The following is a 46618-nucleotide window of genomic DNA, read 5'->3' on the forward strand; positions in this document are numbered from 1 at the left end:
CACCGCCGCCGGCGCCAAGACGCCCTCGGCCGTATGACCCCCATCGAGTTCGAGACACTGACCCAGGCCGCTCACGCGGCCTGACTGCCCCCAACGAACAAGAGTCAACTGAAGTCTGGGCAGTCCCGATCGCCCGTACGAGGGCTCACCTGACGCTAGGCAGGTGAGCCCGGAAGGACCCTGCGGATGGCGGTCGGTTGGCCGGCTTCCTGCACCTTGACGACGTCCCCCGGTTGCGGCGCGGCGATCATCTTGCCTTCACCGGCGTAGATGCCGACGTGGTCGATGCCTGGCCGTGTGGGGGAGTAGTCGAAGAAGAGAAGATCGCCGGGTCGTGCTTCTGCCAGGGACCCGACGGCACGGCCGGCGGTCGCCTGCTGGGAGGAGACGCGGGGGAGCTCCACGCCTTGACTCCTGTAGACCAGTTGCGTGAAGCCGGAGCAGTCGAGCCCCTTGCTCGGGTCCGTGCCGCCCCACAGGTAGGGCACGCCGAGATAGTCCCCAGCCTTCGCCAGGACCGCGGCGGCGCTCGCCGACGTGCCGGTCGCCGCTTGAGTGGCTGGGAGAGTGACGGCATTCCTCGCGGTGGCAATGTCAGTGGCGGTAGTGGCCGCGCCCTCTCCGAGCCCAGCGCTGGCCGCCACCGTTGTCCAATCGCTACTTGTAGGTATCGGGGCCCGGGCTGGTACCGGGAAGGCCGACTGGATCTCGGCGATGCGCGACCGGACTTGCGAGAGTGAATCCATCAGCCCAAACCATGGTCTCGGGGTCGGCGAGCGACCAGTCGCGGGCCCACGCCGAGTGGGCGAAGAGCCCCGACGTTAACCGGGAGCCGTCGACAGTTCACAACTACCGACCTTAGTAAGAAGGCGCGACGGCTGGTGGGAGGTTCGAGGTAATCAGGGTCCGTCGCTACGCCGCTCCGGCGTCATCCGCATGCTGATCGAGCGGGACATGGATGGGAACAGCGAGGTCACAGGCGCACCGGTGGGCGTGTGGGGATCTGGCTGCTCGAGGGCGAGACTTTCTGCAGCGAGGGGCCACCGGCGAACCGGTTCAGGATGCCTACCCAGGTGGGCCCTAGCGGCTGTAGTTCAGGTGGTCCCTCGCTCCGCAGGCAGCGACGGGGACGTTGCGGCGCCCTCCCGTAGGCGCCGTTGCTTGCGCCATCCGTACCGGGTCACGCCCTTGGGCTTGTACATCGACAGGATCATGACCACGAGAAGCACCGCCAGGCCGCCGATGGAGTGAGGCAACGTGCCGGGCAGTGTGCGTGGGTCACCAACCGTCCTCGCAGCGCTCGCCAGAGACCTGATCGTTCGACTCTCCAGAAGAAGCACGGCAGTGGCGACCAGGGTCAACAGCAGCTTCACGAGAACCCAGTAATGCTTGAACAATCCCCACGGTGTCCCCAGCGCGTTCACGATTCCTACGAGCACCGAGGTGATCGCAAGTGGAACGATCACGGAGACCGCGGTCACTTCCATTGCGAGGTAGGCGGCTCGGACAAGGTCGGCATCTGCGCTGGTCGAAGCGGTGACGTCTAGGGCGACGTACGCGATGACCGCGCCCATCCAGCCCACCGACGACACCACGTGTGTAGTGAGGACCGCCTTGCGGAGGCGCGGGGGCATCGTCAGCCCAGGCCGCGGACAGGCAGTGACGGTCCGTCCGTCGTGGTGGCCGAGCCGGGCGCGCTGCCCGACATGTGTCGACCAGGTCCGTGCTCGCCGCCTATGCCGGCGATCTGCAAGATCAGGAACAGCAGGACCAGAGCGCCCACGGCGAGGGCGGAGATCTTCACCCAGCGGGGCATGCCGGGAGGTGATCCGGGGTTGCCGCCTCTGTCCGGATCGACGGTGGGGGGTTGCTCGGGCATCGACGTCCTCCTTTAGGGGTGGGAACCGTTATCTCTCTATCGATACAGTATGTCCGCACCAAATCACACCGTCGCTGCCGCGTCGTCGCGTAGGATGCGTGGGTGCCCAAGCTGTGGAGTCGCACAGTCGAAGAGCATCGACGGTCGGTCCATGAAGCGATCGTCGACGCCACATGGGCGCTGGTGACCGAGCGGGGGGCCCTCGCGGTCACGATGTCCGAGATCGCCGAAACGGCCGGCATCGGGCGCGCAACGCTGTATAAGTACTTCCCAGACGTGGAAGCGATTCTGTCGGCCGCGCATGAGCGTCACGTCGCCGCTCACCTCGAACGGCTAGCTGAGCTTCGGGACAGGGGCGGGACGGCGAACGAGCGACTGGAAGCCGTGCTCGAGGCCTATGCGCTCATTGCGCACAACCGTGCCCGTCACGGGCCCCCGGAGCTGTCTGCCTTGCTACACCGGGGTGAGCACGTTGCCCGTGCGCAGCAGCAGCTGGTCGACCTGTTCCGCGACCTCCTGGCCGACGTGGGGTCTGCGGGTCAGCTACGCGATGACGTCTCGCCGAACGAGCTGGCGAACTTCTGCCTGCACGCCCTGGGTGCGGCGAGCAACCTGCCGTCCGAGGACGCCGTCCGCCGCCTGGTCGAAGTAACTCTGGCCGGGATGCGGCCGTCGCTCAGGTAGCAGTCAGCAACCCCCCTCTGGCTTCACATGGTCATGCGGCGCTGATTGACGCGCGCCGACGGGAGATCGTGCATTTGGTGGTGGCGAGCTGTTCGGCGATGCCGCGGATGGACTTGCCGCGCTCGGGGAGGCGCCGAACGACTTCGTCTTGTTCAGCAGTAGTGAGGTGCTCGAAGCGGACGCCGTCGCCAGCGAGGCGCACTCGATGGCGATCTCGTCGAGATCGTCGTCCTTCTCTACGCGCCGAGCGTGGTGTTGAAGCTCTGGGTCGGTGTCGATGGTCGTCGCCGTCGCGGCCTGCACCGGGCCCGCCATCCCCGCCTTGGCGATCCGCCTGGCCGGCTACGCCGTCACCAACGTCGGTGCATTGGCCGCCGTCGCGGCGGCCCCGGCCGCGCGCACGATCACCGACTGGGCGACCGCGGTCGGTCGCCACCAATGGCTGGTCGTCAGCCTCGTGGTCTGCCTGCTCGGCCTCGTCGGGACCCCACCGACCGCGGTCTTCCTCGGCAAGCTCGCTGTCTTAGCGGCAGCCTGGGACGGCGGGCTCGTCTGGCTTGTCGTCGTCGCGGCCGTCAACACGGTGGCGAGCCTCTTCTACTACCTGCGCTGGGTCGCCCCCGCGTTCGCCGGGGTGCCGGCAGCACCGTCTATGCAGGAGGGGGCGGGCAGTGGTCCACGGACCGCGGCGGGCACGGCGCAGCGGACCCGGCGTGGCGTCCCGACCGGATTGCTGCACGGAGCCGCGGTCATGTCCCTGCTCTTCGGTCTGGGATCGGGGTGGTGGCTCGCCTTCGCCCTGTCAACCTGACCGAGGACGACGACCCCGGACGTCGGTGCATCAACTCGGCGAAAGATTTGGAGTGCAAAGCGATGCCCGCGTCGACCTGCCGTCGGTCGGTGGCGCGACTGACGGCGATGTCGCGGCGAGCAGCAGTCATGCGGCTTGCAGGCAGACAGCACGGACGCCGAGGGCGTCGGCCAGCAGCCCGCCGACGCCGGGGCCGACTGCGGCCAGTCCCGCCAGAGCGGTCCACGCGGAACGCATCGCCTGCGGGTGCGGTCGGAGACGTGCGACTGGAGCAGGTTGGGTGGATCTCAACGGCGTCGCAATTTCGCAGCGTTCCGCGACGAACTGATTCTGGCTAGCGGGCGACTGCGCCGCCCCGCGGTCTGAGGAACTCAGACCTGACGAAGATTGGCGGGACTGACCGCGGCCAGCAGGGCGACCACCTTTGCCAGCTCGTCCAATTCGGCGCGGCAGGCAGCGCACTTGTTCAAGTGCGACCTGACGGTGGCCCGCTCCTCGGCGTCGCCGTGGCCTAATGCGAAGACGCCGAGCTGCTCTCGCAGCTCACGATGGGTCTCGCGAGGTGAGTACCTCACGGTGCCACCTCCCGGACTCCGTTGAGGTCTTCCACGTTGCGGTCTTGAGCAGCTCTATTAAGCAGGATAGTAGACGGGTTTGAGCCGCCTCGGCCAATCCGGCACACGCGACTGTCAAGCAGATTCGCGGGCGTCCGCTGGTGGCCCCGTCCCGGGAGCAGGACTCAAGAGGGTTGAGGTCCGCGGTTTTGCCGTGTTGCAGGCAAGCCGGTCCACGGTCCCAGGAACGAAGTCCGCTCCATCCCGGCTGAGGTCACCCCCGATCGGTAGGTCGGGACGGTGGGCAGTCAGCAGGGAGGCTCCCGGTTCCTCGGGTTCCTGCGGCCCGGGGGCCGATTGCGGAGGGCATGGCGAAGGTGCCGGTCTATCCGTCGCCGTCGTCACTGAGAGCCGAAGGGCTGTGGGCTGGCCCGATTCTCTCTGATCCAGCGATCCCTGACATCAGCAATCCAGCGGTAAGCTGTGGACGGTCGAAGGGCAGCGCGTGGGTGCCCTCCACACGGGTGGTCTCTATTCCGGCCGCGAGTTCGAGGTCGAGGACATCCCCGGGCAGCACCGTCTCGTCCTGCTCGGCGACAATCACGTGCACCGGGTGGCGCGGGCTTCGCAGCAGGGCAGGCAGCGGGTTGTCCTCCCAGATGCTCCGCAAGGCATCGCGGTAGGCCGGGTAGGAGTGCTGCACCCCCTCACGGGCGACCTCCTCGGGGACGTCCGGTTCCAGCCGCGGAGCGAGTCGGGCAAACGCTGGACGGAGCAGGCACATGGTTCCGCAGACGAGTCCGCCGAGACCGGAGTCGTCGACTGTGGCCCGTGCCAGCCATGAGCGGCGAGCGAATCGCGCCCGGGCCGTATCAGGGTCGGCGAAGACAGCAGGTTCAACCAAGGTCAGACGGGACACCTGCTCGGGCGCTCGCTCGGCGACCGCGGCGGCGACGAGGCACCCCCAGCTGTGCCCGACGAGATGTACCCGGTCGAGTCCGTGGTGCTGGAGCAGCCTCAGGACGGCGTCGGCCTGGTCGGCGAGACCGAACCTGGTGCCGAGCCGCATCGAGGAGCCGAAGCCGAGCAGATCCGGCAGGAGCACCTTGTGACCGGCCTGCGCCAGCACTTGGGCGGCCGGCCGCCACGTCGCGGCCGTCGCTCCCAACCCATGCAACAAGACCAGTGGGTCGCTCGCGGACGTGCCGAAATGCTCGTGCGCCAGCGAGCGCGTGCGCGGATCCATCTGGGGCCGGATGATTCCGGCGCCGCCGATCCCCAGGGCCGGCGGCAGTCCGGCGGTGGCCTCGGCGTGTCGGGCGGCCAGCCATCGCTGCAGTAAGACGGCGTAGCCCCCCACCGCGGTCAGGGCGAGGACGAGCCAGGTCGTGTCCCCGCCCGGCATGTAGTGCGCACTGACATGCCCGAGGGCCAACACGTCCATCCATCGGAAATGCGGCACACCGAGCCGGAAGATCAGATCGGGCCACATCGCCCAGAGGTGGAACAGCAGGACAGTGAGGAGTTGCCCGCGGGCGGGCCGTGCGGCCACCAGTAGGTGCAGGCTCTGCCAGAGTGCTGTGGCCAGCAGCGCGACCAGGACGTGGGTGGCCCAATGGAAATGGGCGTCATGAGCGGAGTAGGAGGTGTAGAGGGCCACCTCCGCGCCGACCAGTACCACGGCCTGGACGAGGAGCGTCTGCAGATGAAGTGGCCGGTAGGCCCGCGGCCACTGTCCTCGAGCCCGCCTCATGGCACCCACTTCAGGATCGTCGTGACCTCGAAGGCGTTGACCAGGTAGGCGGGGTCAAGGGTGGAGTAACGCACCTGCCGTCGGCTGTCGACGACGGCGTAGCCGATGCCCGGACCGCCGTCGACGGGGGCGGGCAGGGCAACCGCATCGGCAAGGCGTCCGTCCGGATCGACGACGACCTCGACGAGTCCTGGGTCGACCAAGGCGGCGGGCGGCTCCGGAAGGATGAGTTGCACCTCGGCGCGGCGCGGCACCTCGCCGAGCCAGCTAGCCAGTTCCTGCCGGTCGGGTGGCTCTCGGTCGAACAGGAGCACCACGGGACTGCGGCCGAACTCAACACCCGTAACGGTCGACGGCACCAGGGGGCCTTCGAGCAACAGCCCGTCGCGCTGGCGTGCCGGATCGGGTTGATCCAGCGGTCCGGGCGGGCGCACCAGGACCACGACCACGGATGTCAGGGTGACGGCTAGAGCGGCCCACCACGCCAACGGAACCCAGGACGGCAGTGGGGGCCGCCGGCCCGGTTCCCGGCCCCAGTCGTCGTCCGTCGACCTGGAGCGGTCGGATTGCGTGGGAGTCATCAGTGCACAGGATCACTGAGATCTGGCCCAACCGCTGAGCGCAGTACAGGAGCGGTCGTAGGAGGCGCGAATCTCGCCGGCCTGGGGCCGCAGGTCACATCACTACCCGCTCACGGACCGGACTTCATCTCGAACTGGCTTGGGGCACGGCTCAGCCACCGCATCTACAACCGTCATTGGTAGCGGCAGACGATGGCGGGGGCGCAGGTGCTGGGCTCGACGGTGGTGGCATGGTCGTGCAGCGCGGCAACGGTGGCGCGCAGTGCCATCAGGTCGGCAATCTGCCCGTCGATGCCGGCCAGCCGATCCTGGAGCAGTTGTTGCACGTGGTGGCAGGCGGCCTGGCCGGCGTCGCGGATGTCGAGGATTTCTCGGATCTGGGCCAGGGCCAGGCCGGCGCTCTGGCTGCGGCGGATGAAGTTCAACCGAGCGACCGCGTCGCCGCTGTAGTCCCGGTAACCGGCGGGGGTGCGCTCCGGCGCGGGCAGTAACCCCACCCGCTCGTAGAAGCGCAGCGCTTTGGTCGTCGTTCCGGTGGCCGCGGCCAGTTCCCCGATTTTCATCCAACGGCTCGTCTCTCCGTGTCTCGACTTGACCTTCCCCTATAGGGGAATCCCCAGACTGACACGTAATCGGCAACCGCGGGAGGCACAGAGTGGACAGCCAGCAAGACGTGGACCTGGCAGTGATCGGATCCGGCGGCGCGGCGATGGCCGCGGCGATCGCCGCCCGCCAGGCCGGCGCGAGCGTGGTGCTCATCGAGCAGGGGACGCTGGGCGGAACATGCGTGAACGTCGGCTGCGTGCCGTCCAAGACGCTGCTGGCCGCGGCCGGCGCCCGACACGGCGCGGCGACCCATCCGTTCACCGGTGTGGAGACGTCGGCCGGCGGCGTAGACCTGGCGGCCCTGGTGGCGCAGAAGGATGAGCTGGTCGGTCGGCTGCGGCAGGCCAAGTACGCCGACGTCGCCGACGCCTACGAATTCCCGGTACAGCCGGGTCGGGTCCGGTTCCGCAACCTGGAGACGCTGGAGGTCGACGGCCGCCCGCTTCGGGCCCGGGCCTACCTGATCGCGACCGGCGCGGTCCCGGACGTCCCCGACCTGCCCGGGCTGCCGGACGTGCCGTACCTGACCTCCACGACGGCGATGGAGCTGACCGAGCTGCCGGAGTCACTGGTGGTGATCGGCGCCGGCTACGTCGGCATGGAGCAGGCCCAGCTGTTCGCCCACCTCGGGGCGAGGGTGACCATCGTCGGCCGGCTGGCTCCCCTGGCCGAGCCCGAGCTGGCCGAGCTCCTCGCCGGCGTCTTCGCCGAGGACGGCGTCACGGTGGTCCAGGAGCGCGCCACCGCGGTGGTCGGTCAAGCGGGGGAGGTGGTGGTGACCACCACGTCAGGTGGGCAGATCACCGGCCAGCAGTTGCTGCTGGCCACCGGACGGCGTCCGCGTACCGATGGCCTCGGCCTCAATGCGGCGGGCGTGAAGGCCGACCACCGTGGTTTCGTCGTCGTCGACGAGTACCAGCGCACCTCCAATCCCCGGATCTACGCCGCGGGTGACGTCTCCGGTGCTCCGCAGTACGTCTACGTGGCCGCCGCAGGCGGCCGGGCCGCCGCCCTGAACGCTCTCCGGGAGGACTGCTGCGCACCGCAGGCGCGGGTGGACTACACCGGGCTGCCGGGGGTGGTCTTCACCAGGCCGCAGCTGGCCTCGGCCGGCCTGACCGAAGCCCAGGCGCTCGCGGCTGGGCACCGCTGCGAGTGCCGGGTGCTGAGCCTGGCCGACGTGCCCCGGGCGCTGGCGAACCGGGACACCCGGGGCGCGGTGAAGGTCGTGGCCGACGCCGGCACCGGCCGGGTGCTAGGTGTGCACGCGCTGGCCGACGGTGCCGGGGAGATCATGCTGGCGGCGACCTACGCCATCAAGGCCGGCATGACGGTGGACGACGTCGCCGACACGTGGGCGCCGTATCTGACGATGGCCGAGAGCCTGCGCATCGCCGCCGGCCTGTTCCGCAACCAGATGCCCACCTCCTGCTGCGCCTGATCGGCCGAGACGACGCGCAACAGGCCGCTGTCATCCCCCGGTCGGCCCGCCCGTGCCTTCGCCCATCCTCCGCGCCGACCACCCCTGCCGAGCACCGGCGCGCGACGTACGTGAGGAACCGAATGACCAAGCAGAACCACGACGGCGATCCGTCGGCCCCCGGTGGGCCCACCACTTCGATGCCGTCACCGGCCCCCGGAGCAAGGACCCGTGTCCGCTGGTGGGTGGCGCTGGCGGTGGCCGTGCCGATCGTCCTGCTCGGCGCCGTGGCGGTCACCGGTCTGAACCGCCCCGATGCCGGGGTGACCACCGGCGCCGATCTCGACGGCGGCGCGGCGAGCGGCGGACGATCGGAGGGGAGCGGACGGCCGGAGCTGGGCGAGCAGGTTCTCTGTTCACCGTTCCTACGCTGTCCGGCGGTGCCTTCCAGATGCCCAACGGCACTCCTACGATCCTGACCTTCGTCGATCTGTGCCCGACCTGCATCGCCGACACCCGCACGATCGCCGGCCTGCAGGAACGCTTCGCCGACGTGGCGGTCCTCGCCGTGGCCTCCGACCCCACCGCCGACCGCGCCAGGGTGGAGGACTTCGTGGGCCAGGCCGGAGCGCGGGACTTCCAGCTGGCGCTGGATCCGCAGAGCACGCTGACCACCCGCTTCGACGCCTTCTCGATGTCGGCCAGCGTGCTGGTCGTCGACCGCAACGGCGAGATCGTCTACCGCGGCCCGGTGGACGAGCAGGCGATGGCCGACGCGCTGACCGCCGCGGGGGCATAAGCGTGACCGCCGTGCTCGCCTTCGCCTTCGGCGCCGGCCTGTTGTCGCCGCTGAACCCGTGCGGTTTCGGCCTGCTGCCGGCGTTCTTCGGCTACCAGCTCGGCGACGAGGAGCGCCGGGGTCCGACCACGGTGCCGAACCTGCTGTGGAGAGGCTTGGTCACCGGCGGGGCGGTGAGCGCCGGGTTCGCCGGGGTGCTGATGACGGCGGGTCTGCTGGTCGCCCTGGGCCTACGCTCCCTGGTGCGCTTCGTGCCCGCCGCGGCGCTGCTCGTGGGGCTCGTCCTGGTCGGGGTGGGCGTGGCCGTGCTGGCCGGTCGCCGACCCTCGGTAGGTCGACTGGGGAGCCTGCAGAGACTGCATCCGGGTGCCAGCCGAGGCCGCTCCAGGCTCGTGGCCTTCGGCGCCGGCTACGCCATCGCGTCGGTGGCCTGCACCATCGCCATCCTGCTCGCCGTGGTCGCCCAGGCGCTGGCCACCGGAAGCCTGGCGGGCATGCTCGCCGTCCTGGCCGTCTACGCCGCCGGGGCGGCGACCCTGCTGACGTCGCTAGCCGTGTCGACCGCTCTCGCCGGTTCGGCCCTGTCCACCTCGCTGCGGCGTGCACTACCGGTGATGGAGCCGCTGTCCGGCGTCCTGCTGGTGCTGTCGGGGGCCTACCTGGTCCTGACAAACCTCGTCGGCGTACGGGATACCTCCGCGGTCCAGGCCCTGAGCGGGCGCGTAACCGCGGCGGCCACCCAGGCGCGGGCTCTGCTGGAACCGATCTTTCTCTGGTTCGTCCCCGTCTCAGTGGGATTGGTCCTGGTCGCGGTGGTACTGCTCCTCTGGCGCCGCCGGACGCGGCGGACGTCAGACACCGGCCCGGCAATGGGCCGGTCCGAAGAAGCCGCACCGGGTGCCTGCTGCTCCACGGCCCAGGTCGTGAGCATGACCGGCCGGCCGGAACGCCATGAGCCGGGCACTCCGGACCGCCTGCCCGCAACGCCGGGTGTACACAGCCACCACGACCGTGGTGGGGACGAGTCGGATCGAGGGAGTACCGCGTGAGCGAGCATGTCGACGTCGCCGTGCTAGGCATGGGTCCGGGCGGTGAGGTCGCGGCCAGCCGGCTACTGGCCGCAGGCAAGCGCGTGGCCGTCGTGGAGCGGGAGCTGATCGGCGGCGAGTGCGCCTACTGGGCCTGCATCCCGTCGAAGACGGTGCTCCGGCCGCCCGAGGCGGCCGGTGAGGTCGAGCGCGCCGCCGGGGTCGGCGGGGCACAGCTGGACTGGGCGGAGGCCCGCGAGTACCGCGACTACATGGCCCGCCACCTCGACGATGCCGGCCAGGTCGCCGGCTACGGCAAGCAGGGTGCCCTCGTGCTCAAGGGCGAGGCCCAGATCTCCGGCGCGGGGCGGATCGTCGTCGACGGGCAGGAACTCACCGCCGACCACCTCATCGTCGCCACCGGCTCCGACGCCCACACCCCTCCCATCGACGGCCTCGACGACGTCACGACCTGGACCAACCGAGAGACCTACACCGCTACCAATCTCCCGGCCCGGGCGGTCATCGTCGGCGGCAGCGCCGCCGGGGTGGAGACCGCCCAGTTCCTGGCCCGCTTCGGCGTGCAGGTCACCCTCGTCCAGCGTGGGGACCGGCTGCTGGGCCGGGAGGAGCCGCGCGTCGGCGAACTGGCAGCGACCTATCTCCGGAAGTCGGGTGTCGACGTGCGGACCGGCACGAGCCCTACGAAGGCGCACCGCGATGGCGCTCACAGCGTCCTGAAGCTGGACGACGGCACCGCCGTCCAGGGCGATGTCGTCATCCTCGCCACCGGCCGCAACCCCCGCACCGCCAGCCTGGGGCTGGCGCAGGTGGGGGTGGAACTCGGTGAACGCGGCGAGGTACTCATCGACGAGCACTGCCGGGCCGCCGAAGGGGTCTGGGCGATCGGTGACGTCACCGCCGTCCTGCCCTTCACCCACGTCGCCAAGTACCAGGGCCGCATCGTCGCCGACGCCATCCTCGGCCGGCCTCACCCCGCCCGCTACGACGGCATCCCGCGCGTGGTGTTCGCCGCCCCCGAGATCGCCGCCGCCGGCCTCACCCAGGCCCAGGCCCACAAGCAGGGTCTGCGAACGGTCACCGCCGAGGTCGACCTGGCCCAGGCCATCGCCCGGCCCTGGACCTACGAGCGCGACCCCTGCGGCCACCTCGGCCTGCTGGCCGACCCCGACCGCCGCGTCCTGCTGGGCGCCTGGGCGGTCGCGCCGCAGGCCGGGGAGTGGATCCACCAGGCGTCGCTGGCCATCCGCGCCGGCATCGGCATCGACGTCCTGCTCGACCAGGTCGCCCAGTTCCCCACCTACACCGAGGGCTACCTCGCCGCGCTTGAAGCCCTCGACCTGTGACGACCCTGCACCTGTTCGTCACGGTGTTCCACCCACAGAAGGAGCTGTCGTGAAACCGACCCGCGCGCTGATCGATCTGGCGCTGTCCGCTGTCGCCGGCTACGTCGGGACCAAGGCGATGGAACCGGTCAGCATGAAGCTCTACGAGCTGGAGTCGCCGGCCGCGCGCGCCCGGGAGGACGCGGCCCGACCGGGCGCCCCCTACCGGATCGCGGCCGAGAAGCTCACCGGGGTCTTCGGACTGGAGTTCACCGATGAGCAGCTGGACCGGCTCAGCCTGGCGTTCCACTACAGCCTGGCGATCCAGTGGGCACCGCTGTACCCGCTGCTCCGCCGCCGCACCGGCCTGGGCCCGGCCGCGGCGGCGCTGGCCACCGGCGCGGCGATGAGCGTGGTCGCCGACGAGCTGATGACCCCGGCGTTCGGATTCAGTGCCGCCAACCTCGACTACCCGCTGGTGACCCACGTCCGCGGCTTCCTCGCCCACCTGACGTTCGGCCTCGCGGCCGCCGCCGTCGTCGAGACCGGTTGGCGGATCACCGGCACTCGCCCCTGAACCGCAGCACAAGCCCATCGCAGCAGCGAAGGAAGGGACGAATGTCGAAAACTGCCGAAGAGCTCACCAACCGCTTGAACTCAGCCGAAGGGGCAGGCCTCCAGCCCGCGCTGTGGCTGCCGTTGATGAAGCTGCTCGCCAACGGCAAGCCGGTCGACGCTGCCGAGCTCGCCGCCGTGACCGGTCGGCCCGCCGACGACGTGTGCCAAGCCTTGGCGGCGATTTCCGACACCGAGTACGACGAGGACGGGCGCATCGTCGGTCAGGGCCTGACCCAGCGGCCGACCCGTCACCGCTTCTCCGTCGACGGTGTCCAGCTGTACACCTGGTGTGCCCTGGACACCCTGCTGTTCCCCAGCCTGCTGGACAAGACGGCGGTGGTCGAGTCGGTCTCGCCGACGAGTGGAACGCCGGTGCGGGTCCGTGTCGGTGCTGATGCGGTCACGCACGTCGAACCCGCCACGGCCGTGGTGTCGCTGATCAATCCCGACGACATGAGCTCAGTGCGCTCGGCGTTCTGCAACCAGGTCCACTTCTTCGCCTCTGCAGACGACGCTCAGCCCTGGCTGGAGAACCACCCCGACGGAGAGGTCATGTCCGTCGAAGATGCCTACCGGCTTGCCAACACCATGGCCATGAGCATGCTCGAGCAGAGGTCGGCCAGCCGAGGCAACATCTCGCAGAGCTGCTGCTGACGCCCAGTTCTTCGCCGGGACGCTGGGGTCCCAATCTGCCGTGAGATCGCAGCGCTGCTTGGTCGCGGCATGGTGGGTCCGGCGCAGCGATGACGATGGCGACGATGACGAGGGCAAAGTCAGGGGCAAGACGCTGAGCGCCCTCACCATCGCTGCGGTCACCTTCGCCAACGGCGGGGACAACATCGCGTGTACGTGCCGGTGTTCGCCCCCGTCGGCACCGCCGGCATCCTTGCCTACTCGGTCGTCTTTCTCGCCCTGGTGGCCGTGCTGGTCGCCGCGGCGCACTTCTTCGCCACCCGCAAGGCGATCGCCGGGGTCCTCGAGCGCTAGGAGCACCTGCTGTTCCCGCTCGTCCTGATCGGCCTGGGCATCGTCATCCTCGTCGAGGGCGGAGCCTTCGGCCTGTAGCTCCGCGACCTCCGTCCCTGAGACATGTCGGCCCCGCTCCAAGCCAGGACTTTCATGTCTCACGACGTCGTCGTCCTCGGCGGAGGAAGCGCCGCTTTACGCGGCCGCTCTGCGCTCCGCCCAGCTTGGCATACGCGTCGCCCTCGTCGAAGGCGACAAGCTCGGCAGGACCTGCCTGCACCGCGGCTGCATCCCCACCAAGGAACTGCTGCACTCGGCGGAGGTGGCCGACACCGTGCGGGACAGCCACGCGGTCGGCGTGCTCAGCACCTTCAGCAGCATCGACATGTCCGCCCTGCACAGCCACAAGAACGGCGTCGTCGGCCCGCCTGCACAACGGCCTACAGAGCCTCGAGCCGCCCGGAAGATCGACCTTATCGACGGCTGGGGCGGCTCATCCCCCCCGGACACCGTCGATATCGGCGGCCGGATCATCACCTCCCAACAGGTCTCGAACTCGACCGCGTGCTCAGCAGCGTCATGGTTCTCGGCGGGGTGGTCGGCGTCGACTTCGCCTCTGTCTGGAGGGTGACGGGGATCAAACCCGCATGGCCAGCTTGAAGCCCCGGACATCTCGCCGCATCCCTTCATGGCAGCAGTCTTTGTTACGTCAACGGCGTGCCGAGGCAGGCGATCGGCTTCGTCGGCGCGCGAACTACCCCCTGGAGGTCCTACCGGAGAAGAACGGGAGGAATTCGGTAGGCCGTTCGTGAAGGGTATCGCCGGTACTGGCGCTCGGCCGCGCAGTTGGTGCTGACCGTGGTCCACAGCGTCGGGTCGCGTCCACAGATGCAAGCCGGTGCCGGCCGCCGGGCTGCGCCTGCTTGTTCCGTAGACGTACCAGTGGCTGCCTGTAGCAGTCATCCAGCTGGCAGCGGGTGGTCGGAGTCGAACGATGGAGGTCTGCGATGGCGAAGCCACGGAGACGGCAGGCGGGCGAGGGCGGGATCAGCGAGTACATGACCAAAGCTGGTCCGCGCTTCCTGATCAAGTTCACGGCTCAGCGGGCGGACGGGACAAGGCGCGTCGTCCTCAAACGCGGCTTCAAGACCAGGAGGGACGCCGCTGCGGCTCTGCGCGCGGAGGTCCGTAAGGCGGAGATGGGGGAGTGGGTCGAGCCGTCGAAGCAGCGTCTCGATGCATACCTCGCCGAGTGGATCCAAGGACAGCGGCTCAGCCCGGCCACGCTGGCCTCCTACCGGAAGAACATTCGGCTGCACGTCGATCCATACCTCGGTGCACAGCCGGTCGCCCGGCTCACCGGTCCGTCGGTGGACGCCTGGATGCGCATGCTGGAGGAGTCCGGCCGAGCCGACGGCCAGGGCGGCCTCTCCGCGCGCACCGTGCGCTACGTGTTCACGATCCTTCGGTCGGCACTGGGCGACGCGGTGAAACAGGGGCGGCTCTCGGTCAACCCGACCGACCGGTCGACACCGCCGAGCCCGTCGGAGGCCCGGCCTCCGGAGATGCAGGCCTGGACGGCCGCCGAGCTCGGGCGCTTCCTGCGCTGGGCGCAGGCTCGCGATGCGGACCTCGCCATGGGATGGCGGCTGCTGGCCGCGACGGGGATGCGCCGCGGCGAGGCGCTGGCCCTTCGCTGGCGGGACGTCGACCTCGACGCCGGCCGGCTGCAGGTCCGGCGCAGCCTCGGCGTGGTCAAGGCCAAGGGCGCCGGCGAGCAGCTCGTCGAGGGGTCGACGAAGACCGGCCAGGCGCGCGTGGTGGATATCGACGCGGACACGGTCGCCAGCCTGCGGGCCTACCGCGCGGCCCGAGGCCGGCTGGCGCTCGATCTGGTGCGCGACGCCGCGCTCGTGCTGGGCAATCTCGAGGGCACGCACCGCCATCCCGAGCGATACTCGCGCCGGTTCGTCGAGCAGGTCGTGCAGGCACGCCGGGCGCTGGGGGAGGACCAGCTGCCCAGGATCCGGCTGCACGACCTGCGCCACACCCACGCCACCCTGCTGCTGGCCGCCGGCGAGCCGGTGAAGGTGGTCTCCGAGCGCCTCGGGCACGCCAGCGCGACCATCACGCTCACCGTCTACCAGCACGTGCACCCCGGCATGGGACGCCAGGCGGCCGACCGGTTCGCCGCGCTGCTGAGGGGTTGACCGGGCGCGCGAAGTATCACGCGGGTATCACGAGCCGGTTCAGACCGCGGACACGACGTCGCCCCGGGCTTCTGACCTGCAGAAACACCGGGGCGATGTGGTGTCCGAGGGGGGACTTGAACCCCCACGCCCGATAAAGGGCACTAGCACCTCAAGCTAGCGCGTCTGCCATTCCGCCACCCGGACGAGTGCGGGGCAAGACTACCGGACCGGTTCGACCCCGCGGTGCACCCCCCGGCGCTCACGCCGCGGCGACCGACACCCGTCCGCGACCGGTCCGTTTGGCGTCGTAGAGGGCGGCGTCGGCTGCGGTGTACAGGCCGCGCCGGTCGTCCGAGTGCTGCGGCACGTGGGCCACTCCGACGCTGATCGACAGCGCGAGGAGCGTCCCGTCGGCCATGGTCATCGGCGCCGCCCGGACCGCCTCGAGCAGGTCACCGGCGCGGTGTGCGGCGACCGCGCGGTCGCAGCCGGGCATGAGGACGGCGAGCTCGTCCCCGCCCAGCCGCGACAGGACGGCGTCCTCGGCGCGGACCCGGCTGCTCAGCGCGGCCGCGAGATGCACGAGGACGTCGTCGCCCACCGGGTGGCCGTGGGTGTCGTTGATGGCCTTGAACGAGTCCACATCGATGAGCACCAGCGCTGTGCCGCCCGGCACCGACCGGCTCATCGCGGCCTCGAGCGCGCCGTCGAAGGCCCGGCGGGTGGCCAGACCGGTCAGGGAGTCGACGGTCAGCTGCTCCTGCAGGGCGGCGACGAGGCGGGCCTGGGTGGTGTTGGCCCGCACGATCAGGACGGCCATGACGACGAGCACGGCACCGAGGAAGACGACGTCGGTCATCGCGGCGTCGAACGGGAGGAGAAGCGTCAGCGCGACGCCGTTGGCGCAGACCGCAGCGCTCGTCACCAGCACCACGGCGCTCCGTCGCAGGTGCGAGGCCGCCCACAGCACGGGGAAGGCGAGGAAGGCCTGCGATGCGGCGGAGGGGTCCTCGGTCAGCACGTTCAGCCCGCAGATCAGGAGCACGCCGCCGACCGCGATCATCGCGAAGACGCCCATGCGGTCCAGCCGGGCGGCCGGGGCGAGCGCCACCGCGCCGGCGATCGCCAGGACCAGGCCGACGGCCGCCCGGCCCGCGATGGTCGCGACGGTGGTGTACGCCAGCGGCTGGACGACGTTGAACGCGGCAAGGACGAGTGCTGCGACCACCAGGATGAGCACGGCGCTGCGGGCCGCCGCCTCCGGCTCCCGCGCGCGCACGAACGCCCCGATGCTCACCTCCCGGACATCGGCGCGCCGGGGCCCCGGACGAGGGGTGCTCACCCCGCCGGGGTAGCCCGTCTTGCGCTCGCGCCAGGCGATCCGGCCCGTGTGCGCCGGCCGGGGCCGGCACCGACGGCCACGGCGCTCCGCCCCTACGCTCGGGACGTGGACAGCATCAGCGGTGCGGGCGCCCAGGACGAGGTCGCGGGGCTGCTCTCCGAACTCATCCGGATGGACACGACGAACACCGGCAGCACCGCCACGAGCGCGGGGGAGCGGGCCGCCGCGGAGTGGGTCGCCGGGAAGCTCGACGAGGTCGGCATCGGGTCCACGATCGTGGAGTCCGAGCGCGGGAGGGCCAGCCTCGTCGCCCGCATCCCGGGCGCCGACCCCACCCGCCCGGGGCTGCTGGTCCACGGCCACCTCGACGTCGTCCCCGCCGATCCGGCCGAGTGGAGCGTGCACCCCTTCTCCGGCGAGGAGCGCGACGGCTACATCTGGGGTCGCGGCGCCGTCGACATGAAGGACATGGACGCGATGGTCCTGTCGCTGGTCCGCGACTGGGCGCGCACCGGCGTGCAGCCCGACCGCGACATCGTGCTCGCCTTCGTCGCCGACGAGGAGGCCGGCGGGAAGCTCGGCGCCCACTTCCTCGTCGACGAGCACCCCGACCTGCTCGAGGGCTGCACCGAGGCGATCAGCGAGGTGGGCGGCTTCAGCATCACCGTCCGCGACGACCTGCGGCTCTACCTCGTGCAGACCGCTGAGAAGGGGCTGGCCTGGATGCGGCTGACCGCCGCGGGAAAGCCCGGGCACGGCTCCTTCGTCCACGACGACAACGCCGTCACCCGGCTCTGCGAGGCGGTCGCGCGGATCGGCAGCCACCGATTTCCGCTCACCCTCACCCCGCCGATGCGTCAGTTCATCGCGGCCGTGGAGGAGGCCTACGGCATCGAGATCGACCCGGCCGAGCCCGAGCTCGCGCTGGCCCGGCTCGGCAGCATCAGCCGGATGATCGGCGCGGCGCTGCGCAACACCGCCAACCCCACGATGCTCGAGGCCGGCTACAAGGCCAACGTCATCCCGGGCACCGCGAGCGCCACCGTCGACGGCCGCTTCCTCTACGGCGAGGAGCAGGAGTTCGAGCGCCAACTCGCCGCACTCGTCGGCGAGGGCGTGCAGCGCGAGTGGCTGGTCCACGACCAGGCCGTGGAGACGACGTTCGACGGGCCGCTGGTCGACCAGATGGTCACCGCGCTCAAGGCCGAGGACGACGGCGCGCGCCCGGTGCCGTTCACCATGAGCGGCGGCACCGACGCCAAGAGCTTCCAGCGGCTCGGCATGCGCTGCTTCGGCTTCTCGCCGCTCCGGCTGCCCGCCGACCTCGACTTCGCCTCGCTGTTCCACGGCATCGACGAGCGGGTGCCGGTGGAGTCGCTGACGTTCGGCGTCCGGGTGTTGGACCGCTTCCTGCGGTCGGCATGATGACGGGGTGACCTCCACCACGCCTGCACCCACGCCCGGTTCCGTCGCGCTGATCACGGGAGGGACCGGCGGCTTCGGCCGCGCCCTCGCCACCAAGCTGAAGGCGCTCGACGTCACCGTCGTCCTCGCCGACCTCGACAGCGAGCGCAACCGGCAGGTGGCCGACGAGCTCGGCTGCCCCTTCGTCGTCCTCGACGTCGCCGACCGCGCGGCCAACGCCGCCGTCGTCGCCCAGGTCGAGGCCGACCACGGCCGGCTGGACGCCGCCTTCCTCAACGCCGGCATCGCCGGCAAGTCGCGGATGGCCCTCGACGTCGACGAGTTCATCCGGGTCATGGACATCGACCTGTTCGGCGTCGTCTACGGCACCGAGGCGGCCCTGCCCGCGCTGCGCCGCGCCGGCGGCGGCTCGATCGTCGTCACCGCGTCCCTGGCCGGTCTGGCGCCGCTGGCCACCGACCCCGGCTACAGCGTGGCCAAGGGCGGGGCGATCACCTTCGTGCGCTCCATGGCCGCGCGAGTGATCGACGAGAACATCACCATGACGGCGATCTGCCCCGGCTTCGCCGACACCGCCATCATCGACGGCATCCGCCAGACCTTCCTGGACAACAACTTCCCGATCCTCTCCGCCGAGGAGGTCGCCGACGCGATGATCGCCGCGTGGACCTCGGGCGAGCCGGGGGCCGCCTACATCGTCCAGCCGGGTATCGGCGCGGTGCCCTACAAGTTCAAGGGTGTGCCCGCGGCCAAGACGGCGACCGGCGAGACCGCCGGCGTCCCCGGTGCGCTGCGCCCGGGCTCGGCGACCTGATCGGTTCCCGCAGGGGGACGCACACCCCCACGGACGGCGTCCGGTCGGCCAGACTGCACCGGCCCGGACCAGGAGCGTCACGGAGGTGCCTCGATGCGACACCGGATCAGTGCAGCGGTCGACATCGAGGCGCCGCCGGACGCCGTCTGGGCGCGGCTGACCGATCTGGCCGGCTACGCCGACTGGAACCCGTTCATCCCCTCCGCGTCCGGAGAGCTGCGTCCCGGGGAGCGGCTCTCGCTGCGCCTGCAGCCGCCCGGGGGTCGCGCCCTGCCCATCCGGCCGACGGTCACCGAGGTCGTCGAGGGTTCGGCGTTCGAGTGGCTGGGACACCTCGGCGTCCCCGGGCTCTTCGACGGGCGGCACCGCTTCGAGCTGACGCCGACCGCGCAGGGGACGCGGCTGGTGCAGAGCGAGTCCTTCAGCGGCGTGCTCGTGCGACCGCTCCGGGGCTTCCTCGACGGCGGCACGCTGGCCGGCTTCCGGGCGATGAACGACGCCCTGCGGCAGCAGGTGCTGGACGCGCGCGCCTGATCAGGCGGCGTCGTCCTGGGAGCAGGCGAACAGGAACGCCGGCGGCACGTTCCACGGCGTGATCCGCCAGCGCACCGAGCGGAACCGGCGGCGGAGCTCGCCCATCATCAGCGGCGAGTACTGGATCAGCACCATGACGCCCTGCGGCGTGAGCAGGCCCGGGAGTGCGTCCAGGATCCGCTGCCGCAGCTTGCCGTCGAGCGAGGTGAAGGGGATCGCCGAGACGAGCACGTCGGCCCGCTGCCCGTCCAGGTAGGCGTCGACGTTCTCGGCCGAGTCGGTGACGACCTGCAGCCGGTCGTCAGCGGCGTACCGCTTCGCCAGGAGCGCGGACAGCTTCGGGTCGATCTCGACGGCCACCAGGCGGGCACCCGGCCGCAACCGGGCCAGGATCTCGCCGGTCTGCGAGCCGGTGCCCGCTCCGAGCTCGACCACCAGGTCGGCACCGGGGACGTCGGCCAGGTCGAGCATGTCCCGCACCGCGGCGCGGGAGGTGGGCAGCACGGCGCCCATCTGGCGGGGGTGCGCGACGAAGGCCGCGAAGAATCGCAGCGGGTCCGTCAGGTGCTGTCTCATGCGGTCCTCACCGTTCGGGCCGGGCGTCGTCGGCAGCACACTGTCATGCCGCCGGGAGCCCAGCGAGCGGAGGCCGGGGGCAGGTGACGGTCGTCACCCTGCATCTGGCAGGGTCGGGGCATGCGTGCATGGCGGGTCCACGAGCTCGGCGACCCCGCGGAGGTCATGAGCTTCGACGAGGTCGAGATCCCGACGCCGGGCGAGGGGCAGGTGCTCGTGAAGGTGCGGGCCGCCGCCCTCAACTTCCCGGACATCCTCATGGCCCAGGGGCTGTACCAGGAGAAGCCGCCGCTGCCGTACACCCCGGGTGTCGAGCTCTGCGGCGAGATCGTCGGGACCGGGCAGCGGGTCATCGGGTCGCCCGCCGGCGGGCCCGGTGCGTTCGCCGAGTACGCGGTGATGGACGCCGCAGCCGCCTACCCCGCGCCCGAAGGGCTCTCCGACGAGAAGGCCGCCTCGCTCTACCTGACGTACTCGACCGGGCACGTCGGCCTGCACCGCCGATCCCATCTGCAGGCGGGGGAGTGGCTGCTCGTGCACGCCGGCGCCGGAGGCGTCGGATCGGCCGCCATCCAGCTCGGCAAGGCCGCCGGCGCGCGGGTCATCGCCACGGCCGGGGGGGCCCGCAAGACCGAGATCTGCCGCGAGCTCGGCGCCGACCACGTCATCGACTACACGACCGAGGACTTCGTCCCGATCGTGAAGGAGATCACCGGCGGCCACGGCGCGGACGTCGTCTACGACCCGGTCGGCGGCGAGGTGTTCGACAAGTCGCGCCGGTGCATCGCCTTCGAGGGGCGGCTGCTGGTCGTCGGCTTCACCAGCGGTGTGCACCCGTCGGCGCCGGCCAACCACGTGCTGGTGAAGAACTACAGCGTCGTCGGGCTGCACTGGGGCCTCTACCGCAAGCACGACCCGGCGCTGTTCCCGCAGGTCCACGAGGACCTCGTCCGGCTGGTCGACGAGGGCCTCATCGATCCGCTGGTCGGTGACGTGCTGCCGCTGGACCAGGCGCCGCAGGCCCTGGCACGGCTGGGCGATCGCGGCACCGTCGGCAAGGTCGTCCTCGTCCCGTAGGTCGTCGCGTCCGGTGGCTCGGGGCGCCGAGCGCGGGGTTCCGCACGTCGTACCGGGCGCACGGAGGTGCCGTTCCCCGCGCTCGACGGCGGGCGGCTCCGTCGCCGCGCCTACGCTGGCCAGGCCATGACGTTCCCACCGCTGCGGGTCGTCCCTGCACGGGACGGGCTGGCTGCCGACTGCAGCCGGTGCGCCGGGCTCTGCTGCGTGGCTCCGGCGTTCACCGCCTCGGCGGACTTCGCGATACACAAGCCCGCCGGCACGCCCTGCCGGCACCTGCAGGACGACTTCCGCTGCGGCATCCACGACCGGCTGCGGCCCGCGGGCTTCCCGGGCTGCACGGTCTTCGACTGCTTCGGCGCCGGCCAGCGGATCACGCAGGAGACGTTCGGCGGGCGGAGCTGGCGGGAGTCGCCGGAGCTGGCCGCCGCGCAGTTCGCCGTCCTGCCGGTGATGCGCCAGCTGCACGAGATCCTCTGGTACCTGGCCGAGGCGGCGACGCTGCCGGACGCCGCGGCACTGCACGCCGAGATCGAGGACGCGCGGGCGCACACCGAGCGGCTGGCCGGGCTGGACGCCGACGGGCTGCGGCCCCTGGACGTGGGCGCCCACCGCGCCGCGGTGGGGGCCTTGCTGCAGCGGGTGAGCGACGCCGTCCGCGGCCCGGCCGGCCCGGACCGCCGCGGCGCGGACCTCATGGGCCGCGACCTGCGCCGGTCGCGACTGCGCGGGGCGAGCCTGCGGGGCGCCTACCTCATCGGTGCCGACCTGCGCGGGGTGGATCTCGGGGCGGCGGACCTGCTCGGTGCTGATCTCCGGGCGGCCGACGTCCGGGGGACCGACCTGTCGGCCTGCCTGTTCCTCACCCGACCGCAGCTGGAGGCGGCACGAGGCGACGCCGCAACGACGCTCCCGCCGGGCTTCCGGCAGCCCGCGCACTGGCTGCAGGACCCGGCCGGGGGAACGCCGCCTAGATGACCGGACCGGGCAGGTAGGACAGCCGGGACCGGCGCCGGAGGATCACCTTCCGGGTGCCGTCCGGGTGCAGCTGCAGCCGGGCCAGCTCCCAGCCGCCCAGGTCGGACTGGAGACTCAGCATGGTCGCCGCCGCGGACCGGGACGTACCCGGCGGGATCCGCAGCGGCGCGAACTCGTACTCCGTGGACGCCTCCATCGACCCGATTGTGCCTGGCGGATGCGCGCTGGTCACGCCGTCGTGGACCGGCCGACACCAGCCGCCCTGCCGGACCGGCCGACGTTCGGCAGGATGGACCACGCCCTGACCACCGACCCGACGGAGGACGACGTGACCGATCCCGGTGCTGCCGACGACGCCGACCGCGCGGAGCAGGAGACCCTCGTCGACCCGGCCGCGCCCTCCGTGGCCGGCGAGGCCGCGGGTCCCGGGGACGGCGTTCCCGAGGCCGATGCCCTCGAGCAGCAGCTGGCCGCCCGTCCCGGCGAGGCCGGGAACCCGGCTCGCCCGCTGGGCGACCGCGAGGCGAACGAGGCCGACCTCCTGGAGCAGGCGACCGACGTGCCGACCGACGAGGACGAGCTGCGCGGCTGACGCTGGGCGTCGGTTACATGTGACGATCGCATTGCGGAAACCCGTCGATCTCCAATCTCCGGGTCTTCGGAGGCCTACTCGCCGGTAGCGTCGAGCGTCGGGCTGCCCCAGGGGCGGCCCGACGGGCGTGCCGGGGCCACCGTGACCGGGCCCGCCGGAGGGCGGGACACCGTCCCGTGGCGCCGGTCACCGCTGGTCGGAGGTGCTCCCGCATCCCCGGACCACCGGTGCCGTCGGTCGTCCGACCGACGGACTCGAGGCGAGAGGAACATGTGACCGCACTACGCGTCGACGGCTTGTACAAGGTCTTCGGTCGGCATGCTGCCCAGTCGGTGAACCGGCTCCGCGCCGGCGCCTCGGCCGACGAGATCCGCGCCGAGGGTGGTACCCCCGCGGTGATCGACGTGAGCCTGGCGGTGGAGCCGGGCGAGATCTTCGTCGTCATGGGGCTGTCGGGCTCCGGCAAGTCGACCCTGCTGCGGATGCTCAACGGGCTCCTCGAGCCCACGGCCGGCACGGTGCACGTCGGGGACGACGAGATCACCGCACTGAGCGGCAAGGCCCTGCGCGAGGTGCGGCAGCGCCGCATCAGCATGGTCTTCCAGCACTTCGCGCTCCTGCCGCACCGCAGCGTCGTCGACAACGCCGCCTACGCGCTGGAGGTCCGCGGCGTCGACCGGCGCACCCGGCTGGCCGCGGCGAACGAGGCGCTGGCGATGGTGGGCCTCGAGGGACAGGCCGACAAGCGCCCCGACGAGCTGTCCGGCGGCATGCAGCAGCGCGTGGGACTGGCCCGGGCGCTGGCGTCGGAGGCCGACGTCCTGCTGATGGACGAGGCGTTCAGCGCCCTGGACCCGCTGATCCGGCGTGAGATGCAGGACCAGCTGTTGGAGCTGCAGGCACGGCTGGGCAAGACCATCGTCTTCATCACCCACGACCTCAACGAGGCCATGCGGCTCGGCGACCGGGTCGCGGTCATGCGGGACGGGCGCGTCGTGCGGCTGGGCACGCCCGAGTCGATCCTGGACGACCCCGGTGACGAGTACGTCGAGCGCTTCCTCGCCGACGTCGACCGGGCCCGCGTCTACACCGCAGCCGACGTGATGGCTCCGGTCTCCGTCGTCCCCGTCGACGTTCCCCCGGCCGTCGCCCTGGAGGCCCTGGGCGGACGCGGCGTCACCGCCCTCGCCGTGGTGGACCGGGCCGGGAAGCTGATGGGCGTGGTCAGCGCCGCGGACCTGCGCGCGGCCGCGGGAGACGTGACCGCCGCCGTCCGTCCGCCGGCCGCCCAGGTGCCGGCCACCGCGACGCTGGCGGAGCTGCTCGGCCCCGCCGGGGCGAGCTACGCCCCGGTGGCCGTCGTCGACGACGCCGGCCGTCCGTGCGGGCTCGTCGACGCGCGAGCCGTCCTGGGGGCCCTGGCCGGCGCGACGGACGACGGGCGCCCCCCTGCCGGTTCCGTCGACGACCGGGCCGAGCTGCTGGAGGGTTCCCGTGGCTGAGCCGACGACCGTCCTCGCCGTCGAGGACAGCCCGCTGCCCCGCATCCCCGTGGGCGACTGGATCGACACCGGCCTGGACTGGGTGCGCGAGAACTTCGAGCCGGCCATCGACGCGGTCAGCGACGTCACGCTCGCCGCCGTCGAGGGCCTCACCGACGGCCTGCTGTTCTTCCCGCCGCTGGTGCTGGCACTGCTCCTCGCCGGGGTCGGTCTGCTGGTCCGCTCGGTCGTCTTCGCGGTGGGCTCCCTGGCCGGCCTGCTGCTGATCCAGAGCATGGCGCTGTGGACCGAGTCCATGGAGACCCTCGCCCTGCTGCTGGTCGCGGTCCTGGTCTCGGTGGTGATCGCCGTACCGCTCGGGATCGCCGCGGCCAAGAGCGACCGGGTGAGCGCAGCGCTCCGCCCGGTGCTGGACTTCATGCAGACGATGCCGGCCTTCGTCTACCTGGTGCCCGGCGTGGTCTTCTTCGGGCTCGGCGTCGTGCCCGGCACGATCATCACGATCATCTTCGCCCTGCCGCCGGGGGTGCGGCTCACCGAGCTGGGGATCCGGCAGGTGGACCGGGAGACGGTGGAGGCCGGGCAGGCGTTCGGCAGTTCGCCGGGACAGATCCTCCGTGGCATCGAGCTGCCCCTGGCCCGTCCCACGATCATGGCCGGCGTCAACCAGGTGATCATGCTGGGGCTGTCGATGGCGGTCATCGCCGGCATCATCGGCGCCGGCGGCCTGGGCGGCGTCGTTTCGCGGAGCATCTCCCGGCTCGACGTCGGCCTGGGCTTCGAGGGCGGCCTGGCCGTCGTGATCCTGGCGATCTACCTCGACCGGCTCACCGCGTCCTTCGGGGGAAGCGGCCAGGGACGACGCGGGATCGTCGCCGCGCTCGCCCAGCGGCGCCGCCGCCCACCGAGCGCCACCCCGGCCACGGCCGATCCGACGACCGGCACGGCGCCGCACCCGGCGCCGGAGCCCGCAGGCCGCCGCTGACCTGCAGCGGCCCACCGACTGCGCGGAACCGTGCGGGCGCCCTCCGGCGTCCGCCCGGTCCTCCGCGCTGCACGACGCCGTCCGTGCTCTCGCGGACGGCACCGATGAGAGGAGCACGACCATGAGCGCGTCTTCCATGCGCCGCACGACCCGGCTGGCGGCCGGCCTGGCCGCCGTCGCCCTGACCGCCACCGCCTGCGGCGGCGACGACGGCACGGACACCACGGCCACCGGGACCGGGGGCGACGCCGGGAACTGCGAGTCGGTCACCCTCGGCTTCCTGCCGTCCTGGACCGACGGCCTCAGCACCGCCTACCTGTGGCAGAACGTGCTCGAGGACCGGGGCGTCGAGGTCGAGTTCCAGGAGCTCGGCGAGGCCGCTCCGCTGTACGCCGGCCTCGCCGGTGGGGACGTCGACGTCTACCCGTCCGGTTGGTCGGAGGTCACCCACGCCGACTACATGGACGAGTTCGGCGACGACATCGAGGACCTCGGTGCCTGGTACGAGGGCGCGGTGCTCACCCTGGCCGTCCCCGAGTACGTCGACATCGACTCCATCGCCGACCTGACCGGCAACGCCGACCAGTTCGGTGGCCGGATCGTCGGCATCGAGCCTGGTGCGGGCCTGACGCGGATCACCAAGGAGGAGGTCATCCCGGCCTACGGGCTGGACTCCTACGAGCTCGTCGAGTCCTCCACCACGGCCATGCTGGCCGAGCTCCAGTCCGCCGTGGACGCGGAGGAGGACATCGTCGTCACCCTGTGGCGCCCGTTCTGGGCCAACAGCGAGTTCCCGATGAAGGACCTCGAGGACCCGGAGGGCGCACTCGGTGAGCCCGAGGCGCTGCACACCCTGGCCCGCGCCGGCTTCTCCGACGACTGCGCCGAGGTCGCCGAGCTCATGGGCGACTTCACCCTCACCGACGAGCAGTACGGCTCGCTGGAGAACATGGTCGTCAACGAGTACGGCGAGGGCGAGTACGAGGAGGCCGTCGAGGCCTGGTTCGAGGAGAACCCGGACGTCGAGGAAGCCCTCAAGAGCTGACCTCAGCGCCGCTGACCGCGGGCGCGGTCTCCGTCAACGTCGACGGGGACCGCGCCCGTTCTCGTCCGGCGCCCGATCGGATGACGTCGACCGCCTCCCGGCCCCGGCGCCGTCAGACTTCGCCAGGATCAGCGCCGTGGTTGCTGCGCTCGTCGTCCTGCTCATCCTCGTCGGCCTGCCGCTGCTCGCCTACTGGCTGGGCGGACGGCGGCGCTGGGCCCGCCTCGATGCGCTGGGGCGCGACCAGATGCAGGCCGAACGCGAGTGGATGAGCCGTCACCTGCTGGACCACCGCGAAGTCGCAGAAGTCAGCAGTGCATTGAACTGGGGGCGTGCGGTGCCCGACGAGCGGCTCCGCGCGGCCGTCGTCGAACGGGCGCGGATGGTGCAGGACGCGGAACGGGCCTGGCAGCAGGATCGCCCTCGGCTGACCACGGCGATGCGCTGGCTCAGCGCCGCCTGGTTGCTGCTGCTGATCACCGCCGTCGTGTTCGCCGTCGCCTTCGGGAACTGGCCGGGCGGGTCGTTCTTCTACCTGCTCGTGGCCGTCGGTTCCATCGGCGCCGGCTGGTGGCGGCGACGGAACCTGCAGCGGGCGATCGAGCTCAACGGCGGCTGACCGGCGTCAGTCGGCGAGGTCGGCGGCGTACTCGGCCAGCAGCGCGGCCAGGCGGGTGCGCCGGGGGCGGACGTCGACCTCTCGCACGGCCCGCATCAGTGCCGCGCCGCTGGCGTGCACGATCGAGAGGTGCTTCTGTGCGCGGGTCAGCGCCGTGTAGACCAGCGGCCGCGACAGCATCCCGCCGGCTTCCGGCGGCAGCACGACGACGACGCCGGGCCACTCCGAGCCCTGCGCCCGGTGCACGGTGATCGCCCAGCCGTGCCGCAGGTCCGAGAGCGCTGAGCCGTTGACCGTCACCGGGCCGGAGGCGAACGACACGTCCAGCGAGCCCTCGCCGGCCTTGGTGACCACCCCGACCTCGCCGTTGGCGAAGCCGATCGGCTCGAGGTCCAGGTGGTTGGCGGTGGCCACCACGCGGTCGCCGGGGTCGAAGCCGAACACGGTGCCCTCGCCCGGGTTGAGCACCGCCTTGAGCGCCTTGTTCAGCTCGATCGTGCCGGCCGGCCCACGGTGCACCGGCGTCACCACCTGAACGCCGCCGGGGTCGATGCCCAGCGCGCGGGGGATCGAGTCGGTGACCAGCTGCACCACCCGGCGCGCCGCCTCGGCGGAGCCGGTGGCCGGGACGATGACGACCTCGCGGTCGGGGGAGTCGACCGGTGGCAGCTCGCCGCCCCGCACGCCGGTGGCCAGCCGGGCGATGGCCCCGCCCTCGGCCTGCCGGTAGAGGGTGGTCAGCTCGGTGACCGGGACGGCGCCCGAGTCGATGAGGTCGCCCAGTACGTGCCCGGGCCCGATCGAGGGCAGCTGCGCGGGGTCACCGACCAGCAGGAGGTGGGTGCCGTCCTGGCAGGCCTCGAGCAGCGCCGCGGTCAGCTCGACGTCGAGCATCGAGGCCTCGTCGACGACGACGACGTCGGCGTCCAGCGGCCACTCCTCGTTGCGGGCGAACCCGCCGGTCATGCCCTGGGCGCCCAGCAGCCGGTGCACGGTGACCGCGGGGTGGTCGGTCAGCTCCTCCAGCCGCTTGGCCGCCCGTCCCGTGGGCGCGGCCAGGGCCACATCGGTGCCCTTCGCCCGCAGCAGCTTCACGATCGCGGCGACCGTGCGGCTCTTGCCGGTGCCCGGCCCGCCGGTCAGCAGGCTCACCCCGGCACCCAGCACCTGCGCGACGGCCTGCTTCTGCGCCTCGTCCAGCCCCTTCGCGACCGAGCGCACCGAGGCGGGGTCGGCGATCCGCTCGGCCGCGGCGGCCAGCCGGGCGACGTTCTCGGCGACGGCCTCCTCGGCCATGCCGAACCGGGCCAGCGACAGCATCCGCAGCGCCGGATCCGGCTCGGCGGGCTCGGCCATGTCGCCATTCCCGCCCAACCCGTCGTCGTCGGGGAGCGGGGGCTCGTGCTCCAGCACGTCGCCGGACTCGACGGCGGCCACCACCGCGGACGCCGGGTCGGTGATGCCCTCGGCGCGCAGTGCGGCGACGACGAGGTCGGCGGGCAGGACGGTGTGCCCGTCCCGGGTGGCGGTGCGCAGGGTGAGCCCGACGATGGCGCGGCCGCGCCGGGAGTCCTGCCGGTCGGCGCCCGAGAGGACGGCGATGGCCAGCCGGTCGGCGTCGGCCAGCGACACGCCTGACAGGCTGAGCAGCGCCCACGGGTCGTCGCGCAGCCGCCGGGCGGCGTCCGGGCCCAGCGTGTCGGCCACGCCCGCGGCCAGCTTGGCCGCCAGCCCGGCGCCCACCAGCATCTCCACCACCTCGTAGGTGGGCTGCGCGGCCAGGAAGCTGGAGAAGAGCCGCTCGGCGCGCTGCCGCCCGACCCGCGGCAGCTTCAGCAGCCGGTCGGCGGTGACGTCGTCGGGAGCGGTGATGTTTGCGGCGGGCAGCTCGGCTGCGGTCCGCCGGCCGAGCCCGGGCCAGAGGCCGGCCGCGCAGAAGGCGGCGAAGACCGGGTCGCCACCGGGCACCGGCGCTGCGGCGGTCATCGGTCCGCCCGCCGCTCGGGGTAGCCGGCGGGCGCCGCGGAGACGTCCTCCAGGGCCGTGCGGATGGCCGCGGGCAGCCGGACGCCGTCGGCGTCGAGCGAGGCCTGCAGCTGCTGGGCGGTGCGCGCACCGACGACGGGGGCGACGACACCGGGCCGGTCCCGCACCCACGCCAGCGCCACGCCCAGCGGGCTGGTGCCCAGCCCCTCGGCCGCGGTGATGACCGCCTCGACGATCCGGTCGGACTTGCGCGAGCGCAGGCCGTCGATGAACGCCTGCCACTGCGGCGAGGCGCCCCGGGACTCCGAGGGCGTGCTGTGCCGGTACTTGCCGGTGAGCAGCCCTCGGCCCAGCGGCGACCAGGCCAGCACGCCCAGACCGAGCGCCTCGGCCGCCGGGACGACCTCGCGCTCGACGCCGCGCTGCAGGAGCGAGTACTCCACCTGCGTGCTGACGACCGGCGTGCGGCCGGGCCAGGCACGCTGCCAGGTGGCGGCCTGCGCGGTCTGCCAGCCGGAGAAGTTGCTGATGCCGATGTAGCGGGCCCGGCCGGAGGAGACGGCGAGGTCGCAGGCGGCCAGCGTCTCCTCCAGGGGCGTGGTGTCGTCCCAGGCGTGCACCTGCCACAGGTCGACGTGGTCCAGGCCCAGCCGCTGCAGGGACGCGTCCAGAGCGGCCAGCAGGTGCCCGCGGGAGGAGCCGCGCCCCATCGGGCCGGGCCCGGTCCGGCCGGCGGCCTTCGTGGCGACGAGCACGTCCCCGCGGGGGACGACGTCGGCCAGCAGGTGACCGAGGATGCGCTCGCTCTCGCCGTCGCAGTACACGTCGGCGGTGTCGACCAGCGTGCCGCCGGCGTCGACGAAGGCGGTGAGCTGCATCGCCGCCTCGTCCTCGTCGGTGTCGCGGCCCCAGGTCATCGTGCCCAGCGCCAGCCGGCTGACGACCAGACCGCTGCGCCCGAGCGCCCGTTGTTCCACGACCGGCCAACCTACCGGCGGGGAGCCGGTCCCACCGGCGAGCACCCACAGCCTCGGAGCGGCGCGCCGGAAGCCGTCGCGGGCGCCGCCTAGGGTGACCGCTCGTGCGTGCCTGCCTGATGCCGACGTCGTCCGCCCCGAGATCTGCCCCGCAGGGGTCTGCGGCCGCCGGAGGCCCCGGCCGGGCGGGTTGCGCCGGCGGAGGGCCGCGCTGATGGGCTGGTTCGAGGCCGTCGTCCTGGGCCTGGTCCAGGGGCTGACCGAGTTCCTGCCGATCTCCTCCAGCGCCCACCTGCGCGTCGTGGGCGAGGCGTTCGGCTGGGAGGACCCCGGCGCCGCCTTCACCGCGATCACGCAGATCGGCACCGAGGCCGCCGTCCTGCTCTACTTCCGCCACGACATCTGGCGGATCCTCACCGCCTGGTTCGCCTCGCTCGGCGGCCGGCGGAAGGGCGACCCCGACGCCCGCATGGGCTGGCTGATCATCGTGGGCAGCCTGCCGATCGGGATCCTCGGCCTGCTGTTCGAGGAGGACATCGAGACGACGTTCCGCGACCTGCGGATCGTGGCGACGGCGCTCATCGTGTTCTCGCTGATCCTGTACTGGGCCGACCGGGTGGGCGCCAAGCAGCGGCAGCTGGACCAGCTCACCGTTCCCCACGGCATCGGGTACGGCTTCGCCCAGGCACTGGCGCTCATCCCCGGCGTCTCCCGCTCCGGCGGCACGATCACCGCCGGGCTCTTCCTCGGCTACTCCCGCGCCGCCGCGGCCCGCTACTCCTTCCTGCTGGCCATCCCCGCGGTGCTGGCGTCGGGCTTCTACCAGGCCTACGACGAGCTCACCGGCGACGTCACCGGGCCCGGGGTGGCCTGGGGGCCGACGATCCTGGCCACCGTGCTCGCGTTCGGTGTGGGCCTCGTCGTCATCGCCTGGCTGCTGCGGTACCTCGCCCGCGGCTCCTTCACGCCGTTCGTGGTCTACCGGATCGCCCTCGGCGCCCTGGTGCTGGTGCTCGTATTCAGCGGCGTCCTCGACCCCGAACCCGCCTTCGTCCCGTAGCCCCCGCCGGCCCGGCGCGGCCACCTGCGGGGAAGCCGGCCCCGGGGGGCTGCGGGGACGACCACGTTCCCCGCAGATGGCGTGCGGGGCGGGCGACCGGGCTCCGTGCCCGCCCGCCCGTAGTGGAAGGACCCCGCCCCCCTCACGCCTCGCGAGCTCGGCATGAGCCTCCGGGCGGGGCCGGTAGAGCAGACCGGAGCGGAACACCGCATAGTCTCCGGCCGTGACCACGGTGATCCTGCTCCGGCACGGGCGGACGACGGCCAACGCGGGCGGGATCCTGGCCGGCTGGACGCCGGGGGTGCAGCTCGACGAGGCCGGCACGGCGCAAGTTGCCGCGGTGGGGGAGCGGCTGGCGAAGGTGCCGCTGGCCGCCGTCGTCAGCAGCCCGCTGGAGCGGTGCGTGCAGACGGCGTCGGCGATCACCGCCGGGCGCGACTTCGACCTGCGCACCGACGACCGGCTGGGTGAGGCCCGCTACGGCGACTGGACCGGCCGCACGATCAAGGAGCTGGCCAAGGAGCCGCTCTGGAAGGTCGTGCAGCAGCACCCCTCGGCCGCAGTCTTCCCCGGGCCCGAGGGCGAGGGGCTGGCGCACACGCAGGCCCGCGCGGTGGCCGCCGTCCGCGCCTGGAACGCCGAACTGGGCCCCGGCGCCGTGTGGCTCGCGTGCAGCCACGGCGACGTGATCAAGGCGATCCTGGCCGACGCGCTGGGCCTGCACCTGGACCAGTTCCAGCGGATCGTCGTCGACCCCGCGTCGATCTCGGTGGTCACCTACACCGAGACCCGGCCGTTCGTCGTCCGCGTCAACGACACCGGCGGGGACGTCTCCGCGCTGATCCCGCCGCCGAAGAAGCGCGGGCGCCGGAAGGCGTCGTCGGACGCCGTCGTCGGTGGCGGATCCGGCGCGCCCGCCTGACGCGCCCGCGTAACCTGGGCGCGTGCCCCGTCAGGTCCATCTCTTCGACCGTCCCAGCCGGTTCGTCGCCGGCACCGTGGGCCAGCCAGGGGACCGCACCTTCTACCTCCAGGCGTCCGACGGCGGTGGCCGCACGGTCAGCGTCGCGCTGGAGAAGAACCAGGTGCAGGTCCTGGCCGACCGCATGGCCGAGCTCCTCGACGAGGTGTCCGGCCGTGCCGACGCGGTCATCCCGCCCGACGCCGACGTCGACGACCTCGATCCGCTCACCCCGCCCGTGGACGAGGAGTTCCGCGTGGCCGCCATGGGCCTGGCCTGGGACGGGGCCGAGCAGGCCGTCGTCGTCGAGGCCGTGGCGGCGGGCGAGGAGCCGATCGAGGAGGACGCCATCCTCTCCGACAGCGACGAGGGCCCCGACGCGCTGCGGGTGACGATCACCCCGATGGCGGCGCGGGCCTTCATCGCGCGGGCCCGGCGCGTGATCTCCGCGGGCCGGCCGTCGTGCCCGCTCTGCTCGCTGCCGCTCGACGCCACCGGCCACGTGTGCCCGCGGCAGAACGGCTACCGCCGCTGACCGGCGGCGTGCGATGAGCGAGCAACCAGCCGAGCCCGTCCTGCGGGCCCCCGTCGACGACGCCGAGGCCCTGCACCTGCTGCAGACCGGCGAGATCGATCTCGAGGGCCGGATGCTCGACGCCTCCAACGTGACCCTGGTCGGCACCATCCGTTCCGGCGACCTCGGCGGCGAGTGCGTCTACAAGCCGGTCGCCGGCGAGCGGCCGCTGTGGGACTTCCCCGACGGCACGCTCGCCGGCCGGGAGATCTCGGCGTTCCTGGTCTCCGAGGCGACCGGCTGGCGGGTCGTCCCACCGACCGTGCTGCGCGACGGGCCGTTCGGGCCGGGGATGGTGCAGCTGTGGATCGACGGCGACGAGGACGTCGACCTGGCCGAGTTCGTCCGCCGCGACGACCCGGCGCTGCGCCGCATGGCGGTGTTCGACGCGGTGGTCAACAACGCCGACCGCAAGGGCGGGCACATCATCCCGATGCCCGACGGCCACGTGTACGGCGTCGACCACGGCATCTGCTTCTCCGTCGACCCGAAGCTGCGCACCCTGCTGTGGCGCTGGGCGGGCCGGCCCATCCCGCTCGCGGCCCTGGAGGTGCTGGAGCGGCTGGCCGAGGAGCTGCGCGGTGAGCTGGGGGAGCAGCTGCACGAGCACCTGACCCGGCGCGAGGTGCGGCGCACCCAGCAGCGCGTGGCCGACCTGCTGCGCACCAAGCTGCACCCCGAGCCCAGCGGCGACTGGCCCGCCCTGCCCTGGCCGCCGTTCTGAGCCATGACACTGCGATCCTCCGGATCGCACCGCGGCCACGTGCCGCCCTCCTGCCTCGCTGAGCCGTTGCCCATGTCCCCGTCGGGATACTGCGGGCCTCGCGACGGGTCCACTCCAGCGTGAACCGGTTGCGCGGCGAGCACCGGCTCGGCGAGGGTGTCCGGCGTGGGTGACCTGGGAGTGGACACGCAGGTGGAGCAGGTCGACGAGGGACGCTTCCGGGCCATCCCGTCGCCCGAGTGGAACATCTGGGGGCCGATGGGCGGCTACATCGCCTCCTTCGCCCTGCGGGCGGTGGGTGCGACGGTCCCCGAGCACGAGCCGGCCGCGTTCTCCTGCCACTACCTCGGGGTGGCCCGGCCGGAGCCGATCGACATCGAGGTGCGCAGCGCCAAGCCGGGCCGCACCGCCGGCTCGTCGACCGTCTCCATCACCCAGGACGGGAAGCCAATCCTGAACGCGATGGTGTGGGCGGTGGCCGGGAACGAGGGCCTCGAGCACGACGAGTCGGTGCCGCCCGACGTCCCCGGGCCCGACGAGCTGAAGTCGATCGAGGACCTGGTGCCGGCGGGCAGCGGGCCTCCGTTCCCGTTCTGGAACAACCTCGAGGGGCGGCCGGTCGTGTGGGAGGACGGCCCGCCGGACGGCCCGCGTCCCGCCGTGTGGCAGGAATGGCTCCGATTCCGGCCGGCAGCGACGTTCCGGGATCCGTGGATCGATGCCGCCCGCTCGGTGATCCTGGTCGACCTGCCGAGCTGGCCGTCTGCCCATCGTCCGCACGCCTGGCAGCGGCCGCGCTTCATCGCGCCCACCCTGGACCTGAACGTCGCCTTCCACCGCCCCGCCGTCGACGAGCCGTGGCTGCTCTGCGACGGCTCGGCGCCGGTGTCCACCCGGGGGATGTTCGGCTGGCGGGCGAACGTGTGGTCGCCGAGCGGGCGGCTGCACGCCTCCGGGGGCGGCCAGTGCCTCTACCGGCGGCTGCCCGCCTGAGCCGTCCACGAGGTCATCCCCACGGCGGCAGCGTCGGTGCGGGGCCCCGTCCGGTGGTCCACGCGACGAGGGCATGTCCGCCGGCCCGCTGCGGAAGAGCGGCGAGCAGCGAGGGCAGCCAGCGCTCCACCAGCTCGTCCGGCCAGTCCGTCCACTCGTAGCCGAGGCCGAGGTCGACGTGGTGGGCCTCCACCTCACGCCACCTCCGGAAGACGAGGTCCCGAGCCGGACCGGTCGCCCCGCCACCGAGCCGGACCGTGCTGACCCACACCCCGTCGTCCGCGGTTCCGAATGCGCGGTCGGCGGCGTCGTCGGCGCGCACCAGATCGGTCACCACGTCGCGGGCGGGCCGGGCGGCTCCGGCCTCGATCTCCGCCGCGCGTGCCGCGGCGCCGCCGGCGTACTGCTCGACGAGCTCTCCGGCGCGTGCTCCCTCCAGCCGGCGGACGACGCTGTCGGCGTTGCGGGCCAGGTGCGCGAGGACGTGCCCGACCGTCCACCCGGGCAGCCGGCTGGGACCGCGGAGCGCCGCGTCGTCGACGTCGGCCACCCGCTCGTGCACCCGGCGGTGTGACTCCCGGCACGCAGCGATCTCGGCCCGAAGCGTCTCGTCGTCCATCGCGACAGCCTGTCAGCCCCCCGGCGAGCCGAACCACGCGAACTCGTGGCCATCACGGGGGCCGATCGCCACGAATCCGCATGGTTCGACGGTGGGTGGGGGCCCCTAGGGTGCCCGGCATGCCGCACCGGAGCCGCCTGTCCATCCTGCTGCTCGACCTGCCGCCGGAGCACCACGCCGCAGGCACCTCGTTCTGGGCGGGGGCCACCGGGCGCCCGGGCGGAGCCGACCCCGGCGACGCCGACTGGGCCTCGCTGGGTTCCTTCGCCGACGGCTGGCACGTCGAGATCCAGCGGACGGGGAAGGGGACACCGCCGCGCTGGCACGTCGACATCGAGACCGACGACGTCGACGCCGAGGTCGCCCGGCTCGAGGCGCTGGGCGCGACGCGGTACCGGGACATGGGCAGGTTCTGGCAGCTGCTGGACCCGGCCGGGCTCGTGTTCTGCGTCGTCGGCGTGCAGACCGGCGAGGAGTTCGACCGGCACGCGGTGACCTGGCCCTGAGCTACTCCAGGTGGATCGAGGCGATCATCGCGGCGGCCTGCAGTCCGTCGCCGTCGACGGTGAGCACGTCGAGAGGAACCCGGCGCCACACCGCGAGCAGCAGGTCGCCGGCGTTGCCGGTCAGCGTCGCGACGGGGAACGGCCGCGAGCCGGCGAACAGGGTCCGCTCGGCGTCGGCGTCCACGGCGTGGAGGACCACCGGATGGGCGTCGGGCGGCGGTCCGTCGGGCAGCGCGGCCGGGACCATGACGTCCAGCCACTCGTCCAGCCCGTCGAGCCCGAGGTCGGCCGGGATCGGGCGGACGTCGCCGAGCACCTGCTCCACGTCCACGGTGTGCACCGCCGCCTCCTGGGCCTGCCGGCGCAGCACGAAGGCGACGTCCTTCTGCCGCGCCCAGGTCCAGACGCGCTCGGCCGGATCGGCCTCGGCCAGGGCCGCCTCCAGCTCGGCGCTGCGGGCGGCCGCGTAGCCGAGCAGTTCGTCGTCGGGGTGCCGGTCGGGCCGCTCGTAGCCGGACAGGTCCTGGGCGCGGGTCCGCACGACCCAGGCCCAGAATCGCTGCACCTCGGCCAGGTGCCAGACCAGATCGGCCAGCGACCAGTCGGGGCAGCCCGGCACCCGCGCCGCCCAGCCGTGGGCCAGGACGCCTGCGGCGGCGGCCTCGGCGAACCGTGCGTTCGACCGTCGCAGCGACGGGAGGTGGTCGTGGATCTCCATGGCGTGTCCTCCTCCGCGACGACCGCTCCGGAGTGCGGGGCGGTGACGTCGGACCTGCAATCTAGGCTCGGGTCGTGCTCTCCTGGCCCGCTCCGCTCCTGCCGACCCTGCCGGGCACCGGTCCCGCGCTCAAGGTCCACGACACCGCGCGCGGTGAGGTGGTGGCCACCAGCCCGGACCGGACGGCCCGGATGTACGTCTGCGGCATCACGCCCTACGACGCCACCCACCTGGGGCACGCCGCCACCTACCTCGCCTTCGACCTGGTCAACCGGGTCTGGCGGGACGCCGGCCACGCCGTGCACTACGTCCAGAACGTCACCGACATCGACGATCCGCTGCTCGAGCGCGCCGCCCGCGACAACGAGGACTGGGTCGTCCTGGCCATGCGGGAGACGGCGCTGTTCCGCGAGGACATGACGGCGCTGCGCGTGCTGCCGCCGGAGGACTTCGTCGGCGCGGTCGAGGCGATCCCGCGGATCGTCGGCCACGTCGAGAGCCTGCTGGACGACGGGCTGGCCTACGCGCTCGACGACGGCACCGGCGACGTCTACCACGACATCGCCCAGGCGCCCGGCTTCGGCAGCGAGTCCCGCTACGACGAGGCCACGATGCTCGGCTTCTTCGCCCAGCGCGGGGGAGACCCGGAGCGGGCCGGCAAGAGGCAGCCCCTGGACCCCATGCTCTGGCGCGGCGCCCGGCCCGGCGAGCCGTCGTGGCCCGGCCCGCGCGGCACCCACGGCCGGCCCGGCTGGCACATCGAGTGCGCCGCGATAGCCCTGGACACCATCGGCATGGGCTTCGACGTGCAGGGCGGGGGGAGCGACCTGGTCTTCCCGCACCACGAGTACTCCGCCGTCCACGCCGAGGCGCTGACCGCCACCAAGCCCTTCGCCCAGGCCTACGTGCACGCCGCGATGATCGGCCTCGACGGCGAGAAGATGAGCAAGAGCCGCGGCAACCTGGTCTTCGTCTCCAAGCTCCGCGGCGAGGGGGTCGACCCCATGGCCATCCGGCTGGCCCTGCTCGCGGGGCACTACCGCACCGACCGCGCCTGGACGCCGGCGCTGCTCCGCGAGGCGCAGGAGCGGCTGGGCACCTGGCGGCGCGCCGTCGTCCAGGACACCGGCGCGCCCGCGGCCGCCGTGCTGCTCGGTCTCCGCGAACGGCTGACCGAGGACCTGGACAGCCCCGGGGCGATCGCGGTGGTCGACGCCTGGGCCGCGGCGACGCTGTCGGGTGCCGGGGAGCGCGAGGAGCAGTCCCCGACGATCGTCTGCGACGCCGTGGACGCGCTGCTCGGCGTCGCGCTGCAGGACGGCTGATGACGGCCGCCGCTCCGTTCCGGTTCACCGACCGGGCCGCGCGCGAGCTCGCCGAGGAGCAACTCGCCCCCGCGGCGTGCCGGGCGGCCGCCTCCCGGGGCCGCGCACGGCCGGAGCCCGAGGACGAGCTGCGGACGGCGTTCGAACGGGACCGCGACCGGATCCTGCACGCCAAGGCCTTCCGGCGGCTCAAGCACAAGACGCAGGTCTTCCTCAACCCCGACGGCGACCACTTCGTCACCCGCCTGACGCACACGCTCCAGGTCACCCAGGTGGCCCGCTCGCTCGCCCGTGCGCTCGGCCTCAACGAGACGCTCGCCGAGGCGATCGCGCTGGCCCACGACGTCGGGCACTCGCCCTTCGGGCACATCGGCGAGGACGCGTTCGACCCCTACGTGCCCGGCGGCTGGCACCACGCCGCCCAGGGCGTGCGCATCGTCGAGGTGCTCGAGCACCTCAACCTCACCTGGGAGGTGCGGGACGGCGTCCGGGCGCACAGCTGGAAGATCACCCCGCCACCGTCGACCCGCGAGGCCGAGTGCGTGCGCTACGCCGACCGCATCGGCTACCTGTCCCACGACGCGCTCGACGCCGTCCGCGCCGGCGTGCTGCGGCCCGACGAGCTCCCGGCCGGCACCCGGGCGGTGTTCGGCGAGCCGGGCAGCCAGATGGTCGGCGCCATGATCGACGCCGTCGTGGAGGGGTCGCTCGTGCCCGGGAACACCGGCGTCGTGCGCATGGCTCCCGAGCCGCTGGAGGCGATGCACGAGCTGCGGGCGTTCATGTTCCAGCGGGTCTACGAGTCCGAGACCGCCGCCGGGCAGAAGCACGTGGCCGTCGACGTCATCCGCCGCCTCGTCGACCACCACCTGGCGCACCCCGAGCTGCTGCCGGCGTCCTACCGCGACACCGAGGCCGACCCGGTCACCCAGGTCGTCGACTACGTCTCCGGCATGACCGACCGGTTCGCGCTGGCCACCCACGACCGGCTGTTCGACGACGACGCCGCCTCCCGGATGCGCCCGCTGCTCCGCTCCGCCTGATCCGGGGCGGCTACCGCTCGGTGAGCGCGGCCCGCCGGCCGGCGTCGTGCTCGGCGTCGGTGATCACCCCGCGGCGGTGCAGGTCGTCCAGCTCGGCCAGCCGCTGCTCCAGGCTCCGCACCGGGGCGGCCAGCGGACCGCGCGCGAGGCGGACGGCCACCTCGGCGGGCGCGGCCAGCGGGTCCAGCCCGCTGTCGCGCAGCACCCTCCGGCTGCGCGCCAGGCTGACCACGATCATGACGACGACTACCACGATGAACGCCGCAACGAGGCCGAAGAACCCCAGGAAGACCGAAGGGAACTCACCGAAGTCCTGCTCCATGCCGCCACGCTAGACCCTTGATCCATGCGCGGATCGTCACGGCACGCCAGGCCGAGCGTCAGCCGCCGGCCGGGCCGCCGCGACGACGCAGGTAGCGCTCGAACTCCCGGGCGATCTGGTCGCCGTTGGCCTGGGACAGGTCGACCTCGGTGGCCCGCTCCTCGAGCGAGCGCACGTACTCGACGACCTCGTCGTCCTCGTTGGCCATCTCGTCGACGGTCTTCACCCAGTCCTCGGCCTGCTGGGGGAGCGCCCCGACCGGCACCGCAATCTCCAGGACCTCCTCCACCCGCCGCAGGAGGGCGAGCGTCGCCCGGGGCGAGGGCGGCTGCGAGACGTAGTGCGGTACGGCTGCCCAGAAGCTGATCGCGGGAAGGCCGGCCTGCACGCACGCGTCCTGGAACACGCCGAGGATGCCCGTCGGGCCCTGGTAGCGCGAGGTCTCCAGGCCGTACGCCTGCGCCGAGTCGTCGTCGTAGGCCGAGCCGGTTACCGGCGTCGGGCGGGTGTGCGGTGTGTCGGCCAGCAGCGCGCCCAGCGAGACGACCGTCTGCGCGTCGAGCTCCTGCAGCAGGCCGATGAGCTCCTCGCAGAACCCCCGCCAGCGCATGTTGGGCTCGATCCCGCGGATGAGCACGACGTCGCGCTCGCTGCCCGGGGGCCGGGCCACGGAGATGCGGGTCGTCGGCCACTCGATGCTCCGGCTGACCCCGTCGATGAGCGAGACCGTCGGGCGGTTGACCTGGAAGTCGTAGTAGTCCTCGGGGTCCAGCGCGGCCAGCGGCGTGGCGTCCCAGATCAGCTCCAGGTGCTCGACCGCGCCGGTGGCGGCGTCGCCGGCGTCGTTCCAGCCCTCGAACGCAACGACCACGACGGGGTCGGTGAGTTCGGGCAGGTCCTCGGCGCCGGACTTCGGATCGATCACCCTTGCGAGCCTACGTCGATCCGCCCGCCCGGCGAGGCGGGGAACCCTTGGGTGTGAACGGAGCCCACGTCGTCGTCGTCCGCGCGCCGAAGTGAGACCATGGAGCCGACATCGGGACCGCCCAAGCCTGGGCAGACCCGCCGGGGGTGCCGGAGCTCGTCCACGGAGCCGGAGCCCGCACACCCACAGCCACGCAGTTCTGGGGAACGCCTGTGTCCGACTCACCCGCCCTCCGTCCCGACGCGACGGCCCAGCTGACCGCCCTGCTCGAGCAGCGCATCCTCGTGCTCGACGGCGCGATGGGCACCGCCATCCAACGGGACCGCCCGGACGAGGCCGGCTACCGCGGCGAGCGCTTCGCGGACTGGCCGAGCGACGTGCAGGGCAACAACGACCTGCTGAGCATCACCCAGCCGGAGATCATCGCCGGCATCCACCGCGAGTACCTCGAGGCCGGTGCCGACCTCGTCGAGACGAACACCTTCAACGCCACCACGATCTCGCTGAGCGACTACGGCATGTCCGACCTCGCCTACGAGCTCAACGTCACCTCCGCGCGGCTGGCCCGCCGCGAGTGCGACGCGATGACCGCCCGCACGCCGGAGAAGCCGCGCTACGTCGTCGGCGCGATCGGCCCGACCAGCCGGACGGCGTCCATCTCACCGGACGTCAACGACCCCGGCGCCCGCAACGTGACCTTCGACGAGCTCGTCGGGGCCTACCTCGAGCAGGCGAACGGCCTGGTCGACGGCGGCTCCGACGTCCTGCTGATCGAGACGATCTTCGACACCCTCAACGCGAAGGCGGCGATCTTCGCGCTGGAGACGCTGTTCGAGGAGCGCGGCCGTCGCTGGCCGGTGATGATCTCCGGCACGATCACCGATGCCTCGGGGCGCACGCTGTCGGGCCAGGTCACCGAGGCGTTCTGGTACTCGGTGCGGCACGTCCGGCCGCTGATGGTGGGCCTGAACTGCGCGCTGGGCGCCAAGGAGATGCGGCCCTACATCGCCGAGATCTCCCGGATCGCCGACACCTTCGTCTCCTGCTATCCCAACGCGGGGCTGCCGAACGCCTTCGGCGAGTACGACGAGTCGCCCGACGAGACCGCCGCGATCGTGGCCGAGTTCGCCGACGCCGGCTTCGTCAACCTCGTCGGCGGCTGCTGCGGCACGACGCCCGGGCACATCGCGGCCATCGCGCGCGACGTGGCCGGGAAGACGCCGCGCGTCCCGGCCGAGGTCCGTTCCGCGCTGCGCCTGTCGGGGCTGGAGCCGGTGACGGTCAGCGAGGAGACGCTGTTCGTGAACGTCGGCGAGCGGACCAACATCACCGGCTCGGCCCGCTTCCGGAACCTGATCAAGGCCGGCGACTACCCGGCCGCCCTCGCCGTCGCCCGCCAGCAGGTCGAGGCCGGTGCGCAGGTCATCGACGTCAACATGGACGAGGGGATGATCGACGGCGTCGAGGCGATGGACCGCTTCACCAAGCTGGTCGCCGCCGAGCCCGACATCTGCCGCGTGCCGGTGATGGTCGACTCCTCCAAGTGGGAGGTCATCGAGGCCGGGCTCAAGACCGTCCAGGGCAAGTCGATCGTCAACTCGATCTCCCTGAAGGAGGGCGAGGAGAAGTTCGTCCGCGAGGCACGGCTGTGCCGCAAGTACGGCGCCGCCGTCGTCGTCATGGCCTTCGACGAGGACGGGCAGGCCGACGACCTGGAGCGGCGCAAGCAGATCTGCCGGCGCGCCTACGACATCCTCACCGAGCAGGTGGGGTTCCCGGCCGAGGACATCATCTTCGACCCGAACGTCTTCGCCGTCGCCACGGGCATCGAGGAGCACGCCAACTACGGGCTGGACTTCATCGAGGCCACCCGCTGGATCAAGCAGCACCTGCCGGGCGCGCTGGTCTCCGGCGGCGTCTCCAACGTCTCCTTCTCCTTCCGGGGCAACAACCCGGTGCGCGAGGCCATCCACGCGGTGTTCCTCTTCCACGCCATCGCCGCGGGCATGGACATGGGCATCGTCAACGCCGGCGCGCTCGAGGTCTACGACGAGGTGCCGGAGCTGCTCCGCGAGCGGATCGAGGACGTGATCCTCAACCGCCGCCCCGACAGCACCGAGCGGCTGCTCGAGATCGCCGGCGACTTCGCCGGTGACGGCAGCGTCAAGGAGGTCGCCACCGAGGAGTGGCGGAACCTGCCGGTGGGGGAGCGGATCACCCACGCCCTGGTGAAGGGCATCGACGGCTTCGTCGAGGACGACACCGAGGAGCTGCGCGCGCTCATCAGCGAGCGGGGCGGACGGCCGATCGAGGTCATCGAGGGTCCGCTGATGGACGGCATGAACGTCGTCGGCGACCTGTTCGGCGCCGGGAAGATGTTCCTGCCGCAGGTGGTGAAGTCAGCCCGAGTCATGAAGAAGGCCGTGGCCTACCTGATCCCCTACATCGAGGCGGAGAAGAGGCCCGGCGACGCCGAGCGCAGCAACGGCAAGGTCGTCATGGCCACCGTGAAGGGCGACGTCCACGACATCGGCAAGAACATCGTGGGCGTCGTGCTGCAGTGCAACAACTACGACGTCGTCGACCTCGGGGTCATGGTCCCCGCCCAGAAGATCCTGGACGCCGCCAAGGCCGAGGGAGCCGACGTCATCGGCCTGTCCGGGTTGATCACGCCGTCGCTGGACGAGATGGTCAACCTGGCCTCGGAGATGGAGCGCCAGGGCTTCACCATCCCGCTGCTCATCGGCGGGGCCACGACGTCGCGGGCGCACACCGCGGTCAAGGTGGCGCAGAAGTACTCCGGTCCGGTGATCTGGGTGAAGGACGCCTCCCGCTCGGTGCCGGTCGTGGCCGCGCTGCTCTCGGACGAGCAGCGGCCCAGGCTGCTGGCCGAGACCGACACCGAGTACGCGACGCTGCGCGAGCGGCACGCCGCCCGGCAGGACAGCCGGTCGCTGCTGCCGATCGCGACCGCCCGCGAGGCGGCGACCCCGATCGACTGGACCGACTACGCGCCGCCGCGACCGCGCATGCTGCTGCAGCAGGCGAAGGACGTCTGCTCCGGCCCGGACTGCGACCACCTGCACGACCGGGCGACCCAGTTCGTGAAGTCCCTGCCCGACTACCCGCTCGCAGAGCTGCGCGAGTACATCGACTGGCAGCCGTTCTTCAACGCGTGGGAGATGCGCGGCCGGTTCCCCGACATCCTGCACAACCCGACGACCGGTGAGGCCGCACGCCGGCTCTACGAGGACGCGCAGGCGATGCTCGACCGCATCGTCGAGGAGAGGTGGCTGCGCGCCGCCGGTGTGTTCGGGCTCTTCCCGGCCAACCAGGTCGCCGGGGACGACATCGAGGTCTACACCGACGAGTCGCGCCGCGAGGTGCGCACCGTGCTGCACCAGCTCCGGCAGCAGACCGAGGGCCGGGACGGATCGCCGCGCAAGTCGCTGGCCGACTTCGTCGCGCCCAGGGAGACCGGGCTGCGCGACTACATCGGGGCTTTCGCGGTGACCGCCGGCCTGGGCTCGGCCGAGCGGGTGGCGGCCTTCAAGAAGGACAACGACGACTACAGCGCGATCATGCTCGAGGCCCTGGCCGACCGGCTGGCCGAGGCGTTCGCCGAGCGCCTGCACGAGCGGGTGCGCAAGGAGTTCTGGGCCTACGCCCCGGACGAGCGCCTCGACGCCGACGGCTTGATCGCGGAGAAGTACCACGGCATCCGGCCGGCGCCGGGCTACCCCGCTTGCCCGGAGCACACGGAGAAGCTGACGATCTGGGACCTGCTCGACGTCGAGGCGCACACCGGCATCGAGCTGACCGAGAGCATGGCCATGTGGCCGGGCGCCGCGGTGAGCGGGCTGTACTTCTCCCACCCGGACTCGCAGTACTTCGTGCTGGGCCGGGTGGGCCGCGACCAGGTCGAGGACTACGCCCGGCGCAAGGGCTGGTCGGTGGACGAGGCGGAGAAGTGGCTCTCGCCGAACCTGGGCTACCGCACCGAGGACGAATAGCGGACCCCGAGCCCACCGTCCCCGGCGCCGTGCTCCGGGGACGGTGGGCTCACTCGACGACGAGGACGTCGGCGAAGGACGCCGAGTGGGCGCTGGTGAACCCGTACTCGCCGGCCTCCTGAGGGGCGAGGAAGGTCGTCAGCGTCCGCGACGGGACGACGAGGTCGAACGAGCCGTCGGCCGCGGTGAGGGTGACCTCGGCGTCGCTGCCGTTGAAGACGGTGACCCGGGAACCGGCGACGACCGGACGGGCGACGTGGAAGCGCTCCTCGTCGACCAGGACCCCCACCGACAGCTCGCCGTGATCGTGCCCGGCCATCGGATCGGCGGCCGCGGGCGCGGCGGTGCCCGCCGGCGCGGCTGACGCCGTCCCCGTGGGCGCGGCGTTCCCCGGTGGCGGGGACGCCGCCAGCGCCACGGCCAGGGCCACGGTCGCCAGCATGACCAGGACCTCGCCGGCGGCGAACCGGCGGAAGGCCCGGCCGTCGCCGGCGCGGAGTCGAGGAAGCGTGCGCCGGCGGTGCTGCCGGCCCAGCAGCCCGAGCACGGTCAGGCCCGCGGTCTTCGCCACGAGCAGAGCGCCGTACCCGGTGCCCAGGGCGGCCGGCACCGCACCGCTGCCGCCCAGCACCACCCACGCGGCGAGGACACCCGAGACCGCCGTCGCGAGGAACGCGGCGAGGGCCAGTGAGCTGAACCGCGACGCGATTCCGGGCAGGGCCTCCGCGCCGCGGCCGTGGACCAGCAGCGCTCCCAGACCGCCGATCCAGACGGTGGCGGCCACGACGTGCACGCCGAGGGTGGTCACGGCGAGCAGGTGGTCCTCGGCCCCGGAGGAGTGGCCGCTGAGCACGACCGGGAGCACCAGTGCCGACAGCCCCAGGAGGAGCAGGATCCGGGCGCCGGTCGCGGTGCACCGGGACGCCGCGACCGCGACGACCAGCGCGAGCGCGACCACGAGCAACGCGGCGCGCCCGGCGCCGGTGTCCTCGACGAACACCCGGAGCGAGGTCCAGGACACGGACGTGGGGTCCGTCCCCAACAGCCGGCTGAGCGTGAGGAGCGCAGCGATCCCCGTCGCCGCGGCCCACGCCACGGCCCAGGTCGACGCGGCCCGCAGCGCGTGCCGCGACTGCGCGGGCAGCGCCGCCCCCCGCCCGGGCAGGAGGACGGCGGCGAAGAGCAGCGTGCCGATCGTCCCGACGGCCGCGACCCGGCCCGCCAGGGTGGCCACCGGCAGGCCCCATTCCACGATCCGGCCGGCCGCGGGCAGGCCGGTCGGCCCCTCGGCCGGTTCCCCCGAGCCCACGGCCAGCGCCAAGAACAGCAGGCCCAGGAGGGCCGCCGTGGTGGCGAGGGCGGCGAGCAGGTACCGGCGCCGCCGGCCGGGGCGCGGCAGATCGTGCTCGGGCAGGGGCGTCGGAGGCGCCACGGCCGGCGCGCCGCTGCTCACCCGCGTCGCCGGAGCCGGCTGACCAGCACCACGCCGAGCCCGACGAGGACGACGCCGCCGACGGCCGGCCACACCGCCGCGACCCCGTCCTCGGCCGCGGTCGTGTCCGGGCCGCTGGACGCGGCCGGCGACGGCGTACCGGAGGGGGCGCTCCCCGTGGTCACCGCGAAGTCGAAGGTCCCGGACAGGGCGTGCCCGTCGGAGGACGAGCTCCGCCACTCGACGCGGTAGGTCCCGGCGGACAGCGTCCTGTCGAGCGGCTGGACCACCGTCGTGCCCCGGATCTCGGCGTCTCCGGCGGACACGGGTGCGCCGTCGGGGCCGGTCACCGCCACCAGCGTGCCGATGGGGAGCGGCTCGGCCGTGAAGTCCAGTTCGACGGTGGCAGGGCCCTCGGGAACCGTGCTCCCGGCCGCCGGACTGGTGCCGACCAGGCCGTCGTGCGCCAGCGCGGAGGGCGGGGTACCGAGGTGCACCGCGCCGAGCCCGGCGACCAGGGCCAGGACCGCCGCCGCTCGGGAGAGAGCCCGCCCCAGGGACGCACGACGAGAACGAGTCATACCCATCTTTCGTCGGGGCCGGGTTTCCGGATGTCGGAAACGTCGATCAGCGTGCGCGACCGATACGGTGCGAGCAATCGGGACGTACACGATCGGGTCGTCTCCCAACGATTCCGGCGTCGAATGAACCGCCCGGGGCACTGGTGCCGAAGGTCAGACGGACAGCGCGGCGGCAGGGACCCTCCTGCCGGTCATCCGATCGCTGACCTGGGTCACACGACCGGATCGACGGCCGGCGCACCGATGCGCCGGTCGGCAGGACGGGCGACCGGTTCCGAGCCGCCGCCCCGGCACCACTCCGATCACGAGGAGCACACCTTGCGCAAGGCATTCGCACTCCCGACCGTCGCCATCGCCGCTGCGGCGTTCCCGCTGCTCGCCATGTCCTCCGCATCGGCGCACGAGGGCGCGTCGAGCTACCAGGCCGACCTGGGTGCCCTGAACCAGTCCGGCGTCTCCGGCACCGGGATGGTGACCCTGGACGGGAACACCGCCACCGTCATGATCGAGGCCTCCGGCCTGCTCGCCGGTGCGCCGCACGCCCAGCACTTCCACATCGGCGCCGCGGGCACCTGCCCCACCGCCGCCGACAACAAGGACGGCGACGCCTTCCTGAGCACGACCGAGGGCGCTGCGGCCTACGGCGCCATCGGCACGTCCCTGACGGTCACCGGCGACACCAGCCCGGACAGCGGGCTGGCCGTGGACCGCTTCCCGACCGCCGAGGGTGGCTCGCTCAACTACGAGCGGACCATCGAGGTCACCGATGACGTGCACAAGGCGTTCGAGGCCGGCACCGCCGTGCTCGTGCTGCACGGCGTCGACGAGAACGGCAGCGGAACCTACGACGGCGACGTCAAGAGCGACCTCGACCCGTCGCTGCCCATGGAGGCCACCGCTCCGGCCGCCTGTGGCGCTCTCGAGGTCGCGCAGATGGGTGCCGCGCCGGCTGGCGGTGCCGAGACCGGCGCCGGCAGCACGTCCGGCATCGAGGCGCAGGGTGCGATCGGCGTCGGCGCCCTCGCCGCCGTCGGTGCGGTCGCTGCTGGTGCCGTTGCCTACCGCCGTCGTCAGGCCGACCAGGCCTGATCCCGGCTGCCCGGTCGTGGGGGGGGGGGGGGGGGGGGGGGGGG

The 46618-nt window shown here is 72.4% G+C and carries 50 protein-coding genes, 1 tRNA gene and 1 pseudogene; 33 read left to right on the forward strand and 19 right to left on the reverse strand.

The genetic code is table 11. The annotated features are described in order from the left end of the window. Positions 1-155: 155 nt before the first annotated feature. From RM425_RS20160 to RM425_RS20170, 3 genes are all read right to left on the reverse strand, one after another. Positions 156-488: a C40 family peptidase gene (locus RM425_RS20160; RefSeq protein WP_311347020.1), complete on the reverse strand. Its 333-nt coding sequence runs from the start codon at positions 486-488 to the stop codon at positions 156-158. A gap of 606 nt (positions 489-1094) precedes the next feature. After that, positions 1095-1595, reverse strand: coding sequence for a hypothetical protein (locus RM425_RS20165; RefSeq protein ID WP_311347021.1), 501 nt, complete (start codon positions 1593-1595; stop codon positions 1095-1097). A gap of 41 nt (positions 1596-1636) precedes the next feature. Beyond that, a complete protein-coding gene (locus RM425_RS20170) occupies positions 1637-1879 on the reverse strand; it encodes a hypothetical protein (RefSeq protein WP_311347022.1) in 243 nt (80 codons plus the stop codon). Positions 1880-1981: 102 nt separating this feature from the next. Between RM425_RS20170 and RM425_RS20175 the strand changes: the two genes are divergently transcribed. Next, entirely contained in the window at positions 1982-2563 is a 582-nt protein-coding gene (locus RM425_RS20175; protein ID WP_311347023.1) for a TetR/AcrR family transcriptional regulator, read from the forward strand. Positions 2564-2840: 277 nt separating this feature from the next. Continuing rightward, positions 2841-3374, forward strand: a complete 534-nt coding sequence (locus RM425_RS20180; protein ID WP_311347069.1) for a proton-conducting transporter transmembrane domain-containing protein — start codon at positions 2841-2843, stop codon at positions 3372-3374. Positions 3375-3745: 371 nt separating this feature from the next. Here the strand turns inward: RM425_RS20180 and RM425_RS20185 are convergent, their stop codons facing one another. From RM425_RS20185 to RM425_RS20200, 4 genes are all read right to left on the reverse strand, one after another. Continuing rightward, entirely contained in the window at positions 3746-3949 is a 204-nt protein-coding gene (locus RM425_RS20185) for a zf-HC2 domain-containing protein (protein ID WP_311347024.1), read from the reverse strand. 364 nt (positions 3950-4313) lie between these two features. Beyond that, positions 4314-5609 carry an alpha/beta fold hydrolase gene (locus tag RM425_RS20190; RefSeq protein WP_311347025.1) on the reverse strand — a complete coding sequence of 432 codons (1296 nt, stop codon included), beginning with the start codon at positions 5607-5609 and terminating at the stop codon, positions 4314-4316. Positions 5610-5677: 68 nt separating this feature from the next. Continuing rightward, a complete protein-coding gene (locus RM425_RS20195) occupies positions 5678-6130 on the reverse strand; it encodes a hypothetical protein (protein WP_311347026.1) in 453 nt (150 codons plus the stop codon). A gap of 305 nt (positions 6131-6435) precedes the next feature. Then, the gene (locus tag RM425_RS20200; RefSeq protein ID WP_311347027.1) at positions 6436-6825 is read right to left on the reverse strand and encodes a heavy metal-responsive transcriptional regulator; all 390 of its coding nucleotides are present in this window, start codon (positions 6823-6825) and stop codon (positions 6436-6438) included. A 110-nt stretch (positions 6826-6935) separates the two neighbouring features. On the opposite strand from RM425_RS20200, the gene merA reads away from it, so the two are divergent. From merA to RM425_RS20250, 11 genes and pseudogenes are all read left to right on the forward strand, one after another. Next, on the forward strand, positions 6936-8309 hold the full coding sequence (gene merA, locus RM425_RS20205) for a mercury(II) reductase (RefSeq protein WP_311347028.1): 1374 nt from the start codon (positions 6936-6938) through the stop codon (positions 8307-8309). A gap of 122 nt (positions 8310-8431) precedes the next feature. Further along, positions 8432-8767, forward strand: coding sequence for a hypothetical protein (locus tag RM425_RS20210; RefSeq protein WP_311347029.1), 336 nt, complete (start codon positions 8432-8434; stop codon positions 8765-8767). Continuing rightward, positions 8740-9087 carry a TlpA family protein disulfide reductase gene (locus tag RM425_RS20215; RefSeq protein WP_311347030.1) on the forward strand — a complete coding sequence of 116 codons (348 nt, stop codon included), beginning with the start codon at positions 8740-8742 and terminating at the stop codon, positions 9085-9087. The genes RM425_RS20210 and RM425_RS20215 overlap by 28 nt, the downstream gene beginning before the upstream one ends. 2 nt (positions 9088-9089) lie before the next feature. Further along, positions 9090-10136, forward strand: coding sequence for a cytochrome c biogenesis CcdA family protein (locus RM425_RS20220; protein ID WP_311347031.1), 1047 nt, complete (start codon positions 9090-9092; stop codon positions 10134-10136). Then, entirely contained in the window at positions 10133-11482 is a 1350-nt protein-coding gene (locus tag RM425_RS20225; RefSeq protein ID WP_311347032.1) for a dihydrolipoyl dehydrogenase family protein, read from the forward strand. The genes RM425_RS20220 and RM425_RS20225 overlap by 4 nt, the downstream gene beginning before the upstream one ends. A gap of 49 nt (positions 11483-11531) precedes the next feature. Next, positions 11532-12038, forward strand: coding sequence for a DUF1440 domain-containing protein (locus tag RM425_RS20230; RefSeq protein WP_311347033.1), 507 nt, complete (start codon positions 11532-11534; stop codon positions 12036-12038). A gap of 41 nt (positions 12039-12079) precedes the next feature. After that, positions 12080-12733, forward strand: coding sequence for an organomercurial lyase MerB (gene merB / locus RM425_RS20235; RefSeq protein ID WP_311347034.1), 654 nt, complete (start codon positions 12080-12082; stop codon positions 12731-12733). Positions 12734-12922: 189 nt separating this feature from the next. Continuing rightward, positions 12923-13066, forward strand: a complete 144-nt coding sequence (locus tag RM425_RS21815) for a hypothetical protein (RefSeq protein ID WP_311347035.1) — start codon at positions 12923-12925, stop codon at positions 13064-13066. Positions 13067-13274: 208 nt separating this feature from the next. After that, a pseudogene (locus tag RM425_RS21755) lies at positions 13275-13343 on the forward strand (hypothetical protein); the annotation flags it as partial. 24 nt (positions 13344-13367) lie between these two features. Then, complete coding sequence (locus RM425_RS20245; protein WP_311347036.1) at positions 13368-13676, forward strand: hypothetical protein; 309 nt, start codon at positions 13368-13370, stop codon at positions 13674-13676. Positions 13677-14052: 376 nt separating this feature from the next. Continuing rightward, entirely contained in the window at positions 14053-15255 is a 1203-nt protein-coding gene (locus RM425_RS20250; protein ID WP_311347037.1) for a tyrosine-type recombinase/integrase, read from the forward strand. A gap of 98 nt (positions 15256-15353) precedes the next feature. Here RM425_RS20250 and RM425_RS20255 read toward each other — a convergent pair. Next, positions 15354-15441: transfer RNA gene (locus RM425_RS20255), tRNA-Leu, on the reverse strand. A gap of 55 nt (positions 15442-15496) precedes the next feature. Further along, positions 15497-16579 carry a GGDEF domain-containing protein gene (locus RM425_RS20260; protein ID WP_311347038.1) on the reverse strand — a complete coding sequence of 361 codons (1083 nt, stop codon included), beginning with the start codon at positions 16577-16579 and terminating at the stop codon, positions 15497-15499. Positions 16580-16684: 105 nt separating this feature from the next. Here RM425_RS20260 and RM425_RS20265 point away from each other — a divergent pair, with 105 nt between their 5' ends. The 3 genes from RM425_RS20265 (at position 16685) to RM425_RS20275 (ending at position 19352) form a co-directional block, all read left to right on the forward strand. Then, the gene (locus tag RM425_RS20265) at positions 16685-18004 is read left to right on the forward strand and encodes a M20/M25/M40 family metallo-hydrolase (RefSeq protein WP_311347039.1); all 1320 of its coding nucleotides are present in this window, start codon (positions 16685-16687) and stop codon (positions 18002-18004) included. A 7-nt stretch (positions 18005-18011) separates the two neighbouring features. Further along, complete coding sequence (locus RM425_RS20270; RefSeq protein ID WP_311347040.1) at positions 18012-18818, forward strand: SDR family oxidoreductase; 807 nt, start codon at positions 18012-18014, stop codon at positions 18816-18818. A gap of 93 nt (positions 18819-18911) precedes the next feature. Then, complete coding sequence (locus tag RM425_RS20275) at positions 18912-19352, forward strand: SRPBCC domain-containing protein (RefSeq protein ID WP_311347041.1); 441 nt, start codon at positions 18912-18914, stop codon at positions 19350-19352. On the opposite strand, the gene RM425_RS20280 is transcribed toward RM425_RS20275, so the two are convergent. Then, on the reverse strand, positions 19353-19928 hold the full coding sequence (locus RM425_RS20280; RefSeq protein ID WP_311347042.1) for a class I SAM-dependent methyltransferase: 576 nt from the start codon (positions 19926-19928) through the stop codon (positions 19353-19355). Between the two features lie 120 nt (positions 19929-20048). On the opposite strand from RM425_RS20280, the gene RM425_RS20285 reads away from it, so the two are divergent. Together RM425_RS20285 and RM425_RS20290 are read left to right on the forward strand one after the other, a co-directional pair. Next, a complete protein-coding gene (locus RM425_RS20285; protein WP_311347043.1) occupies positions 20049-21005 on the forward strand; it encodes an NADPH:quinone oxidoreductase family protein in 957 nt (318 codons plus the stop codon). Positions 21006-21131: 126 nt separating this feature from the next. Continuing rightward, positions 21132-21983, forward strand: a complete 852-nt coding sequence (locus tag RM425_RS20290) for a pentapeptide repeat-containing protein (protein ID WP_311347044.1) — start codon at positions 21132-21134, stop codon at positions 21981-21983. Here RM425_RS20290 and RM425_RS20295 read toward each other — a convergent pair. Next, the gene (locus RM425_RS20295) at positions 21976-22179 is read right to left on the reverse strand and encodes a DUF5703 family protein (protein WP_311347045.1); all 204 of its coding nucleotides are present in this window, start codon (positions 22177-22179) and stop codon (positions 21976-21978) included. The genes RM425_RS20290 and RM425_RS20295 overlap by 8 nt on opposite strands. Before the next feature lie 93 nt (positions 22180-22272). Here RM425_RS20295 and RM425_RS20300 point away from each other — a divergent pair, with 93 nt between their 5' ends. From RM425_RS20300 to RM425_RS20320, 5 genes are all read left to right on the forward strand, one after another. After that, complete coding sequence (locus RM425_RS20300) at positions 22273-22575, forward strand: hypothetical protein (RefSeq protein WP_311347046.1); 303 nt, start codon at positions 22273-22275, stop codon at positions 22573-22575. Between the two features lie 272 nt (positions 22576-22847). Next, positions 22848-24077 (forward strand): quaternary amine ABC transporter ATP-binding protein, encoded by a 1230-nt coding sequence (locus RM425_RS20305; protein WP_311347047.1) that lies wholly within the window; start codon positions 22848-22850, stop codon positions 24075-24077. After that, positions 24070-25062, forward strand: coding sequence for an ABC transporter permease (locus RM425_RS20310; RefSeq protein WP_311347048.1), 993 nt, complete (start codon positions 24070-24072; stop codon positions 25060-25062). The genes RM425_RS20305 and RM425_RS20310 overlap by 8 nt, the downstream gene beginning before the upstream one ends. 121 nt (positions 25063-25183) lie before the next feature. After that, positions 25184-26107: a glycine betaine ABC transporter substrate-binding protein gene (locus RM425_RS20315; RefSeq protein WP_311347049.1), complete on the forward strand. Its 924-nt coding sequence runs from the start codon at positions 25184-25186 to the stop codon at positions 26105-26107. A gap of 136 nt (positions 26108-26243) precedes the next feature. Further along, positions 26244-26726 (forward strand): hypothetical protein, encoded by a 483-nt coding sequence (locus RM425_RS20320; protein ID WP_311347050.1) that lies wholly within the window; start codon positions 26244-26246, stop codon positions 26724-26726. 6 nt (positions 26727-26732) lie between these two features. Here RM425_RS20320 and RM425_RS20325 read toward each other — a convergent pair whose 3' ends face one another. Then, positions 26733-28712 carry an AAA family ATPase gene (locus RM425_RS20325; RefSeq protein ID WP_311347051.1) on the reverse strand — a complete coding sequence of 660 codons (1980 nt, stop codon included), beginning with the start codon at positions 28710-28712 and terminating at the stop codon, positions 26733-26735. Further along, a complete protein-coding gene (locus tag RM425_RS20330; protein WP_311347052.1) occupies positions 28709-29689 on the reverse strand; it encodes an aldo/keto reductase in 981 nt (326 codons plus the stop codon). The genes RM425_RS20325 and RM425_RS20330 overlap by 4 nt, the downstream gene beginning before the upstream one ends. A 214-nt stretch (positions 29690-29903) precedes the next feature. Between RM425_RS20330 and RM425_RS20335 the strand changes: the two genes are divergently transcribed. The 5 genes from RM425_RS20335 (at position 29904) to RM425_RS20355 (ending at position 34001) form a co-directional block, all read left to right on the forward strand. Beyond that, positions 29904-30749 (forward strand): undecaprenyl-diphosphate phosphatase, encoded by an 846-nt coding sequence (locus RM425_RS20335; protein ID WP_311347053.1) that lies wholly within the window; start codon positions 29904-29906, stop codon positions 30747-30749. Positions 30750-30972: 223 nt separating this feature from the next. After that, the gene (locus RM425_RS20340; RefSeq protein WP_311347054.1) at positions 30973-31671 is read left to right on the forward strand and encodes a histidine phosphatase family protein; all 699 of its coding nucleotides are present in this window, start codon (positions 30973-30975) and stop codon (positions 31669-31671) included. Between the two features lie 22 nt (positions 31672-31693). After that, positions 31694-32245: a DUF3090 family protein gene (locus RM425_RS20345; protein ID WP_311347055.1), complete on the forward strand. Its 552-nt coding sequence runs from the start codon at positions 31694-31696 to the stop codon at positions 32243-32245. Positions 32246-32258: 13 nt separating this feature from the next. After that, entirely contained in the window at positions 32259-33008 is a 750-nt protein-coding gene (locus tag RM425_RS20350) for an SCO1664 family protein (RefSeq protein WP_311347056.1), read from the forward strand. 165 nt (positions 33009-33173) lie between these two features. Then, positions 33174-34001 (forward strand): acyl-CoA thioesterase, encoded by an 828-nt coding sequence (locus tag RM425_RS20355; RefSeq protein ID WP_311347057.1) that lies wholly within the window; start codon positions 33174-33176, stop codon positions 33999-34001. Between the two features lie 13 nt (positions 34002-34014). On the opposite strand, the gene RM425_RS20360 is transcribed toward RM425_RS20355, so the two are convergent. Next, positions 34015-34620, reverse strand: coding sequence for a maleylpyruvate isomerase N-terminal domain-containing protein (locus RM425_RS20360; protein ID WP_311347058.1), 606 nt, complete (start codon positions 34618-34620; stop codon positions 34015-34017). Positions 34621-34739: 119 nt separating this feature from the next. Here RM425_RS20360 and RM425_RS20365 point away from each other — a divergent pair, with 119 nt between their 5' ends. After that, positions 34740-35126, forward strand: a complete 387-nt coding sequence (locus tag RM425_RS20365; protein ID WP_311347059.1) for a VOC family protein — start codon at positions 34740-34742, stop codon at positions 35124-35126. Position 35127: 1 nt separating this feature from the next. On the opposite strand, the gene RM425_RS20370 is transcribed toward RM425_RS20365, so the two are convergent. Then, complete coding sequence (locus tag RM425_RS20370) at positions 35128-35844, reverse strand: maleylpyruvate isomerase family mycothiol-dependent enzyme (RefSeq protein ID WP_311347060.1); 717 nt, start codon at positions 35842-35844, stop codon at positions 35128-35130. A 74-nt stretch (positions 35845-35918) separates the two neighbouring features. On the opposite strand from RM425_RS20370, the gene mshC reads away from it, so the two are divergent. Then, positions 35919-37169 carry a cysteine--1-D-myo-inosityl 2-amino-2-deoxy-alpha-D-glucopyranoside ligase gene (mshC, locus tag RM425_RS20375; RefSeq protein WP_311347061.1) on the forward strand — a complete coding sequence of 417 codons (1251 nt, stop codon included), beginning with the start codon at positions 35919-35921 and terminating at the stop codon, positions 37167-37169. After that, positions 37169-38212, forward strand: coding sequence for an HD domain-containing protein (locus RM425_RS20380; protein ID WP_311347062.1), 1044 nt, complete (start codon positions 37169-37171; stop codon positions 38210-38212). Before mshC ends, RM425_RS20380 begins: the two co-directional genes overlap by 1 nt. Before the next feature lie 10 nt (positions 38213-38222). On the opposite strand, the gene RM425_RS20385 is transcribed toward RM425_RS20380, so the two are convergent. Both RM425_RS20385 and RM425_RS20390 read right to left on the reverse strand, forming a co-directional pair. Next, positions 38223-38534, reverse strand: coding sequence for a hypothetical protein (locus RM425_RS20385; protein WP_311347063.1), 312 nt, complete (start codon positions 38532-38534; stop codon positions 38223-38225). A gap of 58 nt (positions 38535-38592) precedes the next feature. Further along, positions 38593-39459: a PAC2 family protein gene (locus RM425_RS20390; protein ID WP_311347064.1), complete on the reverse strand. Its 867-nt coding sequence runs from the start codon at positions 39457-39459 to the stop codon at positions 38593-38595. 212 nt (positions 39460-39671) lie between these two features. Between RM425_RS20390 and metH the strand changes: the two genes are divergently transcribed. Then, positions 39672-43472: a methionine synthase gene (gene metH / locus RM425_RS20395; RefSeq protein WP_311347065.1), complete on the forward strand. Its 3801-nt coding sequence runs from the start codon at positions 39672-39674 to the stop codon at positions 43470-43472. Between the two features lie 49 nt (positions 43473-43521). Here the strand turns inward: metH and RM425_RS20400 are convergent, their stop codons facing one another. Both RM425_RS20400 and RM425_RS20405 read right to left on the reverse strand, forming a co-directional pair. Further along, complete coding sequence (locus RM425_RS20400) at positions 43522-44925, reverse strand: copper resistance D family protein (protein WP_311347066.1); 1404 nt, start codon at positions 44923-44925, stop codon at positions 43522-43524. Next, complete coding sequence (locus RM425_RS20405; protein WP_311347067.1) at positions 44922-45485, reverse strand: copper resistance CopC family protein; 564 nt, start codon at positions 45483-45485, stop codon at positions 44922-44924. The genes RM425_RS20400 and RM425_RS20405 overlap by 4 nt, the downstream gene beginning before the upstream one ends. A gap of 318 nt (positions 45486-45803) precedes the next feature. Here RM425_RS20405 and RM425_RS20410 point away from each other — a divergent pair, with 318 nt between their 5' ends. After that, positions 45804-46574, forward strand: a complete 771-nt coding sequence (locus RM425_RS20410) for a hypothetical protein (RefSeq protein WP_311347068.1) — start codon at positions 45804-45806, stop codon at positions 46572-46574. Positions 46575-46618 lie beyond the last annotated feature (44 nt).

The organism is Blastococcus goldschmidtiae (assembly GCF_031845325.1).
GTDB classification, from domain to species: domain Bacteria; phylum Actinomycetota; class Actinomycetes; order Mycobacteriales; family Geodermatophilaceae; genus Blastococcus; species Blastococcus goldschmidtiae.

Excerpts from the sequence above, each read along its gene's own strand:
- RM425_RS20170 (WP_311347022.1), bottom strand. The coding sequence starts at position 1,879 with ATGCCCGAGCAACCCCCCACCGTCGATCCGGACAGAGGCGGCAACCCC.
- RM425_RS20180 (WP_311347069.1), top strand. The coding sequence starts at position 2,841 with ATGGTCGTCGCCGTCGCGGCCTGCACCGGGCCCGCCATCCCCGCCTTG.
- RM425_RS20200 (WP_311347027.1), bottom strand. The coding sequence starts at position 6,825 with ATGAAAATCGGGGAACTGGCCGCGGCCACCGGAACGACGACCAAAGCG.
- RM425_RS20210 (WP_311347029.1), top strand. The coding sequence starts at position 8,432 with ATGACCAAGCAGAACCACGACGGCGATCCGTCGGCCCCCGGTGGGCCC.
- RM425_RS20215 (WP_311347030.1), top strand. The coding sequence starts at position 8,740 with ATGCCCAACGGCACTCCTACGATCCTGACCTTCGTCGATCTGTGCCCG.
- merB (WP_311347034.1), top strand. The coding sequence starts at position 12,080 with ATGTCGAAAACTGCCGAAGAGCTCACCAACCGCTTGAACTCAGCCGAA.
- RM425_RS20250 (WP_311347037.1), top strand. The coding sequence starts at position 14,053 with ATGGCGAAGCCACGGAGACGGCAGGCGGGCGAGGGCGGGATCAGCGAG.
- RM425_RS20275 (WP_311347041.1), top strand. The coding sequence starts at position 18,912 with ATGCGACACCGGATCAGTGCAGCGGTCGACATCGAGGCGCCGCCGGAC.
- RM425_RS20280 (WP_311347042.1), bottom strand. The coding sequence starts at position 19,928 with ATGAGACAGCACCTGACGGACCCGCTGCGATTCTTCGCGGCCTTCGTC.
- RM425_RS20285 (WP_311347043.1), top strand. The coding sequence starts at position 20,049 with ATGCGTGCATGGCGGGTCCACGAGCTCGGCGACCCCGCGGAGGTCATG.
- RM425_RS20290 (WP_311347044.1), top strand. The coding sequence starts at position 21,132 with ATGACGTTCCCACCGCTGCGGGTCGTCCCTGCACGGGACGGGCTGGCT.
- RM425_RS20295 (WP_311347045.1), bottom strand. The coding sequence starts at position 22,179 with ATGGAGGCGTCCACGGAGTACGAGTTCGCGCCGCTGCGGATCCCGCCG.
- RM425_RS20300 (WP_311347046.1), top strand. The coding sequence starts at position 22,273 with ATGGACCACGCCCTGACCACCGACCCGACGGAGGACGACGTGACCGAT.
- RM425_RS20315 (WP_311347049.1), top strand. The coding sequence starts at position 25,184 with ATGAGCGCGTCTTCCATGCGCCGCACGACCCGGCTGGCGGCCGGCCTG.
- RM425_RS20325 (WP_311347051.1), bottom strand. The coding sequence starts at position 28,712 with ATGACCGCCGCAGCGCCGGTGCCCGGTGGCGACCCGGTCTTCGCCGCC.
- RM425_RS20335 (WP_311347053.1), top strand. The coding sequence starts at position 29,904 with ATGGGCTGGTTCGAGGCCGTCGTCCTGGGCCTGGTCCAGGGGCTGACC.
- RM425_RS20350 (WP_311347056.1), top strand. The coding sequence starts at position 32,259 with ATGAGCGAGCAACCAGCCGAGCCCGTCCTGCGGGCCCCCGTCGACGAC.
- RM425_RS20360 (WP_311347058.1), bottom strand. The coding sequence starts at position 34,620 with ATGGACGACGAGACGCTTCGGGCCGAGATCGCTGCGTGCCGGGAGTCA.
- RM425_RS20365 (WP_311347059.1), top strand. The coding sequence starts at position 34,740 with ATGCCGCACCGGAGCCGCCTGTCCATCCTGCTGCTCGACCTGCCGCCG.
- RM425_RS20370 (WP_311347060.1), bottom strand. The coding sequence starts at position 35,844 with ATGGAGATCCACGACCACCTCCCGTCGCTGCGACGGTCGAACGCACGG.
- RM425_RS20380 (WP_311347062.1), top strand. The coding sequence starts at position 37,169 with ATGACGGCCGCCGCTCCGTTCCGGTTCACCGACCGGGCCGCGCGCGAG.
- RM425_RS20385 (WP_311347063.1), bottom strand. The coding sequence starts at position 38,534 with ATGGAGCAGGACTTCGGTGAGTTCCCTTCGGTCTTCCTGGGGTTCTTC.
- RM425_RS20405 (WP_311347067.1), bottom strand. The coding sequence starts at position 45,485 with ATGACTCGTTCTCGTCGTGCGTCCCTGGGGCGGGCTCTCTCCCGAGCG.